The sequence below is a fragment of the Pseudogracilibacillus auburnensis genome, from assembly GCF_003201975.1.
In the GTDB taxonomy this organism is placed as follows: domain Bacteria; phylum Bacillota; class Bacilli; order Bacillales; family Amphibacillaceae; genus Pseudogracilibacillus; species Pseudogracilibacillus auburnensis.
In genome coordinates, this window is record NZ_QJJQ01000008.1 from 1 (window position 1) to 57671 (window position 57671).

Annotated in this window: 58 protein-coding genes and 2 other annotated features (1 of these 60 running past the window's edge); of the genes, 13 read left to right on the forward strand and 45 right to left on the reverse strand. The window is 35.3% G+C overall.

Annotation, left to right across the window (positions count from 1 at the left end):
- Together DFR56_RS11610 and DFR56_RS11615 are read right to left on the reverse strand one after the other, a co-directional pair.
- Positions 1-488 (reverse strand): RNA-guided endonuclease TnpB family protein (locus tag DFR56_RS11610; RefSeq protein WP_146214282.1); only part of this gene is annotated, 488 nt, incomplete at its 3' end.
- A gap of 241 nt (positions 489-729) precedes the next feature.
- Positions 730-1071: a DoxX family protein gene (locus tag DFR56_RS11615; protein WP_110395616.1), complete on the reverse strand. Its 342-nt coding sequence runs from the start codon at positions 1069-1071 to the stop codon at positions 730-732.
- Between the two features lie 138 nt (positions 1072-1209).
- Between DFR56_RS11615 and DFR56_RS11620 the strand changes: the two genes are divergently transcribed.
- Positions 1210-1554 (forward strand): winged helix-turn-helix transcriptional regulator, encoded by a 345-nt coding sequence (locus DFR56_RS11620; protein WP_110395617.1) that lies wholly within the window; start codon positions 1210-1212, stop codon positions 1552-1554.
- A gap of 948 nt (positions 1555-2502) precedes the next feature.
- Here DFR56_RS11620 and DFR56_RS11625 read toward each other — a convergent pair.
- From DFR56_RS11625 to DFR56_RS11690, 14 genes are all read right to left on the reverse strand, one after another.
- The gene (locus DFR56_RS11625) at positions 2503-2808 is read right to left on the reverse strand and encodes a hypothetical protein (protein ID WP_110395618.1); all 306 of its coding nucleotides are present in this window, start codon (positions 2806-2808) and stop codon (positions 2503-2505) included.
- Positions 2809-3228: a YwqH-like family protein gene (locus DFR56_RS11630; RefSeq protein WP_110395619.1), complete on the reverse strand. Its 420-nt coding sequence runs from the start codon at positions 3226-3228 to the stop codon at positions 2809-2811.
- Positions 3229-3275: 47 nt separating this feature from the next.
- Positions 3276-3785, reverse strand: a complete 510-nt coding sequence (locus DFR56_RS11635; RefSeq protein ID WP_110395620.1) for a DUF5085 family protein — start codon at positions 3783-3785, stop codon at positions 3276-3278.
- The gene (locus DFR56_RS11640) at positions 3776-4237 is read right to left on the reverse strand and encodes a DUF5085 family protein (RefSeq protein WP_110395621.1); all 462 of its coding nucleotides are present in this window, start codon (positions 4235-4237) and stop codon (positions 3776-3778) included. Before DFR56_RS11640 ends, DFR56_RS11635 begins: the two co-directional genes overlap by 10 nt.
- Positions 4238-4256: 19 nt before the next feature.
- Positions 4257-5003: a hypothetical protein gene (locus DFR56_RS11645; protein ID WP_110395622.1), complete on the reverse strand. Its 747-nt coding sequence runs from the start codon at positions 5001-5003 to the stop codon at positions 4257-4259.
- A 21-nt stretch (positions 5004-5024) separates the two neighbouring features.
- Positions 5025-6584 (reverse strand): T7SS effector LXG polymorphic toxin, encoded by a 1560-nt coding sequence (locus tag DFR56_RS11650; protein WP_158525613.1) that lies wholly within the window; start codon positions 6582-6584, stop codon positions 5025-5027.
- Positions 6585-6620: 36 nt separating this feature from the next.
- Entirely contained in the window at positions 6621-6893 is a 273-nt protein-coding gene (locus DFR56_RS11655) for a TIGR04197 family type VII secretion effector (protein WP_158525614.1), read from the reverse strand.
- Between the two features lie 6 nt (positions 6894-6899).
- Positions 6900-7310 carry a YwqH-like family protein gene (locus tag DFR56_RS11660; RefSeq protein ID WP_110395625.1) on the reverse strand — a complete coding sequence of 137 codons (411 nt, stop codon included), beginning with the start codon at positions 7308-7310 and terminating at the stop codon, positions 6900-6902.
- A 24-nt stretch (positions 7311-7334) separates the two neighbouring features.
- Positions 7335-11786 carry a type VII secretion protein EssC gene (gene essC, locus DFR56_RS11665; protein WP_110395626.1) on the reverse strand — a complete coding sequence of 1484 codons (4452 nt, stop codon included), beginning with the start codon at positions 11784-11786 and terminating at the stop codon, positions 7335-7337.
- 41 nt (positions 11787-11827) lie between these two features.
- A complete protein-coding gene (gene essB / locus DFR56_RS11670) occupies positions 11828-13135 on the reverse strand; it encodes a type VII secretion protein EssB (RefSeq protein WP_110395627.1) in 1308 nt (435 codons plus the stop codon).
- Between the two features lie 39 nt (positions 13136-13174).
- On the reverse strand, positions 13175-13426 hold the full coding sequence (locus tag DFR56_RS11675; RefSeq protein ID WP_110395628.1) for an EsaB/YukD family protein: 252 nt from the start codon (positions 13424-13426) through the stop codon (positions 13175-13177).
- A gap of 24 nt (positions 13427-13450) precedes the next feature.
- Positions 13451-13951, reverse strand: a complete 501-nt coding sequence (gene essA / locus DFR56_RS11680) for a type VII secretion protein EssA (RefSeq protein WP_158525615.1) — start codon at positions 13949-13951, stop codon at positions 13451-13453.
- The gene (gene esaA / locus DFR56_RS11685) at positions 13926-17363 is read right to left on the reverse strand and encodes a type VII secretion protein EsaA (RefSeq protein WP_110395630.1); all 3438 of its coding nucleotides are present in this window, start codon (positions 17361-17363) and stop codon (positions 13926-13928) included. Before esaA ends, essA begins: the two co-directional genes overlap by 26 nt.
- A gap of 144 nt (positions 17364-17507) precedes the next feature.
- Positions 17508-17804 carry a WXG100 family type VII secretion target gene (locus tag DFR56_RS11690; protein ID WP_110395631.1) on the reverse strand — a complete coding sequence of 99 codons (297 nt, stop codon included), beginning with the start codon at positions 17802-17804 and terminating at the stop codon, positions 17508-17510.
- Positions 17805-18197: 393 nt separating this feature from the next.
- On the opposite strand from DFR56_RS11690, the gene DFR56_RS11695 reads away from it, so the two are divergent.
- Both DFR56_RS11695 and DFR56_RS11700 read left to right on the forward strand, forming a co-directional pair.
- Entirely contained in the window at positions 18198-18392 is a 195-nt protein-coding gene (locus tag DFR56_RS11695; protein ID WP_110395632.1) for a hypothetical protein, read from the forward strand.
- 30 nt (positions 18393-18422) lie between these two features.
- Positions 18423-18707, forward strand: a complete 285-nt coding sequence (locus tag DFR56_RS11700) for a YciI family protein (RefSeq protein ID WP_110395633.1) — start codon at positions 18423-18425, stop codon at positions 18705-18707.
- A gap of 1003 nt (positions 18708-19710) precedes the next feature.
- On the opposite strand, the gene typA is transcribed toward DFR56_RS11700, so the two are convergent.
- From typA to DFR56_RS11715, 3 genes are all read right to left on the reverse strand, one after another.
- The gene (gene typA, locus DFR56_RS11705; RefSeq protein ID WP_110395634.1) at positions 19711-21537 is read right to left on the reverse strand and encodes a translational GTPase TypA; all 1827 of its coding nucleotides are present in this window, start codon (positions 21535-21537) and stop codon (positions 19711-19713) included.
- A gap of 76 nt (positions 21538-21613) precedes the next feature.
- Positions 21614-22942, reverse strand: a complete 1329-nt coding sequence (locus tag DFR56_RS11710; protein ID WP_110395635.1) for a sensor histidine kinase — start codon at positions 22940-22942, stop codon at positions 21614-21616.
- Positions 22939-23625, reverse strand: a complete 687-nt coding sequence (locus DFR56_RS11715; protein ID WP_110395636.1) for a response regulator transcription factor — start codon at positions 23623-23625, stop codon at positions 22939-22941. Before DFR56_RS11715 ends, DFR56_RS11710 begins: the two co-directional genes overlap by 4 nt.
- Positions 23626-23787: 162 nt before the next feature.
- On the opposite strand from DFR56_RS11715, the gene DFR56_RS11720 reads away from it, so the two are divergent.
- Complete coding sequence (locus DFR56_RS11720; RefSeq protein WP_242694582.1) at positions 23788-25044, forward strand: S1C family serine protease; 1257 nt, start codon at positions 23788-23790, stop codon at positions 25042-25044.
- A gap of 283 nt (positions 25045-25327) precedes the next feature.
- On the opposite strand, the gene DFR56_RS11725 is transcribed toward DFR56_RS11720, so the two are convergent.
- The gene (locus DFR56_RS11725; RefSeq protein WP_110395790.1) at positions 25328-25978 is read right to left on the reverse strand and encodes a TraR/DksA C4-type zinc finger protein; all 651 of its coding nucleotides are present in this window, start codon (positions 25976-25978) and stop codon (positions 25328-25330) included.
- A 181-nt stretch (positions 25979-26159) separates the two neighbouring features.
- Here DFR56_RS11725 and DFR56_RS11730 point away from each other — a divergent pair, with 181 nt between their 5' ends.
- Complete coding sequence (locus tag DFR56_RS11730; RefSeq protein ID WP_110395637.1) at positions 26160-27035, forward strand: NAD(P)-dependent oxidoreductase; 876 nt, start codon at positions 26160-26162, stop codon at positions 27033-27035.
- Positions 27036-27105: 70 nt separating this feature from the next.
- Here the strand turns inward: DFR56_RS11730 and DFR56_RS11735 are convergent, their stop codons facing one another.
- Both DFR56_RS11735 and DFR56_RS11740 read right to left on the reverse strand, forming a co-directional pair.
- On the reverse strand, positions 27106-27408 hold the full coding sequence (locus tag DFR56_RS11735; protein ID WP_110395638.1) for a hypothetical protein: 303 nt from the start codon (positions 27406-27408) through the stop codon (positions 27106-27108).
- A 509-nt stretch (positions 27409-27917) separates the two neighbouring features.
- Positions 27918-28601 (reverse strand): class I SAM-dependent methyltransferase, encoded by a 684-nt coding sequence (locus DFR56_RS11740; protein ID WP_244916497.1) that lies wholly within the window; start codon positions 28599-28601, stop codon positions 27918-27920.
- Positions 28602-28783: 182 nt separating this feature from the next.
- Here DFR56_RS11740 and DFR56_RS11745 point away from each other — a divergent pair, with 182 nt between their 5' ends.
- Complete coding sequence (locus tag DFR56_RS11745) at positions 28784-29683, forward strand: DUF6612 family protein (RefSeq protein WP_110395640.1); 900 nt, start codon at positions 28784-28786, stop codon at positions 29681-29683.
- A gap of 156 nt (positions 29684-29839) precedes the next feature.
- On the opposite strand, the gene DFR56_RS11750 is transcribed toward DFR56_RS11745, so the two are convergent.
- Positions 29840-30040 (reverse strand): cold shock domain-containing protein, encoded by a 201-nt coding sequence (locus DFR56_RS11750; RefSeq protein WP_207519268.1) that lies wholly within the window; start codon positions 30038-30040, stop codon positions 29840-29842.
- Between the two features lie 273 nt (positions 30041-30313).
- Here DFR56_RS11750 and DFR56_RS11755 point away from each other — a divergent pair, with 273 nt between their 5' ends.
- Positions 30314-31030, forward strand: a complete 717-nt coding sequence (locus tag DFR56_RS11755; protein ID WP_110395641.1) for a DUF421 domain-containing protein — start codon at positions 30314-30316, stop codon at positions 31028-31030.
- A gap of 8 nt (positions 31031-31038) precedes the next feature.
- Complete coding sequence (locus DFR56_RS11760; RefSeq protein ID WP_110395642.1) at positions 31039-31404, forward strand: DUF4363 family protein; 366 nt, start codon at positions 31039-31041, stop codon at positions 31402-31404.
- A 489-nt stretch (positions 31405-31893) separates the two neighbouring features.
- On the opposite strand, the gene kynB is transcribed toward DFR56_RS11760, so the two are convergent.
- Genes kynB through kynU form a run of 4 tightly spaced genes read right to left on the reverse strand, consistent with a single transcriptional unit; the run spans position 31894 to position 36050 of the window.
- Complete coding sequence (gene kynB / locus DFR56_RS11765) at positions 31894-32520, reverse strand: arylformamidase (RefSeq protein WP_110395643.1); 627 nt, start codon at positions 32518-32520, stop codon at positions 31894-31896.
- Between the two features lie 4 nt (positions 32521-32524).
- Positions 32525-33871 carry a sodium-dependent transporter gene (locus tag DFR56_RS11770; RefSeq protein ID WP_110395644.1) on the reverse strand — a complete coding sequence of 449 codons (1347 nt, stop codon included), beginning with the start codon at positions 33869-33871 and terminating at the stop codon, positions 32525-32527.
- Positions 33872-33894: 23 nt separating this feature from the next.
- Positions 33895-34749 (reverse strand): tryptophan 2,3-dioxygenase, encoded by an 855-nt coding sequence (gene kynA / locus DFR56_RS11775; protein WP_110395645.1) that lies wholly within the window; start codon positions 34747-34749, stop codon positions 33895-33897.
- A gap of 23 nt (positions 34750-34772) precedes the next feature.
- Positions 34773-36050: a kynureninase gene (kynU, locus tag DFR56_RS11780; protein WP_110395646.1), complete on the reverse strand. Its 1278-nt coding sequence runs from the start codon at positions 36048-36050 to the stop codon at positions 34773-34775.
- A gap of 153 nt (positions 36051-36203) precedes the next feature.
- Here kynU and DFR56_RS23475 point away from each other — a divergent pair, with 153 nt between their 5' ends.
- The 3 genes from DFR56_RS23475 to DFR56_RS11795 all read left to right on the forward strand — a co-directional run bounded on the left by DFR56_RS23475 (position 36204) and on the right by DFR56_RS11795 (position 38519).
- On the forward strand, positions 36204-36725 hold the full coding sequence (locus DFR56_RS23475; protein ID WP_242694580.1) for a coiled-coil domain-containing protein: 522 nt from the start codon (positions 36204-36206) through the stop codon (positions 36723-36725).
- A gap of 301 nt (positions 36726-37026) precedes the next feature.
- Positions 37027-37989: an oxygen-dependent tRNA uridine(34) hydroxylase TrhO gene (gene trhO / locus DFR56_RS11790; protein ID WP_110395647.1), complete on the forward strand. Its 963-nt coding sequence runs from the start codon at positions 37027-37029 to the stop codon at positions 37987-37989.
- Positions 37990-38126: 137 nt separating this feature from the next.
- Positions 38127-38519: a thiol-disulfide oxidoreductase DCC family protein gene (locus tag DFR56_RS11795; RefSeq protein ID WP_110395648.1), complete on the forward strand. Its 393-nt coding sequence runs from the start codon at positions 38127-38129 to the stop codon at positions 38517-38519.
- Positions 38520-38536: 17 nt separating this feature from the next.
- Here DFR56_RS11795 and udk read toward each other — a convergent pair whose 3' ends face one another.
- The 9 genes from udk to thiD form a co-directional block, all read right to left on the reverse strand.
- Positions 38537-39163 (reverse strand): uridine kinase, encoded by a 627-nt coding sequence (udk, locus tag DFR56_RS11800; RefSeq protein WP_110395649.1) that lies wholly within the window; start codon positions 39161-39163, stop codon positions 38537-38539.
- 652 nt (positions 39164-39815) lie between these two features.
- On the reverse strand, positions 39816-40565 hold the full coding sequence (locus DFR56_RS11805; protein WP_110395650.1) for a helix-turn-helix transcriptional regulator: 750 nt from the start codon (positions 40563-40565) through the stop codon (positions 39816-39818).
- A gap of 169 nt (positions 40566-40734) precedes the next feature.
- Positions 40735-41334, reverse strand: a complete 600-nt coding sequence (locus DFR56_RS11810) for a response regulator transcription factor (RefSeq protein ID WP_110395651.1) — start codon at positions 41332-41334, stop codon at positions 40735-40737.
- Complete coding sequence (locus DFR56_RS11815; protein ID WP_110395652.1) at positions 41335-43074, reverse strand: sensor histidine kinase; 1740 nt, start codon at positions 43072-43074, stop codon at positions 41335-41337. It abuts the gene before it with no gap.
- A gap of 278 nt (positions 43075-43352) precedes the next feature.
- On the reverse strand, positions 43353-43499 hold the full coding sequence (locus DFR56_RS22965) for a hypothetical protein (protein WP_158525616.1): 147 nt from the start codon (positions 43497-43499) through the stop codon (positions 43353-43355).
- A gap of 295 nt (positions 43500-43794) precedes the next feature.
- Positions 43795-45234: a proline--tRNA ligase gene (gene proS / locus DFR56_RS11820; RefSeq protein WP_110395793.1), complete on the reverse strand. Its 1440-nt coding sequence runs from the start codon at positions 45232-45234 to the stop codon at positions 43795-43797.
- Positions 45235-45316: 82 nt separating this feature from the next.
- Positions 45317-45551, reverse strand: a binding site (T-box leader).
- Between the two features lie 152 nt (positions 45552-45703).
- Positions 45704-47290 (reverse strand): phosphoglycerate dehydrogenase, encoded by a 1587-nt coding sequence (gene serA / locus DFR56_RS11825; RefSeq protein ID WP_110395653.1) that lies wholly within the window; start codon positions 47288-47290, stop codon positions 45704-45706.
- A 148-nt stretch (positions 47291-47438) separates the two neighbouring features.
- Positions 47439-47664, reverse strand: a binding site (T-box leader).
- 86 nt (positions 47665-47750) lie between these two features.
- Entirely contained in the window at positions 47751-48299 is a 549-nt protein-coding gene (locus DFR56_RS11830) for a cysteine hydrolase family protein (protein WP_110395654.1), read from the reverse strand.
- Positions 48300-48329: 30 nt separating this feature from the next.
- Entirely contained in the window at positions 48330-49166 is an 837-nt protein-coding gene (gene thiD / locus DFR56_RS11835; protein WP_110395794.1) for a bifunctional hydroxymethylpyrimidine kinase/phosphomethylpyrimidine kinase, read from the reverse strand.
- Positions 49167-49337: 171 nt separating this feature from the next.
- Here thiD and DFR56_RS11840 point away from each other — a divergent pair, with 171 nt between their 5' ends.
- Entirely contained in the window at positions 49338-49793 is a 456-nt protein-coding gene (locus DFR56_RS11840; protein WP_110395655.1) for a hypothetical protein, read from the forward strand.
- 60 nt (positions 49794-49853) lie between these two features.
- On the opposite strand, the gene DFR56_RS11845 is transcribed toward DFR56_RS11840, so the two are convergent.
- Complete coding sequence (locus DFR56_RS11845; protein WP_110395656.1) at positions 49854-50063, reverse strand: hypothetical protein; 210 nt, start codon at positions 50061-50063, stop codon at positions 49854-49856.
- A gap of 116 nt (positions 50064-50179) precedes the next feature.
- On the opposite strand from DFR56_RS11845, the gene DFR56_RS11850 reads away from it, so the two are divergent.
- The gene (locus DFR56_RS11850; RefSeq protein ID WP_110395657.1) at positions 50180-50569 is read left to right on the forward strand and encodes a TBC domain-containing protein; all 390 of its coding nucleotides are present in this window, start codon (positions 50180-50182) and stop codon (positions 50567-50569) included.
- 55 nt (positions 50570-50624) lie between these two features.
- Here DFR56_RS11850 and DFR56_RS11855 read toward each other — a convergent pair whose 3' ends face one another.
- The 8 genes from DFR56_RS11855 to DFR56_RS11890 form a co-directional block, all read right to left on the reverse strand.
- Positions 50625-51260, reverse strand: coding sequence for a nucleotidyltransferase family protein (locus DFR56_RS11855; RefSeq protein WP_110395658.1), 636 nt, complete (start codon positions 51258-51260; stop codon positions 50625-50627).
- Positions 51211-52251, reverse strand: coding sequence for an XdhC family protein (locus tag DFR56_RS11860; RefSeq protein ID WP_110395659.1), 1041 nt, complete (start codon positions 52249-52251; stop codon positions 51211-51213). Before DFR56_RS11860 ends, DFR56_RS11855 begins: the two co-directional genes overlap by 50 nt.
- Positions 52244-52711, reverse strand: coding sequence for a (2Fe-2S)-binding protein (locus tag DFR56_RS11865; RefSeq protein ID WP_170124502.1), 468 nt, complete (start codon positions 52709-52711; stop codon positions 52244-52246). Before DFR56_RS11865 ends, DFR56_RS11860 begins: the two co-directional genes overlap by 8 nt.
- On the reverse strand, positions 52708-53550 hold the full coding sequence (locus DFR56_RS11870) for an FAD binding domain-containing protein (protein ID WP_110395660.1): 843 nt from the start codon (positions 53548-53550) through the stop codon (positions 52708-52710). The genes DFR56_RS11865 and DFR56_RS11870 overlap by 4 nt, the downstream gene beginning before the upstream one ends.
- Positions 53547-55889, reverse strand: coding sequence for a xanthine dehydrogenase family protein molybdopterin-binding subunit (locus tag DFR56_RS11875; protein WP_211320626.1), 2343 nt, complete (start codon positions 55887-55889; stop codon positions 53547-53549). The genes DFR56_RS11870 and DFR56_RS11875 overlap by 4 nt, the downstream gene beginning before the upstream one ends.
- 109 nt (positions 55890-55998) lie before the next feature.
- Positions 55999-56481, reverse strand: a complete 483-nt coding sequence (locus DFR56_RS11880) for a DUF456 domain-containing protein (protein WP_110395662.1) — start codon at positions 56479-56481, stop codon at positions 55999-56001.
- A gap of 23 nt (positions 56482-56504) precedes the next feature.
- Positions 56505-57128, reverse strand: a complete 624-nt coding sequence (locus tag DFR56_RS11885) for a glycerol-3-phosphate acyltransferase (RefSeq protein ID WP_110395663.1) — start codon at positions 57126-57128, stop codon at positions 56505-56507.
- A gap of 243 nt (positions 57129-57371) precedes the next feature.
- Positions 57372-57671: the 3' end of an ABC transporter ATP-binding protein gene (locus DFR56_RS11890; protein WP_110395664.1), read on the reverse strand. It continues 711 nt past the right edge of the window; 300 of the gene's 1011 nt are visible here — the last part of the coding sequence; its start codon lies off the right edge, out of view; it ends in the stop codon at positions 57372-57374.

A 57671-nucleotide genomic window follows, 5' to 3' on the forward strand; every position in this document is an offset into this window, starting at 1 on the left:
AAGTATTTTCCACTTGGGTTTTTGCGAATGGTCGCACGAAGTATACGCCCACGTAGTTTCCGGCTTTTAGCGAATGGTACATGCCCAATTTTAGGAAGTTTCAGGAGGTTACCATCAATAGAGATATTTTGATTGACGTGTTTTGTAGTGTAGGACTGAACAGAGTGCATCTTACTTTTGAATCGGGGTCTTTCGTTTTGTTTGTTAAAGAAGTGCGAAAAAGAATCAGCGAGGTTTTTCAACGAGGACTGAAGGGCAATGCTATCAACCTCTTTTAACCACTCCGTTTCTTCTGCCCTTTTCATTTTAGGAAGCATGGCAGAACATTGATTATACGATAATCCCTTTCCAGTCTCAGCGTATGTCGTATTCCATCGATGAAGGAAATGATTGTACACAAATCTTGCACAGCCAATTGTTTTAGCAATTAGTTTTTCTTGATTTTTAGTGGGATATATCCGAAATTTATAGGCTTTATGTTTCAACATATGATCCACCTCGTTTTTATACTTTCATTATACTTTGTGGAACGTGTGTTTGCAAATGAATTTAGGATTAGATATACATCCACTAGGCGTCCATTCATCCCACGATTGAAATCGCGGGTGTTCTGGACATTTTTATAAAAAAAGTCATTGCTGCTTGGAAACTGTATAGTTTATAAATCTATCTATTATTTCATAAACAAAAACAGTATTCCAATAATTGGGATACTGTCTCCTCTGGATCTTACATATTAATTAAGGCAATAAATGCTGATAAAGTAAGCAATAGAGCAGGCATCATATTTTGTAAAAGAGAATCTTTTGCACGAATATGAGTTATGATAGCAAAGAACATAATAATCGCTAACCAAACCCCTGAAATGAAGGCAATCTGTTGAAACCAAATCCCAGCAATCATTCCAAGTGCACCAATCCATTCAAAAACTCCTGTTACAATCCGAAACCATTGTGGCAATCCGAAATGGTTAAACCCTTCCACCATTTGCTTAGATGTAAATTTCATAAGTCCGAACATAAAAAATCCCAAGCCAAGAATGACTTGTAAAATAATAGCTACTATTGACATATAATGATTCCCTCCGTAATTTTCTTGCTGTATCTATGAGTATACTTCTTAAAGTATCATTTTTGAAGTAGGCACTTATTTGTGCTATAGTATCCTAAAAGATACTATTGGACAATACCAAATTAACGGAGGAAAATAATGGACAGTCATGCATGTTGTACTGGTGTAGAAGTTGCTATCGAAGCAATAGTAGGGAAATGGAAACCAATCATATTACATCATTTAATAATAGAAGAAACGATGCGTTTTAGCGAATTGAAAAGAGCAATTCCTAAGATTACACAAAAAATGTTAACCTCCCAATTAAGAGAGCTTGAACAACATCATATCGTGCACAGAGAAGTATACGCTCAGGTTCCACCCAAAGTGGAATATTCTTTAACAACATATGGAAAAAGTATGATTCCAGTATTAAAGGAGATGCAGAAATGGGGGGACTCGCATCAGAAATTTTTATCTGAAAAGGGGTATGTCAATTTTTGATGATATCCTCTATTTTCCCTATTCTCTAGGGAACTCGCTTGTTAAATAACACACTTAGTCCCTTCCTCAAGCAACGTTAAGCTAATTTTTGATCCTTTACCTTATCTCCACTTCCAAAAGAGTGTAAGTTTCCATCTTCATCAAAATTAAAACTATCAAAACGTTTTTGCAGTAATACTGTATTAATGCGTGTCTAAAAGAATATAAACCTACATATGGTAAAAGAAACATAACTGTCATCATTATCGTATTTTCTACACCTACTGTGAGGTTTGTAAACAAATAAAATTAATCCAATCTAGCCAACAATTGATTCAGGTAGGATACAATTTTTCTATCCCTTTTCAATGCTTTTTCATACCTATGGGTTGCAGAATCCTCTTTAAATGTACCTTTCAACAAACTACGATAGAGACGGATTAAAACTGTTATAAAAAACTAGCAATGTAGCCCTTTTCGTACATTCTTGGGTGTTTGACTACCAGAATCAAATGGTGCCCGAAAGTAGGCGAAGTCATTTTATTCCAATATATCTAACTTTTTTCAAATTACTACACTCTTTTCATATCCTATTCATTTTTGAAACTCTAAATTAATATATTGTCTAATTGTTTCTAAATATTCGGTTCGAATAACTGTGAAAGTACTCGAATCTACCTTCGATTGAAAGGTGTTTATATGGTCTTCTAGCTATTTACTTATCTCATTAAAAACGACATCAAATGAACCAAAAACAGTAACGTGAAAATGATTTAAGTAGCTTTTGAACTTTGAGCCCCATGACCAGTAAACATCATCCATCTGATCAATTTTATGAATGCTGCGAATTATTGATTCAACATCAGTTAAAATCGTATCAGAAGCTGATTTAACTTTATCTGATAAAGCAATAACTTCTGCTAAGTCAACTAACTTAATATCCCATTATTCCTTTTCCCTACTTCAAACTTAAATAGGCTGATATCCATCTCTTAAATCATCCTTTTGAACTTTTGATAGTCGCTCATCTTGCTCCCTTATTTTCTCTGCAATATCATTCACTACTACTAAATCTTCTTGAAATAACAGCTTGTACTCATCTAAAAATTCAAGTGCTGTTATCATGTTCTCTAAATCATTTAAAAACAGAGGTATATTGGTTTTTTCCAACGTTTCTGCTTTATCCATGTAATTACCCAAATGGTTGACCGCATTTCTCAATTCATTCATATTATCTTGAAACATATCTATATTTAAACTTATTTTTTCGCCCATTTAGTTATTTCTCCTCCTTTCAATTTCTGTATTGACATCCGATAAAATCCCCTTATAATGGCTAATTCTCGACTCAACATCCACTAGATTTGTTTCACATCTATTTTTCTCTTCTTCTATACGATCACGGGCGTCTACCGTTTTAGTTAAAAAAACATTGATATGGTCTTGAAATGAACTTTTCTGCTGCTCAAATTTATTTTTCTCTGTCCCTTTCCACATACTTTCATCAACATGTAAATTGGTAATAGTGTTATATGACTCTTCTATTCCCCCTATATTGCTCATTAAGTTCCGGGAGGCTGCCTCCAACTTGGCAATTTTACTTTCTAAGTCGATTTTCATTCCAGTTTGTTCCTGAATCACATTTGACAAATTTGTCCTTTGACTATACAAATTGTCCAGCGTAGATCTACTCATTTTTCCACACCTTTCATTAATAAACTTCTGCTTTTATAAATGAGATGTTATTCAATTAATTTGGACATATAGCGATTCAATTGCTGGAATTCTTTTTCCGTTAATTCACCATCATCTTCTGAAAATACTTTTATTTTTAAATCGACCCATTGTACCTCATCGTCCCCATTAAGTATATGGTACATCGGGGAAGATATTTGTAAATTATTTTCTAATGCATACGTAAATAATTTTTCGTAAGAAAGTTCCGTACTTACTTCAAAATTACCTTTTACTCTAGTCATAAGCATTTGATCAATGTAAAAGTAAGTTTGAAAGAAAAGGTTTGTTTCACGAGATACATACGATTGTTCTACTGGAATATAAATAGTAATATCGACCATTTCATCCAATGGAACATTGTGTAAAGAGTAGAATAATGGGCCATTAATAGATAGATTTGCTGCAACTAACTTTTCATTAAAATCAGCCAAGGCTTTGTCAAAATCTTGATAATGAAGCTCATACGAATGCCAAACTACATTACGATACATCATCGTCTCTTCTTCTATGACCATGATTCAATGTCAGCCCCTTTCACAATTGCATAAACATCCATAATAACATCATCAAATAAATCGAATGATACATGGTAATAGGCTGGCTCAAGTTCCCATCCTCGCTCATTTGCATATTCTTCCAATAGCTCATAAGCGTCATCTAGTTCATCAATTTCAGCACACCTGACCCAGATTGCTGGACCAATTTCCAAAAAGTCTAATTGCTTAAAATCTGCATCATCCTCAACTTCTACCATTGAATTAAGACCAACATAATACGTATATTTTCCGAATGATGGTTCATTTTCCATTTCTTCAATTTTAAAAATAACCGGACTCGTATAATAAATATCTTCATTTACTAAGTTTCTCCGTAAGCCTAATATTGGTTTAAACCATTCTTCATGCGGAATAAGTTCCTCTACACAAATCACATTTTGTACGATCAATGATTCCTCTCTAACTTTCATGTTTTGTCTCCTCAATCTTTTATTTTTTTCTGTTTCGTTTTATCCGTTTCCTTTTTTTCGTTTGCCTACTTGACTCAGGTGGATGAACCCGAAAAGACGGAAAGCGGATAAGACAATAAGCTCCTAATACATAGTCGACCGCACCAATTAATACTACGAAGTAAAGGGCGGTAAAAATGAAGAACATAAACAATGCCTCAAAGCTGCCTAATAAATTATTTTTAATTACATATCCTGTTATCGATACGATAAAAAATAAACATCCAATAAAGTAATAGGAAAGATGGTTACGTTTCTTCCCTTTTCTATGCTTTTTTTGGGCTTTTACATGATGGAACTCCTTTAATACTAGATAGATATGCGTTACTGCTCCCAATATCAAACTTATAAAAGTAATTGGAGCGAATAATCCATATACACCATACCCCTTAAAATAAAGAAATAAAAATATAAATGGATCTAATATCATTTTATAGATAAAAAAGATTGTACTAAAGCTCAAAATCATTTGAATCATATTGCTTTTTGTAAAACACAATAGGATAATGAGCAAATGTAAGAGAAAAAAAATACCTTCAATAATAAATAAATGGATCAATCGCTCCCAATAAGGAGATTGTGTCGCCCAAAAGAAGGCTATCCCTACTATAATGAATGAAAATACAAATGTACTTGCTAAAAATGTTCGCATATTCACTAAAGAGAAACGACCATCTTGCAATTCTTCTTTTATATAAGAAAAGTCTTTTTCAGATAGTTGTGTCAAGATAATTTTCACTCACAATCTTTATTTAAACCATTTTGATATTTTTTTCCCAATGCTTTTTGCAGCTTTTTTAGCCGAATTCACCCCTTTATTTACCAACTCCTTCGAGTGATCGGATAGACTTTTCGGTGGGTTACCCCAAGGTATTTTTGCATGAAAAGCTGAACTTAAACCAGCTCCGACTACCCCTCCAACAACTGTCCCAATTGGGGGTAAAAATGCTGATCCAACAACAGCTCCAACAGCTGTAGCTACACTACCTCCAGCAATATCGACAGCTGAACCAACAATTACTTTTTGTGTGTTCCCCTTATTATCTTTCCAATTTTCTCTAATATGAAGGGCAGCACTTAGTGGACCTAATCCCCTTCCAATAGCCTTTGTTGTTTTCCCTAGTACATTGGCATCTTTCGTACTGACCTTAAATTCATCAGCATAGCTCTTTAAAAATGTTTGTGGCTTTTTCCAACTACTATTTTTAAGAATTGTATTTGTAGTCTTTATTTTCTTACCTATCAATTCGTCGATAAACGTTTTGCCCATACTTAGTGTTTTAGCACCAGTTGTTTTCAAGCCTTTAAACTTTTGATATTTCTCTAAACCATATAAGCGGTCAAACTCCTTTATCATTGCAAGCTTTCCACGTTCTTTTCCGAATGGAATAATCAACTTTTTATACTGTTCTAGCTTCGAAAGCTTCTTTCCACTATTTTTCAAAAATGAATACTCTTTTGAAGACATTTTAAACGGAGTGAAGCGCATTAAATTGTTAAACTTTCGATAAGAAGCTAAGTTTAGCGAATGTCTTCCTGTTTTAATAAAATGCATTCTTTGTTTTTTATCCATCATAAGGAGAACTGCAGATTGATAGATGGTAGTTAGTCTTTTATCTGTCGTATTTAATCCTGCTAGTATATGCCTGAATGAACTGATGCCACCATTTACATGATCTGTGATCGATTTCTCATCTTCTGTACGCACTGATAGATTAGTTGGAGCCCCTATGAATGTAGCATGATGATTCACTTTTCTTAACGCTACTTTCCCTGATAAACTACTAATCTTCTCCTTGCTGCTTTTCACTAATTTCAATGCTTGCTGATCATACAGATGCAAATCTTCCATCACTTTTTGAATAAGTTTTTTAGCATCTTGGATGGATGAAGAAAATTGGTCAATTTGATAGTTATTTAATGCAACGATATCACTAATTTTTTGATTTACCGTATTTTCTCCATGATATACTTCCTGTACGTCTTGATCAGTGTGAGAAACATGATCAAGGACTTCGTTTAAATAATTTTCTTTTATAATAGCATGATTAGATTGATCAACAATTTGATTAAATTCAGACGTTATTTTGATCATATTCTTATCTAAATGATTCATCGCTTCTTCTAATTCAGTAATCAGTTCACCATGAACCGTTGCAAAGTAATTTTTTGCAGAATCGGCTGTTTTTCCTGTAAAGGAAGACAGTTGATTAATTGAATGTAATTTAGTTTTTAATGTTTGAAGTTTTGCTGATACTTCACTAGCATACTTGGAAAAATCCTCTTTTAAAGTGGTAATCTCACTCATATGAGCTTCCATCAGAATCTACAATCCTTTCCATTTTTATTTCAATAAAGCAGCGGCTAATTTAGCATCATAGCCAACGAGTTGGTCACCTGTTTGTGATAACTTTTGTAAGTCATGTTCGAGTAAATGATGATATTCTGTAAGTAAGCTGTCTAACTCTTTTAAGGCTTGTAATTGTTGTTTGATGCTATTTAAATTTGTTTTATTTATCGTTGAATGAAATTTACTTACTTGTAAGCTGCTATTCGCTTCAAGCGCTTGTGCAACTACAGAGTCAAAAACAGGTTTATTTAATGTTATTTTTGACATCATCCATCACTCCTTATAATTTCTAATTTCATAGTTGATAAGAGAAATCGTAGAATTATATGAAGAGATTTGACTCGTATACGTTTCGATTTGATTGATCAATCTACTAATCTCTTCATCAATTCGACTACTATTATCCTCTAAATGATTTACATAGTTTGTTACCGCAGTTTCTACCTTAGCCTTAGGCCCGGATTGATAGTCACTTTCTGTTGTACCTTTCCATTCTGATGTAGGTATTTCAAATGTCTTTACCTTTTGGTTTATCTGATTCATTTCCGCCTTTAGCTCTCCAATTTCAGCTTTCGCTTGCTGAAGTCTATTTAATTTATTCTCTGCTTCCAACTTTGCGGCTCTTGCTTGTGATAATTTTCTTTCTGTTTGAGCCCTTCTTTGAAGAAGACTTTGTATCGACATATTCTCATCCTTTCTGCATAAGAATTACTGCGGGATTTTAATTTTCACATGGTCATGATCCATGGCAAAATAACATTCAAATGCTTCTGGTGACTTTTCATTTGAGATAAAACGTTGTTTAAACATATCTTGATCTGAAAGCCGCATCCCAATTAGTCCTGCTACTGCTTGATTTCGTACAAACTTCGGTATTTGCTCATAGCTTTGACCAAGATAACTATATTCACTACATAAGATGAAATGAATGCCTAATTTTGATGCATTAATTAATTTAGTTATTTCCTCGTCTTTCATCAGTGTATGCATGCAAAAATCTTTAAAGTTCGCAATAAAAATAAGCCATTTCGGTTCCTTTGTCTTATGTTCTATACGGTAATCAATTTCATTTAATAAATCATTTTTCATTCCAATAAATTGTTCAGGATTTGCTATATACGCATTCGTTTTCTCTCCAATTTGAGCAAGCTTTTGGTCTGCGGTATCAAAAATCATCGTTTGGAACGAATGAGAAAGAAGGGTCATATTTTTTGCTAATGCATTTTGTATTCTTTCTACTCGATCAAGCCGATCGCCCATCGCAAGTAAATGGCCATATTTTTCAAAATCAAATGGTAATGGTGTAACATCCTCAAACTCTAGTCCCAATGGCAACACGTTTTGTTCGATAAGCTTTTTAGTTGCTTTCGCTTGTTTAAACTTCTCAAATTCGATCACATCTTCCGGCATCATTGGAATTGCTTCTGGACGCTCTCCTTTCCAATATGCATCCATTTCTTTTGCTTCCGCTTGAATCGCTTCAATAATTTGTAATGTGTCTTTTCCTTCAACAGGAAGAGCAGTTTGGAAGATTGTTGGCTCCTCCAATTTGATCAGTCCCCGACCAGCAATTTCTTCGACTTCTAATTTTGTACGCCCAACGATAGTCCGGGCTTCTAATTCATCGATTAAATAAAGCGCAATCTGCGTTTTTATATTCGATAATAGCGGCATACGTAACACATTTTGCCTGCTTGCACTAATCATTAAATGGATACCGATACTTGCACCTTCACGAGCTATTTGTGTAATTGTCTTTTCAAATGGCTCGAAAAAGTCTGCTTCCCGCACTGCATCATAGTTATCAATAATGGTCATCATGTGAGGAACTGTTTTTCCACTCGCCTTTTCATACATATCCATCGTAGCAACCCCATATTCACTTAAAAGCTGCTTTCTTTCTTTCATTTCACTTTCAAGACGTCTGACCAATTTACCAATTTTCTCCGTTTCATCTATCAACATTGTGTCTGCAACATGTGGTAACCCTTTAAGCGGAAGTAATCCATTCGTACCAAAATCTAATAAATAGACATGAAGTGTTTCCGGATTGTGTTCTCTAGCTACATCCATCACCGCTGTTTGGATAAAAGTTGATTTTCCATATCCCGGACTTGAAAAGATTGCTAAGTGACCTTCTTTCGTCAAATTGATCTCTAATTCACGTTGATCTTGCTCTTCTGGAAAGTCTGCAAGTCCTATCACTGGTGTTAATGACTGTTTGTCTTCTTCCCATGCCACTTTATACGCTCGTTTGCTTAAGCTTGTTACAAAAATTTGCTTTTCTAATGGTGGTAGCCATGGGCTTGGAAGTTGTTTTATTTCATGTTTTTGTGTAAATGCATGAATATAATTAATGATTGCTTCCAATTCGGTTGTCGTTCTTTCCACTTCTCCCTTTTGATCCAACCCACTTAAATCTTTCGTTAAAATATCGTATTGACCTAATTCATTAATTGCATAAACAGTCGTATCGACTACTTGTAGATCATCTTGATCCTCACTATAATCTGCCCCACTCCATGCACTTTGGAATAATTCATAAATTTCATTATTTCCTACTTGTAAATATGCTCGACCAGGTAGTGTGATTTCCGCTGCATCAGGTGTTTTTAAAATTTCGTTTGAATCTCCCTCGTCTTGTACCTTCAAGGCAAGCTTAAATTTCGAGTTCGACCAAATTTGATCATCGACAACTCCACTTGGCTTTTGTGTCGCTAAAATTAAATGGATTCCAAGTGAACGTCCAATTCGTGCAGTTGAAACGAGTTCTTTCATAAAGTCAGGTTGCTCTGCTTTTAATTCTGCAAACTCATCTGAAATTAAAAATAAATGTGGCATCGCCTCCGTTGCTTTTCCTTCTTTGAAAAGTTTCTGGTACTGATTAATATGGTTCACATCATGTTCTCCGAATAAGCGTTGGCGCTTTTTAAGTTCTGCCTTGATCGAAGCTAATGCACGCATCGATTGAGCACCATCTAAGTTTGTAATTGCTCCGAGTGCATGCGGTAAATCCTTAAATAAATTTGCCATCCCTCCACCTTTATAATCAATAAGTAAGAAGGCAACTTCGTACGGGTGAAAATTGACGGCAAGCGATAAAATATAGGATTGAATAATTTCGGATTTACCTGAACCTGTTGTACCTGCAACCAATCCATGTGGTCCATGTGCTTTTTCATGAAGGTTTAAATACACGATATCATCTTTAGCCCGTAACCCTAGTGGGACAGCTAACGTTTTATATGTCTCATTTCGTGCCCAATTTTGGCTCAAATTGAATTCTTCAACTGTTTCAAAGCCATACATTTCTAAAAAGGTAACTGCTTCTGGAATAGAACTTTTTAAACTTTGTAAATGATTTAAAGGGGCTAAGGAACGAGATACATCTTCTTTTTGAAAATTTTGCGGAAAATGATCTGGTACAAATGCTTGATTCAAAAGCTCGCCCTCTTCAAGCAAGACATTTCCACTTTTTGTATCGCGAATATCGATTACTGTTTCAACATGTTCTGGAAGTGAGTGGAGTACATCTTGAACAAATACGAGCGATACCCCTAATTCGCTAATATCTTCGTTAAAAAACTCCATAATCGTATGATCAAGCACGATTTTTTCATCTGTAATTAAGACAACATAATGAGGGGTGAAATACACTTTTTCACGTTGATCACTTTTTTCAGTTACATGTAATTTCCGATCTTTTAAAATTTGGTACAACGAAGTAAGTACTTGGTCACGAGAACGTTCATGGTACACAAATCCTCTTACATTTAAGTCTTTTAAGCTTGCGTGTGGTAGCCAGCGCATCCATTCCCATTCTGACCTTTCTTCTTCAGGAAAAATAACAATAAATTGTAATTCATGATAGCTATGAAATAAAGCTGTTTGCATCACTAATAATTGCAATTGTTCAAGCACTAAGTATCGCTGTCCAATATAGCCTACAGGTCCATTCATTAAGGAGGTAGTAACTGGAACTGATTGTAAACCTTTATACTGCGAATGGAGCTTGCGCGCGTCCTGCATAAGGTCATCTTGTTCTTGAGTAAATTCCTCTTCATTAAACTCAATATCAAAACTCGTATCGACATTTCCTAAGCCAACTCGATAGGTTAAAAAGTCATGATGATACATCGTTTTTTCATAAATACGTGCATTTACTTCTAATGCCATTTCACGAATTTTTTCCACATTCGGATAATGATATTGAAGTGCGTGCCTTTGTTCTTCTGTTGCTAAAAAAAGTTCTTTCGTTTTATTTTGCAAATACGATGTATAGGTTTTAATCCTTTCTTTTGTATCGATTCGATATTGTTTTAAACTTTTTACATAAGATGTAACAGATAAAATGACTGTTGTAACAGTCATAGATAACATGACGATAATATATATCCCTCTTGGTTGGAAGATGGATACAAGTGCAAGTGCTGCGATCATCACAATTGGCGGTATAATTGTCCGCATAAGTTGTTCACTTGGCTTAGATGGCTTGGAAGATGGTTTAGCAATTATTCGCTTTTCCTCTGGCTCACGATAAATAATCCGTGGAGATCGGTGATAGTCTGGATAGTCGTTTCCATATTGATTATTCTCATGATGGAGTTGAACTAGCTTCGTTGCCAAACGATCAGGTGAACAAATAACTTGAATATCACCATCACCTACAATTATTGTAATACCATCAAAGAAAAGTTGATCTCCGTGTTCAAGAAGGGTCTTCTTTTTAGCAAGAGAATAGTTATGATAGATTTCTCCCTCATTTACATATAATGAAAATAAGCTGTTTGGTTCCTTTCGAGTTAAGACAAAATCAACTGTCGTATCTTTTATTTGCACATCATCAAAAACAGTAGTTCCTACGGTAATACTTAATGCTGCTGTCGAATCGTACGATTGAGCATCTGCTTGGGAAAGAATGTAAAAAGACATAGGTGTACCTTCCACATCTGTTACAAATTTATTATTCACACCTATTTCATTTCCCTCTACATGACATCTTTCTCCATCCCAATTTATGACAAAAGAATGACGTAAAGACAGAAAAGTAACCGTGTTAGAAAGACTATTTCCGACCGTAATTTCCTTCTTCGTCTTTTCCGATAAGGAACATTTATGTAATTGTTCACCATAGCCTATCATTAATAATAGTTGTGTCATCTGTCTCATTTCCTCCAAATTTCGAATCATTTTCATAAATTCTATTTGTCTTTTTTCTTTTCTTTGTTCTTGTTTTTGTTTTCGTCTTTTATTTTTGTCTCTTTTTCGTCATCCGCTTCTGCGTTTTCTTCTTCCTCTATCGTTTCTACTTCATTTGCATCTATTTCTTGTTCTTCATTTTCATCTTCTTCAAGTAAATCGAACTCATCTGTATATCCATCCAGCTGATCTCTTAGCTTACTTACTTCTTCATCTCTTTCTGATCCTGTTAAATCCGGATCATTTTTTACTTGTTCCATTTTTTTAATTAAGCCATACATAATTAATTGGGGATCATCCATATATTTTGCCACATCGATTGATTGTTCAAAATCCCCAAGACCGTTATAAATCCAGTAAAGCAAATAGTATTTATCACTTTTTAAACTAATATTTTTCATGATCGTTTCTTTTTCACGATCAGATAATTGTTCTACGTTGATATACGAATAAGCTAAAATATATTTTGATTGATAAGGTAGTTTTTCGACATTTTCATTTTTTAACGTTTGGATTACCTCACTATAATCTGATGCTAAAAAATTGTTATGTGCTACCAATAACTTATCCTGATACGGTAATTTGACAAAGGTCATATAAAACAACAACGATATAACAAGTACAGAAAGCACCGACATCCAAATGGACATATGTTTAAATAGTGTAAAACGTTTTTTTGGAACGAGTTGCATTTTCTTTTCTGTTAATTGCTGTTCTTCACGATAACTATTTTTTAAAAATTGAATGAGTTCTTGATTCGTTTCCTTACTATTAATTTCTCGTTCAAACTTGGTTGCTTTCGCATTTTGAAGAGAACCGTTATACAATTCATCAAAATGATAATCTTTAGAAAACAGAGCAATCGAATAGCATTTAAATTGTTTTAAAAGGTCTTCCTCTGTCATTTCAAATGGTTCCACTAATCCGCGAATTCCCCGATAAATAATTAATGGCATTAAATTATCATTAAAACCAATATTATTTGGATGTAGCATAAATGTAACTCTTGTAGACATAAGTTGATACAATTTTTCCAAGTTACAAAGCGCCCGTAGCTTTTCATTTTTATTTGCCTTTTTCATCTGAGCCCATTTTTTTAAAGTACGTTCAACCGTAAATGAAAATAAATAAGCGTCATCCTCTTCATTCACAGAAAATGGTACAAAAAGATCCGTTTCTTTCGTAATCAATGCTAATTGCTCGGTATATTGCACTTGTGTTTTCGATTTTGGAACACGAATTTTCCAACTATTTTGTTGAACGGAAAATGACAATGATAATGGATCAATTTTAACTTCTGTTTCTTTCATTTGCTGCAACTCCTTAAAGGCAACTGAATTTTCCTTTTCTTATAAAACAACAATAATATCCCCATCTGTTACGGGATAATCGATTAGACTATCATCATCTGCAAGTAATAATTGCTTCGTTTCTATTTTCGTCGCAAAAAGAGAGCTTTCTGGCATCGTAATCTCTAATGTTTCTTGTAAATTTAATAAAAGTTGCTTTACGGTAAGCTGGATTGGAATTCGTAAATCGTACATACCATCATTCCAATTGGTAAAATCAACCGTTACATTAATGTGTACATTCTTAGCCAACATTTCACATCCTCTGCATGTTTTTTACATTCCCCATTTGCGAAGAAGCATATATACGCCGCCAAATATTACTCCTACAACCATCGTGATACTTCCATAAAAAACGATAGAAGAGACTGTACTATTTGATGCTTCATCCATTTCCTCTAACGTATATGCTTTTGAAGGTTCATAACTGTCTTGAAAAACATTCGCTTTTAATTCTTCTAATGTAACACTTGCTTGTAATGGTTCCTCAAAAATAATCTCCCTTACATTGTTTGTTGTACTTTCCATGTCCAACTGATGTGTCTCAATTTTTTCTTTCGTTTCATCCTTAAAAAGCCCTGGAAAAACTTTATCTAACTCTGTTTCAACCGTTTCATTTTCATCTTTATTTTGAAGAATGCGGTCTGTTTTAATTTGCATTTTCCCTTTTCCCGTTACCTGTTCATTATCCTTTGCTAACACTTGAACTGGTAGAAAAATGAGCATAAAGAGGGAAAAGAGAAGCAAATAGTTAATTTGCTTCTGCTGCATTCTCATCATCTAACCCCTTTTCTGTTCTGCTACGCCATACAACAAGATTTAATAAAAATCCGATGATCGACACGAACAACAAAATGACGATGATTAACAAGATCCCACTACTATTCCCTTCTATTAGATTCGCTACTAAATTTTCAACATATTGTAGTGGTGAAATTTTTCGTAAAACATCTACAAATCTACCATTCTCAAAATGAAACCCAAGTGACTTTGTCAGCAATAAATATAAACTTAATATTGTTAGCAAAATGAACATTCCGACCATATTCAACTGCCTTAATAAATAAGTAGATATGAGTAACATAAATATCGTTAGTAAAGTAATTAAACCGAGCCACATATAAATTTCACTTTGGCTAAAGTTTAATAAATAAAACGATATTAAACCGATAACTAATCCTTCAATTAATCCAACTCCAGCTGTAATAATCGAAATTGGCAGGTTCATCTTCCATACCGATTGTTCACCATCAAACGTACTTTCTATTCTCTTTCTTAAAGTCATATTAGATATAACATAGGAAGTAAAAAGGGTAACGACTGTAAATATAATGACTAAGAAATATCCTGTAAATGATTCACCTTTTGTAATGATCCCATCATTTTTCGTTTGTACAGGATTTGCTAAAAAACGATATAAATTTTCATTTTGTCGATCACCGACACGGCTATTTGCTAATACATCTTTAAAATTATCTGCAAAGTTTGTATCTTCTATCGACTTTTCCGTTAATTTTTCTGCTAAATCATTTGCTTGGACGACTAGATTCACACCACTTTCTTGAATCTTTCCAGCCTGTTCATCTATCGCATCAAATGTTTGGTATACATGGTCAGCACTATCGAAGTTTGCTCTCGCTTGTTCTTTAAGTGATTCACTTGCCATTAATAACGGTTGATAACTAGTATCTAAATTCATTATTGCCATCTGTACATCCTGATCACTATCAAGTACCACGTTTTTTTCATTTACCAATTCGGTGCTTGTATCACGCCAACTCGCTAATTCTACTAATAATTCTGTTACCTCATCATTTAAATTATTTGCATTGTTTGCCGTTTCAGCTATTTTCTTTCCTAATGAATCAGAATCATCATTTACCGTATTTACTAATTCAATATATTTTCCAATCTGTTGTTCAATGGACACCATCGATTGTTGCACATCAGATGTAATTGCTTTTGTAACATTTTTTGCAATATGATCTTTTAAAATATCTTTGATTTCTTTTTTATGAATAAAATGATAAAGCGAATCCTCTGTTGCAATTTCCCTGAGTGATGTTTTCGAAAAGTCTATCTCTTGGAAGTTCTCATCGGCAAATTCAAATCCAAAATAAAGTTCGTAAAGAGAGTACAATTTATAATAGTCTTTTACCATTAGTGCTGTAGCTTCCACTAATTCAGTCGTTGCCGTTGCTGGTTCTGTTAACAATGAAGAATGTACCTTTTGATGTAAATAATTATTCGTTTTAATGATTGTTTTACTTATAACAAGAGGAGGATCATTACTATTATTATCCTCTCCATTGTTATTGCCATTGCCATTATCATCAATTGAATCACTATCTTCATCACTAGGCGTTTCATCATTCGTTTCATCTACTACTTCATCGGCATTTTCTGTTTCCTCGTTTTGAATTTCATCGTTGTCATTCACTTCATTGCTGTTATTTTCATCATTTCCGTTAGCAGGATTTTCTTCTTTGCTCTCTTCTTGCTCTTCTGTTCCTTCTACTTCTTCAGGGTCTTCTGGCTCAATAGGATTTTCGGGCTCTGGTTCAACATCCGGCTCATCCTCTATTTCTTCTTCCTCCATCCCTTTTTGAAACACTTTCCAATCCCAAACAATTGGGGCAAAAACATCAATATCTGCATTCCGGTCTTTTAATCTTAGATCTGCTGATACTGAAAATTTTCCAGCTGGAGGATTTTCAAGCTTTATCCCATCTTCTTGATAACGGATTTCTTCTCCATTAATGGATAAGTTAATTAGTCTAAAATCTTTAGGGATATCAAGATAAAAATATTGGTCTGCTTCTTCACCATACTCAGGTAAATAATCGATCTCATCTGAGATGGTAACACCCGTAGTTGCCAACTCCCGTTTAATTTCTTTTATTTTTTCTGAGATAAGATTGCTTTTATCAGGATAGTGTGTGTTTTTAAATTCTTTATTAAACTGATTTGTTATATGAATGACATTGACAATATCATTCATAGTATCTTCCGCTAAGCCCGATTCAACAATCTCTTTTTTGCTCAAAGATGGTAATTCTTTAATTTGATTTTTCATTTCTTCTAATACATTCTCATCTAGAACCATAAATAAATCATTAATAGCAGGAACATAAGCTTCATCAAAATCGATTTCTAAACGGTCTTTAATAACCGACTCTAAATCTGTTCCTAGTTTTGTTTGTAAATTATCTTCAAATTGGTTTATTTCCTCAACCATATGATTAAAACGCTTTTGTATTAAAGTAGCGTTTGATACAATTGTTCTGCTTTGATCTTCTTCATTTTGTAGAAACTGTCGATGTACATGGTCATTTTCTCGTTCCAGTTGTGCTAAATGTTGCAGCACATCTCCATGACTCATTTTTTGGAAAAATTGATCAAAAAATTCTCCAAATGTGTTTGTAATTTGGCTACTATCTTCTTTTGATCGAACAACCGAATCAATTTCAGATAAAAAGGCCTCATTATTCGCTGCATCTTCATGCAAACTAGTCTCAAATGTTTTTAAAACTTCTTCTAAGCCTTTATAGCTTTCTTTTGATAATCCGGTATAGTCTTGGACTGATTTGAACTGGTCTGTATAATTGGTTAACGGCGAATTAATTTGGTCATTATATACGGTTGTATACTCTTTTTCTTTATCGATAATTTCACCAATATGATCTTGTGCATCTTGTAAATTCCCAATAATACTTGCGAAATACACGTCGATTAACTTCGTATTAATGTCGTTCAAAATTTTCCCGGCTGTTTTTTCCGCTTCAGCACGAACATTTTCATGTCCAGTTGCATTAATCTTATAGTGTAAAGAAACCGATTCAGGTCTATCAAGGTGAATGGAAAGAGACTTCTCGGAAAAATCATTCGGAATCACAATCATCATGTCATAAGCATTTCGGTTAAATCCACTTTCCGCAACACCGCGACTTACGACATACCAATCATGCTTACTATCTTTATTAATACTATTTGCGAATTCATCACCAAAAACTATTTGATCATCGTTGAATTCTGCTCCTTTATCTTCATTAACAAGTGCTATAGACATTTTTTGTTCTTTTTCTACATGTTCTGTTGAGTTCTCATTAAAAGCAAGGTAGGATAAACCTATTGAAAGAATAAAAATCAATAGAAAAAAAGCGATCCCTTGCCATCTAATAGTTTTCATAGGTCGACAACTCCATTACCTTCATTATCTTTTTACAAAAAGGACATATTAACCATTAACGAACACACCATACATAAAAATGAGCCACACAACAGAACGTCATGTGACTCTAAGTTTTGTATAGTACGATGTCGTCTCTCTTGTTTATCTAAAGCCAAAGTTTTGTGAAAGTGCTTGGTCTTGTTCCGCCATCGCGTCTGCAGTCTTGTTAAGTTGCTCATTAATTTCCTGCATTAACACGGCAAAGTTTTCAACTTTAGGCTTTAATTCTCTAAATTGATTATCAAAGCTCTCGAAAGCTTTACCTTCCCACTGAGCACGTAAATCTTCTTGTAAATGTTCTAATTTAGCTAAAACTTCCTTAATTATGTCATGGCTTTCACCGTACCCTCTTGCTTTATGTGTTAACTCAGCTGGACTCATTTTAATTTGACCTGACATAAGCGTTCATCTCCCTTTTACTATATAATTAGGCAATTAGACACACGCAGAGAAGTTAGTATCTTGCTTACCTTGGCAGTATCATAAAAGAGCTTCATTTAATTGTCAATACATTTTTGGAAAAAAAATGAAAATGAGGAAAAAGTCGCGATAACATTTTCCTCATTTTCACCTATCTGTTGTTACTAAATGAGTTGTTTTACGTAATTTTGCGCAGGTAAAAATAACGATTCCGACCAGGTAATATAGCCTAGTCCATTACACCATTCTTGAGTAGTTTCATAAACTATCTATACAAGTTTTTTCTTTTCAGATTAATTAGTATAGTAGTAGCCTTTGATATGGTAAAATCAAGTCATACATTATTTTTATGCAACTTGGAGGGAAATTCCGATGAAACGTTATTTAACCACTCTTTTTGTCGGTCTTAGTATCATCTCCGTATTCGTTGGGTTCCAATTTGATGTAAGATGGAATGGCATTGTATCATGGGGATTAGCATGTATCTTCTTGGTTTTTGCTGCTTATTTTACTAAATACATTTCCAACGATTCTAAAGAGCGAGATGATCCTCAAAATATAATATAGTAAACATTTTAGCAAAGGAGCGCTTTTTAGATGAAATATTTTGCTACATTTTTATCGATGAAAGATCCAGAAAAAAGTCAAACACACCGACAAGAACATTTAGATTTTTTAGAAGAAATGCGTAAGGAAAAAAGAGTATTATTATATGGAAGGCTTGTTGATGGTGCAGGTGGGCTCATTATATATCAAGGTAGTACGCTTGAAGAAGTAGAACAATGGGTAAAACAAGATCCATATGTAAAGCTTGGAGCAAGAGGGTATGCAGTGCATGAATGGGATATGCAAACGGATTATGCCATTGCAGAGAAAGAGTAAATGCTTAGAGGCTAGCTAACTGTAATAATCAACCGATTCTATCCATGGTGAAAGATGCTGGGACAAAAGCGTTTTAGTCCTAGAGAAATCCGAACGATGAATTTTTTCAATAAAATGTTCATTCGTTCGGATTTTTCATTTGGCTATTTTTATCACTTGTTACCAATTATCCATAAACTGTGCAGTAATTTCAATTAGCGAGATTTCCCGTCGCTACGGAAATACACTCCGCTTTCACCACAGGGCATAAGAGCGACATCTATTCAATCTGCGCTATCGCTTGCTTTCACAGTGTCTCCTTTACCGTGGGCGGCTGATGAGCCTCCTCTACTCGTAATTAAAGGAAGGCCAACTAAAACCGGTCTTTGCGGCCAACGTCGGCATACCCCTTGCCGGGGCAGGGTCTCATCTAGGCCTGTCCTCCCACAGGAGTCTCCGTGCATTTCCTTCGCTAAGGTGAGGTTGAATCATTAGGTAATTTATGTTTGAAATAAATATCGTTTACATTCACCTAACGTATAGTTGATTGGAGCGTAGGACAGTCGACTCCTGGGACTGCACTTCCGTTCGTCCCACCATAAAGATTTGCAGGAAAAGCAAATGTTCTTCGATGGGACGAGCATTTAGCGCAAAAGCTTTTCGATGGGGCGAGTAAGCGCAGTCCCACGTGTCTGAAGACCCCGCAGGAAGTGGTTTTCTTCCGAGGCGGGTTAAGTACGCGACGTCCATGTCGCAACACCCGCACTAGCACGTCCTGCGACTGCGATTACTCGTCGCAATAAACATTGTGCGTCGGAGGCTGAAGCCGTGCCCGCGGAAAGCGACTGTCCGTAGCGGAAATCAACGTTGCTGTGACTAGGTTTATAGACAAAATATCAAACTAAGCTACTGCACAGTATTGTTCAACTGTATATAATCTAATGCTTTAAAAAGTTATACGCTAAATTTTTTCACCTGTAATCGTTCGCCTTTGAAGTGGAACGTTTGGTGATGCCCCACCTTCTTACTTTTTCGAACGTTTTGACATTTTTTCACGTTCATTTTTGTTTAAGATTTTTTTCCGTAACCGAATAGATTCAGGTGTCACTTCACAATACTCATCATCGTTTAAATATTGAATAGCTTCTTCCAATGACATATCACGCGTTTTTCGAATAATGGATGTTTGATCTTTATTGGCGGAACGAATATTTGTTAAATGTTTTTCTCGTGTTATATTCACAGTTAAATCATTTTCACGATTATGCTCTCCAACAATCATTCCTGCATAAACATCTGTGCCTGGTCCGACAAAAATAATTCCCCGATCTTCCAAATGTAAAATACCGTATGTTGAAGCTTTTCCATTTTCTAATGCAACAAGAACTCCTTGTCGTCGACCACCAACATACCCTTTAACAATAGGTTCATAACCGCTAAATGTATGATTTAGGATGCCATATCCTCTTGTTTGTGACATAAACTCAGTTGCGTAACCAAGTAAGCCACGTGATGGCACTCTGAAAATAAGCCTTACTTGACCATTTCCATGGTTAATCATATCAAGCATTTCACCTTTACGTTCACCAATCGATTCCATTACAGCGCCAGTATATTCTTCTGGTACGTCAATTTGTACCCTTTCAACAGGCTCACATGTTTTACCATCGATTTCTTTTAAAATAACTTGTGGCTTTGAAATTTGTAGTTCAAATCCTTCACGACGCATATTTTCTATTAAAACAGATAAATGAAGTTCTCCACGCCCTGAAACGGTCCAAACATCAGGTGAATCAGTTGGATCTACACGCAAACTTACATCTGTCTCCAACTGCGTTTTCAATCGTTCTTCAATTTTAGCTGATGTAATATATTTTCCTTCTTTCCCTGCGAAAGGACTATTATTAACGAGAAACGTCATTTGTAATGTCGGCTCATCAATATGAAGAGGTGGCAAAGCTTCTGGATGATCTGCTGGACAAATTGTTTCTCCAATATTTATTTTTTCCATTCCAGAAACAGCTACAATATCCCCTGCTTTTGCTTCTTTAATTTCAATTCTTTTTAACCCAATAAAACCAAATAGCTTTGTCACCCGAAATCCTTTTTCAGATCCATCTTGTTTTAACACCACGACACGATCCCCAACTCGAATCGTCCCACGTGCAACTCGGCCAATCCCAATCCTACCGACATAATCATTATAATCAAGTAATGTTACTTGTAATTGTAATGGGTCATTCGCGGTGTCTACTGGAGCAGGGATATATGTTAAAATGGTTTCAAAAATTGGATCCATCGTTTTTTCCTGATTATTTGCTTCAAGGCTAGACGTTCCATTTAAAGCTGATGCATAAAGAACTGGAAATTCCAATTGGTCATCGTCTGCACCAAGGTCAATAAACAAATCGAGCACTTCATCGACAACTTCTGTCGGTCTGGCGTTCGGCCGATCGATCTTATTTAACACGACGATTGGCTTTAGTTTTTGTTCCAGTGCTTTTTTTAGGACGAAACGAGTTTGTGGCATTGTCCCTTCATAGGCATCGACTACTAGGATGACACCATCCACCATTTTCATAATCCGCTCCACTTCACCACCAAAATCAGCATGTCCCGGAGTATCTAATATATTAATCGTCGTATTTTTATATTGGATAGCTGTATTTTTAGCTAATATGGTTATACCACGTTCACGTTCAATATCACCTGAGTCCATTGCCCGGGATTCTATTTGTTCATGTTCCTTAAATGTTCCCGAATATGTTAATAATTGATCAACTAACGTCGTCTTCCCATGATCAACGTGCGCAATAATGGCGATATTTCGGATGTTTTCTCTTAATTTCATGCATGTACGCTCCTTAATAATACGAATCAAATCAATTTATTATAACATATCGAATTCACAAAAAAGAAACAGAAAATCATTCCAAGAAGGTTAATACAAATTTAGCTCCCCCCAAAGTTGATTTTGTTGCCGTTATTTTTCCTTTCGATTGTTCAATGATAGCACGAGCTATTGCTAGTCCTAACCCAGTTTCACCATTTTTTCCTTTTACAAATCGGTGGAATAAATATGGAAGTAACTCTTTTGGTATACCTTCCCCATCATCCTCAATCACTATTATTATCGTGTCCCTTCTTTCCACCGTCATTCTTACTTCAGATTTTGCATAACGAATCCCATTTATAATAATATTCAGTAATGCCCGCAGCATCTTTTCTTCATCTACATAAATCGTTATATTTGGCTCTATATTGGTTGTAAATGTAATTCCTTTTTCATTCACTAAAGGGCGAACACGTTCCTTTATATGATTGATTAATTGGGTAGTATCAACATGCTTTCGTTCATACGCTGTTTGCTCACTATCTAATTTTGCTAACAAAATCATTTCATTCATAATTTTCTTGAGGCGTGTCACTTCCGTAATCATGACTTCTAATCCTTTTTCCTTCTCTTGTTCATTAAAAACATCATCTTTAATTCCCTCTGCGTAACCTTGAATTGTCATTAATGGTGTTTTTAATTCATGGCTTGCATTTTGAAAAAAAGTTTGTTGCGAATTCATATAGTGCCGTAGTTCACTCGCCATTTCGTATACACTTTGCTCTACTTCTTTAATTTCACCTGTTGCGTGAATCCGCTCCACCTCGTCAAACTGCCTGTTTTCAATTTTCTTTAACTGTTGTTGTAGTCTTGATAATGGAGTAACTAACTTATTCGTCAAAAAGTAACTTAACAATACTGCTACGATTCCTCCGACGATAAAAACGATCAATAAACGGACAAAAAAGTTTTGCTGGACGGCTTGTAAGTCATTCATCGGGGTTAACAAGTAAAGTTCAAGCTGCATGCTTTCTGGGTAAAATAATATTTTTGACGTGACAAATTTATTATTTTTATATTCCCAGAGCCCCTCTTGATCTTTGGTAAAATTATCATTTTCAATAAACCCTTCTATTACTTTTACAGGCATAGTTGAATAACTAATTTGATCAAGTCCGCGATCATATAAAATTAATTGCAACTCTTGTTCTTCTAAAAAGTTACTAAATTCCCAGATATTTTGGGCTGATCCATATTCCTCTGTTAAAAAACGTGCGAGCAACTCCCCTTTTTGCTCCAATTGCCTTTCTTCATCTTGAATTAATAAATTCAAAATTAATGAATAAATAACAAATCCTGTTACAGCCATGATAACGAAAAGCAACAAGGTGAATGCGGCATTTAATTGATACTGTAGTTTCATTTTCCCTCATCTCTCAGTCGATAGCCGAAACCCCATACTGTCTCCAAAGGTATGTCGACTAATTTTTTTCGTATTCGTTTAATTAAGTCATCGACTGCCCGGTCACTTCCATAATAATCATGTCCCCACACTTTTAATAGAAGCTCTTCTCTTGAAAAAGCGCGGTTAGGATGTTCAGCAAATATTAATAACAATTCATATTCCTTCGTTGTTACTTCTTGTTCTTTTCCTAACCAGAAAACACGGCGATCATTTTTATAAACAATTAATTGTTGAGCGGCAATTTTTTGAGATTTATTTTCATCTTCATCCAATATTGGTTGGATTCTTTTGAATAATCGTTTGACACGTGCTAGTAATTCCCTCGGACTAAACGGCTTCGTTAAATAATCATCACTTCCTAGCTCAAGACCAAGTATCTTATCTATTTCTTCATCTTTTGCTGATATGATAATAATCGGAACTTCACTTTCTCTGCGTATTTTTTTACAAAACTCAAATCCATCCATCCCTGGTAACATAATATCTAAAATCCACATATCAGGAGGACTTGTTTCCCAGAGTTGTAAAGCCTTTTCAGCCGAATCAAACATCGATACAGTATACCCGTCTTTTTTTAAGTAGGCAGTAACAATGTTTTGAATGTTTGGATCATCTTCTACGACAGCAACATGATAATTCAAAAAAACCCCTCCTCCGTTGTATGGCTGTTCATTCTATTTTTACATAAGTGGCCAAAAGTAGACACTATTTAGATTTTTTTACATACTTTTTCCACACTTTTTCCAATTACTTCCCAAAACCGTTGGATACAATAGTTATAGCATGATGAAAGGGTGATTTTCTTGGAACATGACAAAAATGAAACAATTGAAAATAATGCAGCGCAAAAAGACGATGCAGTAGAACAATTTGATGCAAGCGATCTTATGAAGAAACGATCAACTGGGAAGAAAAGACAGTTCCTATCATTGTTGATGAGCGGTCTTCTTGGTGGAATTATTTCCGCAACGATCATCATAGTATTACTTATAAACAACTTAATTCCTATTCAGTCGAATAAACAGGGGAATGAAAATATTACGGCTTCCACTACAATATCAAATGATTTATTGAATGATCCCGATCTTTCTGACACGAAGATTGAGGACACTTCCAAAGCAATCGTAGGGATTATTAATCTCCAACAGCAAGACATTTGGTCAGAGAGCCAAGAAGTAGGTGCTGGATCAGGAATAATTTACAAGAAAGAAAACGGAAAGGCTTATATTGTGACGAATAACCATGTGGTAGAAAATGCAAAGCAAGTAAAAGTCGACATTGGAAACGATGAGCAAGTAATGGCAAATGTCATTGGTTCGGATAAATTAACCGATTTAGCCGTTTTAGAAATGGATGCAAAAAATGTGGATACGATCGCTACGCTTGGCTCTTCAAAAGATTTAGAAATTGGCGAAACAGTCGTTGCAATTGGAAATCCTTTAGGGATGGATTTTGCTGGTTCTGTCACAAAAGGGATAATAAGTGGATTAAATCGCTCCATTAAAGTAGATACAAATGGGGATAATCAACCAGACTGGGTTACAGAGGTTATACAAACGGATGCAGCAATTAATCCCGGAAATAGTGGCGGCGCGTTAGTAAACAAGGATGGAGAAATCATCGGAATTAATTCCATGAAAATTGCCCGTCAAGAAGTCGAAGGAATCGGATTTGCTATCCCTATCGATACAGCATTACCAATAATGGAGCAACTTGAAAAAGAAGGAGAAATTACGCGCCCACAGATCGGGATTAGTACCGTAGAAATGAATCAAGTGCCATTGGAGTATCAGCATAAAATTATTCTTCCAGAAGATAAAGATGCTGGGATGGTTATTGCTCAAGTTCAGCCTGGTTCTCCAGCTGAAAAAGCAGGCTTACAACAATTTGATGTCATTACAAAAATTAATAATCAAGAAATCAAATCCATCTTAGATTTAAGAGTATATATGTATAATGAGACTACAGTTGGTGATCAGTTAAAAATGGAGTTTTATCGAGACGGGAAACCAAAAACGATTGAATTAACATTAGTATCGGAGGAAAAAATACAAAGTTAAAAAGAAAAAACAAGAGACTGGGACAAAAGTATTTTCACCAAAGAAAAACCCGAACAATGGTAGCTGCATATAACCCGCTCTGGAAATATACTTCGCTTTCCGCGGGCGGCTGGTGAGCTTCCTCGTGCTAGCGCACTGTGGGGTCTCACCGATGCCTTTCTTCCCGCAGGAGTCTACGTATAATTTCCACCGTTAAAGTAATGCATTGTTCGTCTTTAGATTGGGTCGTTTTAGTTATGTTCCGGCCTCTTGTTTCATAATAAACTTATTATTCCGCACCCCTTTACTTTTTCTGTGGGAGGACACCATCATAATTCCCTTCCAAATCAGCAGTAATATATCCCTCTATTTCCTCTACCGAACCTACTAGTTCGTTACTATTCGGATACATTTCATTATAATTATCCCGGTCTCCATACAAATCGGAAGGGGTTTCCGATGTACCATATTGACTTACTTCTTGCCAAGCATCCTCGGCATCGTAACCGACCTGTGTTTCATCTGTAACCTCATCTGGATTAATATTTGGACTATACACTTCTTCTTCAACGGGACGATTTCGTTTAAAAGTATCGTTATCGTCTTCCGAGTGCCTTACACATGTATCAGCAGTAGGAACTGCTAATAATCGCTCATATGGAATATCCATACTGCAAACACGACAAATTCCATATGTTCCTTCATCAATGGCATGTAATGCTTCATTAATGGCTTCTAACTCTCTTTCAGCATGTTCGTTGAGTGCAATGTCTTTTCCTCTTTCATAAATTTCCGTCCCCATATCGCCTGGATGATTATCATAGCTTGATAACTCCCCGACAGCATCTTTTTGTGAAGAAATTAACCCGAAACGATCTTGCACTTGGCTAATAATTTGGCCTTGCCTCGCTAATAATAAACTTTTAAATTCATTTATTCGCTTAGTTGTTAGCATTTGAATCATCAACCTCCAATAATCTTTTTCCTTTCCCAGGTTTTTATCGAACATAAATTTTATTCATTACTCCTTTATACTATGTGTGATATAGAAAAAATGATTCTTTATTTTGTCGTTGAAAGTATGTTAATATGTGGGTTAGATGGTATTTTCGAAACTTGATAAAAGAGGAGCAATGATGATGGTACATAAACAAACGATCGGATTTATTGGAACTGGAGTAATGGGCAAAAGTATGGCACTCCATTTGTTAAAAAGTGGATACCCTCTACATATTTTTACCCGGACAAAGGAAAAAGCGAATGAATTAATTGAAGCTGGAGCAAAATGGGAAGAATCAGTCACAACGTTGGCTAAGAAGGCAGATGTTATCATTACTATGATTGGAACCCCTGTTGATGTAGAACAAGTTTATTTCGCTAAAAATGGTATTTTGGAACATGCTAAAGCCGGAACATATATAGTTGATATGACAACTTCAAAGCCTTCACTCGCAACAGAAATTTACAAACGAGCAAAAGAAAAGGGATTACATGCACTTGATGCACCGGTCTCAGGGGGGGATATTGGTGCACGAAATGCCAAATTAGCCATTATGGTCGGTGGAAACCAAGCAGACTTCGACCATGTTTATCCTATTTTTCAAGTTATGGGGGAAAATATTAAATTACAAGGAGATGCAGGTGCTGGTCAACATACAAAAGTTGTTAACCAAGTAGCGATTGCTCCAGCTATGATTGGACTTTGCGAAGCATTAATATACGCAAAAAAAGCTGGACTTAACCCTGAAAAAGTGCTCGCTTCCATTTCAACTGGTGCTGCTGGAAGCTGGTCTCTGTCGAACTATGCTCCAAGGATGATTCAAGGTGATTTTGCACCTGGGTTTGCTATTAAACACTATATAAAAGATATGAAAATTGCTATTGAATCGGCTCAAGAAATGAATCTTCCAACTCCGGGATTATCACTCGCACTAAAGATGTATGAAGAATTAGTAGATGCAGGTGAATCCGAAAGTGGGATTCATGCTTTATTAAAATATTACGAGCAGTAGTCCATCAAAAATTGTCCAATAAGTAAGGTAGAAAAGATAGCAAAAAGTTTCCTGTAGGATGTAAGTTTTTTCATTTCTTCTTCAACTGGTCTATTTTTTGTTGCACAACAAATGCTAAATCATCATTCCCAAAAAGCTGTAAAACTTGTTGGACAAGTTGATGTGAAATTTCTTCAGATTCGTTCTTTTCTACCGTTTTTTGTATTGCTTCCAGTAAAGCGGGATTTTTTTGTTGATTTGGATAAGCTAATTGATATAACTCTTCTGGATCAAAATCGTTATTGATACACCATTGTGTATATATTAATATCATCATTTCTTCATCGTTTTTATATTGTTCTATAATGTATTCATCTTTTTCATTCATCTTCATTATTACACATCCTTTATTAAACAGGTTCTGCTGAACAACTAAAATGCATTCCAGCCTACCGTTCGCGAAATGTGGCAAGCTTTTGCGGACACGGCTTCAGCTTCCGACTTACAATGTTTATTGGCGACGAATAATCGTAGGCGCATAGCTTTTCGATGGGACGAGCATTTAGCGCAGTCCCAAAGCTTTTCGATGGGACGAGCATTTAGCGCAGTCCCAAAGCTTTTCGATGGGACGAGCAGAAGCGCAATCCAAGGACGTGCTAGTGTGTATGTTGCGACAAATGGTTCTCAAGCGTGGCGCATTCCAGTACTTAACCCGCCTCGGAAGAAAACCACTACACGCGAGGCTTCAGACTTGTAGGACCACACTATCGTTCGTCTTATGGAAAAACCATTTGCTATTTCCGCTGGAGTTAGTCACTTTTGCCAGACAACTTGACTACTATAGGTTTCGAATTTCAACTTATCTTTGTTTGCGATCTTTCAGCCCCTACATAATCATGTACATTAAGATTTCCTTAGCATAAATACCCACATAAAAGATAACGCTTGTTTCAAATTTAAGGATAAATGGTTAACAACCGTTTCATTTACTTCTTTTTTATACACTCCGAAATGATCAACCAACGAAAAGCCACTTTCTTCAGCTAATTGGTTAAATTCCCATGGCATCATTCTGTTAATAATAACATTCTCCCCGTACACATGACGAAATCCATGTGCTCTAGGTCCTGCTGTAGGTCCTAAAATCCCAACACAAAGCAATCCGTTCTTTTCCAAAATCTCCCCCAATTCGTTTAATGCTTGGGAAGGAGTGTTCGTCCACTCTAACACATTGATTGCCAAAACCGCTCCATATTTTTTATCTAATAGCGATATATCGTTCACATCATATTGGAAAAACGTAATTTTTCTATCGTGCAAACGTCGGTTGGCAAGCGAAATCATTTTGCTGGAAATATCTACCCCATCAATTTTATACCCTGCATCATATAATGTAATTGTCCCATATCCACTTCCACAGCCTACATCCAATATTCTACTCCTTTTATTTACATGCTTTTTGAAAAAAGGAATAATATCTTTTCTACTGCCATTTTCCCACATATTCATTGCACGTTTATCCCAAACTTCGGCTTGATCATCCCATTCAACTTCTACTGCTTTTTTCCATAAAGATGATTGATTCACATTTGTCACCTCTAGTCGCCATTCATTACATATCATTATACTCTTTTAAAAATCGTTGGCAATGAACGCCATTTCAGTCCTTAGATATATTGTTCTGAGCCATAGTGCTCATTTATATATTTATCCCCCATGTTATAATGTCTATCGTGATTAAAATTCATTTAGGGAGCTGAACTTATTTTATGAAGAAGTTAATGACGTTCATTCTCGTAGGCTTGCTCATTGCTGTCATGGCAGCTTGTAATAAAACGAGCGACCCTGCCGACTCAAAAGCGAATGAAAATGAACAAGAGGAAGTAACTGATGAAGAAGCGGACAGTGAGGCAGACAGTGAAGAAGAGACTGACGAAAGTAATTCATCATCAACCAAAGAAATCTTTGATAAAACAACTGAAGCTAATAATGGTTTAGAAAGTTTCTCTTTAGAACTTGACTTGCAACAAGCAATGGAGATTGATGGAGAAAAAATGGATATTAATTCTGTCATGCTCATGGATATTTTTACAAACCCATTTACATTAAAACAAGAATTAACGATGGACATGGGTGAGTTAGGAAAGCAAGAAATGGAAATTTTTCTCGTTGACTCAGGTGCATATATCTTTGATTCTACAGAAGGTGAATGGTTAAAGCTACCAAGTGAATTTGCTGAAGAGTTCATTGATTTCTCTGATGAGGATGCAGATCTTGGTAGTGAACTACAACAGTTTGAAGAGTTTATGGAAGACTTTACTTTAGAAGAAGATGACAATCATTACATCCTTAAATTACAAGCTGATGATGAGAAATTTAACAAGTTGATCGACGAAACTCTCCAAGATGCAATGCCAGAAGATCTTGGGTTTGAAGATGATCTGTATGATTCAATAAGTTTCGAGAATGTTACATATGAGATTATTATTGATAAAGAAACATATTATTATAAAGAACTTAATGTAACTTTAGATTTAGAAATGGAAATTGACGGAGAAAAAATGACTTCACAACAAGTGATTCAGTCTACTTATAGTAATCATAATGAAGTCGAGGAAATAAAAGTTCCTCAAGAAGCGATCGATAACGCTGTCGAGGTCGAGTTATAAATATAACGTGAATGACCCATGCGCTATTGATAAGTATCTTCTTCCGCTATGCATAAGTACTTTTCTGCATTTCGGGTTAAACCAGCTTTTTATAAGCTGGTTTTTTCAATTTAAAAGGGCCTTCCTCATGGAGGAAAGCCCCTTATCGTCTATGAATTATAGCGCAGAAACGTTTGCTGCTTGTGGTCCACGGTTTCCTTCGACGATTTCGAATTCCACATCTTGACCTTCTTCAAGTGTTTTAAAACCTTCAGATTGGATTGCTGAGAAATGTACGAATACGTCGTCTCCGTCTTCACGCTCGATAAATCCAAAACCTTTTTCTGCGTTAAACCATTTAACTTTACCAGTCATCATGAATAATGACCTCCTTATACAAATATCGTGCAAAGTAATTGAATCAATACTTTTACACCACTTGTTAAAGAGATCGTAAAGTATTATTAAACCTTCAATTGCCTTTTGCTACTTCTAACTTTACCCTTTATCAAAATAAAATGCAAGCGAATTGGTAAATTTTTTTAAAAAAAGTTCCCTACCTGTTACATTTTGACACGCTTCGACATAATTAGTGTCATTCTGCATAAAATAGCGGTACAGACTGATTTTTATTATAACGGAGTGAATGGAATGATTGAATCATTTGTAGTAGTAGTTCGTGCAATAATTGCTTTTTTCACCTTACTAATTTTCACAAGAATTCTAGGAAAGCAACAAATTAGCCAATTGTCTTTTTTCGATTACATAACCGGGATTACAATTGGTTCGATTGCTGCTACTTTAACGACCGACCTCACTAGTAGAGCTTGGCCCCATTGGGTTGGTCTTTTCTTATGGACCCTTTTAGTATTCATTTTTCAGTGGATTACATTAAAAGGGAGAAATATTGCCAAATACATCGATGGAGAACCAGCCATTGTCATCTTAAAAGGAAAAATTATGGAAGATACATTAAAAAAAACAAGATACCGTGCTGCTGATTTATTAAAATTACTTCGTTCCAAAGACGTTTTTGAAATTAGCGAAGTGGAATATGCTGTGCTAGAAACGAGCGGAGAGCTATCGATCTTAAAGAAAGCAGAATCACTGCCTTTAACACCAAAAGATATCGGATTATTAACCTCTTATAAGGGGATTAGCCGGGAATTAATCTATGATGGCAAAGTGATGGAACAAAATCTAAATTATATTGGTAAGGACGAAAAATGGCTATTAAATCAAATCCGGTCAAATGGATTTGGTTCTTTTGATGAAGTATTTTTGGTCTTAATTGATGAGTCTAATAAGTTATTCATTGATGGCTATCGAGATTCGCGCAATGAAAAAGAACCAAAAACTTTAGAGTAGGTGAGCAGATGAAAAAAAGTATCCGCATATTAATCCCGGTCATTCTTCTTGCATTCTTTATTGCAGTTATGACAACGGGAGCAATTTTAAAAAAGCCAATGGGAGAAAAAGATGATCTTATTCATTATATTGAATTGATGGAAGAAGAAATTTTAAATCAAAACTGGAAAGAAGCATCTGATCATTTGTCAGATGCGAAAAAGGCTTGGAAAAAAGTTGTCAGGCGGATTCAATTTAGTGCCGAACGGGATGAAATAAATGAACTACATAAAACGTTGGATCGTACAAGCGGTTTTATTAAAGCAAAGGATAAAGGGGGAGCGATGGCAGAATTAGCGGAAGCACAAAATATTTGGACCGAGCTTGGAAAATAAGGGACAAAAGTGTTTTAGTCAATATCCGAACTATCATTCAATTTCTTCAATAAAAATTTGTACTAGTTTGGATTTTTTATTGGCTTTTTTTCAAAAAACATATTGCCAAAAACTGCGCAGTAAATTCGAAATAATGAATGTCTCATCGCTGCCTTCCCCGAGGGCAATGAAATGTTGGCGTAAGTGTGTTCCATCCGAATCCACTACGCACAATGTTTCCGATGGGACGAGATTTATCGCAGTCCTGGGACTGCGATTACTTGTCACAATTAACATTGCGCATCGGAGGCTAAAGACGTGCCAGCGAAAAGCAATGGTCTGAAGCACAGTCCAACGTTTCTGTAACTATGTTTGTAGAGAAAACATCAAAAATAAATTACATCGTAGTTTATCTCAGCTATGTGAATATTTATAGCCTTGTAAAAGACTTTCTATCCTTTAAGCGTTTTTGGAGTGGAACGTTTTGTTATGTTTCCACTTTCGGTTGCTTTATTCCATTGGTCGAATGACTGCACGAACAGGACTTCCATCTGCTCCAACTAATTTCAATGGCAATGCTATTAATTCATACAACCCAGCTTCAACATCATTTAACAAAAGATTTTCTAATATGTAAATACCGTTGTTTGATAAAGCATGATGAGCGTGAAGCGATTTACTATCAACGGGATCAACTGATGGTGCATCTATTCCGATTAACATAATTCCTTTCTTTTTTAAATACGGTCCAACATCCGGGTGTAAAACCGTATAATCCTTTGGAAATACAGCAGAATTACGTTGCGGATCCGTTTTTAATAGAACACGTTTAACTTCCTGTAAATCATATTTTTCCAAGACTTCAATATCAATGAGATCATATTTACTTACATCAATTAATATCGCCTTACCAATATACGTATTCACATCCAAATCATGTGTTTTTTCACCTTCATCATCAAAATGATACGGTGCATCAACATGTGTACCAGTATGAACACCCATCGTAACTTGACCAATATTTACCGAGCCAGTCTGCGCTTTCGTTGCACTTAAATTAAATTGATAAGGTATGTCCCCTGGCCAGGTTGCAATCTCCTTTGACAATGGCTGGGTAATATCAATCCATTTTTTCATAAAATCACCTCACAACTCCAAGTGTGTTTAAAAATACAATAATAATAGTAGCTGGCACAATCCAAGTCATTAATAGTCGCCAAACCGGATACATACTTCCTATTTCTTTACCGCCTAAGTGAAATTCTTCTTTCACAAGCGCTTTGTCCGCACGATGAATGATAAAAATAGCAATCAGTAAGCTTCCAAGCGGTAACATTATATTACTCACTAAAAAATCGGTGGCATCAAAAATACTTTTTCCAAAAATCTCTATCCCTGACATCGAGCTTGATGATAGAGCAGAAGGTATAGCAACAACCATTAGGACTGCACCTAATATCCAAGTGACAGCTTTACGTGATAATTTTCCGTTTGCTGTAAGTGCTGCCACAATAATCTCGTATAAACTAAAAGATGAAGTTAATGTCGCAAATAAGAACAATAGTAAAAATAAACTTAAAAACAGTGCACCAAATGGAAGTTGTGCAAATGCAGCTGGTAGCACTATAAACAATAATCCTGGGCCTTCGGCAGGCTCAAATCCTAGCGCAAATACAACTGGAAAAATGGCTAAACCAGCTAGCAATGATACAAAAATATTCATCCCAACGACAGTTCCAGCTGATGAGGTTAAGTTCACATCACGTTTCAAATAGGAACTGTATGTCACCATACAAGAAAACCCAACAGCTAGGGAGAAAAAGGATTGCCCTAAAGCATATAATAAGGATTCTCGCGTAATATTAGAGAAATCTGGCGATAGAAAAAATGTAACTCCTTCCATTGCCCCTTCTAGCGTCAAGGAACGAATCACTAAAATAATGAAGAACACAAATAGTAATGGCATCATATATTTATTCGCTTTTTCAATTCCATTTTTTATCCCCATAGAAATAACGAGTACATTAATAATCGTAAATAACAGTAATCCTAACATCGTAGTACCGGGGCTACCAACTACCGAGCCAAATAAAGCTTCGTAATTGGCACTGTCCGCAATTATTTTTCCCGGAATACTCATTGCACTATAAACAAGCACCCAGCCGCCAACAACACTATAAAAAGTAAGTAATAAAAAACAACCAAGGACACCAAGTCGGCCGATCCATACCCATAGGCTCTCAGGTGCTAACTTTTTATATGCACTGACCGCCTCTTTTGCTGTCCCTCGACCGATAATAAATTCTGAAATAAGCATTGGAAGACCAATCAATAATGTAAAAATAACAAATATGAGGAAAAATGCTCCTCCACCACTCATTCCGGTAACATAAGGAAACTTCCAAATAGCTCCAAGCCCAATCGCGGCTCCGGCTGAAGCTAAAATAAAGCCAATTTTGGAAGTCCACTGATCTCTTTTTTCTTCCATCCTATTCCCTCCTAGTACATTTGCTATAATGTTGTACGTAAATCCCATAACTCTGGAAAAAAGCGGTGTTCTAAAACTTGTTTTAAATAGCTTACACCTGAAGAACCACCCGTTCCAATTTTAAAACCAATAATTCGTTCAACCGTCTTCATATGTCTAAAACGCCATTGTTGTAACCAATCCTCTATATCGACTAGCTTTTCAGCTAACTCATATAAATCCCAGTATTTATCCACGTCTTTATATACTTTTTCCCAAGCCGCTTGAACAGTCGAATCTCCGTTATAAACAATGGAATAGTCACGATCAAGGAGATCAGAATTAATTGGAAACCCAGCTTTAGCTAACGCTCCAATTGAAACATCGTATATACTTGGGGCTTGATATGCTTTGATTAGTGCATCATGTACTGCCTGATCATTTTCATAAATTTTTAAAATATGTTTTGATTTATAGCCTAGAGCAAATTCAATTAAACGATATTGATACGACTGAAAACCAGATGCTTTTCCTAATTTATCACGGAATTCCAAATACTCGGCCGGAGTAAGGGTTGATAATACATCCCACGCTTGAATAATTTGTGTTTGTACTTTTGAAACGCGCGCAAGCATTTTAAAAGCTGCGGATAAATTCCCAGCCTCGATAGACTGAATAGCTGACGTTAATTCATGTAAAATTAATTTCATCCACAATTCACTTACTTGGTGAATAATGATAAACAACATTTCGTCATGATGACCTGACAGTCGATGTTGACTCGTTAAAATGGTATCTAAATGTAAATAATCGCTGTATGTCATTTCTTCTTTAAAATTCGTATGGATTCCTTTTTCCTTCTTTAAATGGTCGTATAAATCAGAAATGGATTTAGACATGTCATATTCCTCCTCATTCTAATCTATGCAATGACATCACGCTTATTTTCAAAATGATTATATTGTTTCTCTTCCATAATTTGTTTTAAAATTTGAACTGTTTCCCACACTTCTGTAAATGTATTATAAAGAGCAACAGGAGCCAATCTGATGCCATTAGGTGCTCTAAAATCTGGAATAACATTGTTTTGCTTTAGTGCCTTACAAATTCGTGCCGCTTCTTCATGTTCTAAGAAAACATGCCCGCCACGTGTTTTTTCCTGTCGTGGATTACGTACGATAAAATGATATGATCCAAGTTCTTGGTCAATTAATTCGATCATGAATTGGGTTAGCCGAAGTGACTTTTCCCTAATCCTTTCCATCCCTACTTCCTTAAATATAGACAGTGAACCAATTAACGGCGCAGCACTTAAAAGGTGCGGTGTGCCTGTTTGAAAAGCGCCCGAATTGTTAGCGATCGTCATATCATGCTCTAAATCAAATTGTTTATCTTTATCAGAGCCGAACCATCCAGCAAGTCCAGGTTTTTCCCCAAAGTGGCGTCTATTTATATACATGCCACCAACAGATCCTGGACCACCATTTAAATGTTTATACGTACACCAGAAAGCAAAGTCAACATTCCACTTACTTAGAGAATGTTCGATAGATCCAATAGAATGACACAGATCAAAGGCGACAAGTATGCCACGCTTATGTGCTTCTTTCGTTATATATTCCATATCCAGAACCTGTCCACTTCTATACAAAACACTTGCCAATACAATGACGGCAACTTCATCTGTCATCACACGAACAATATCATCTTCATTTAATAAATGTCCATCTTTACTTTTTACTTTGATAAGATGTTGCTCAGGGTCTAATCGATGACTTTGCAATTGGGATGTTACCGCATAAATATCAGTTGGAAAATTTAGTTCATCGACGATAATTTTATTTCTTTTGGATGAAGGATGAAAAAATGTGGCTAAGATTTGGTGTAAATTTATTGTTGTAGAACCAGTTACTATCACTTCATCTGGATCTGCCCCAATTAATGGTGCAGTCATGCTTCCTAATCGTTCAGATAAGAAAAACCACGGTTCTTCCGCATCTACCCATCCGTCAATACCTAGATTTTTCCATGAATCAATCATTTCTACAACTGATTTCTCGGCTCGTTTTGATAACAATCCTAAAGAGTTACCATCTAAATAAATACGATTTTTCGGAATATAAAACTCATGACGATAATCTTGTAATTCGTCTTGTCTATCTAAATATTTTGCCTGATCAATCGTTACCAATTTTACCACCTCATTTGGGAAGTATTAACATATATGATAGCGAATACTTCTAGTATAGTAAATAGAAAGTCAGGATAATCGTGTGGGAAAAGGTACTTTTATGGTATAATAATTTTGGACTAGTGAACTATAGTTGCTAATAGAAAGGGGGAAATACAATTGATGGAGGAAAAACTAGATCTAATTCTGAATGCAATAGCCTCTTTAAAAACAGACGTGGATTCAATGAAGACCGAAATGAGATCCATGAGAAATGAAATGGATTCAATGAAGACCGAAATGAGATCCATGAGAAATGAAATGGATTCGATGAAGACCGAAATGGGATCCATGAGAAATGAAATGGATTCGATGAAGATCGAAATGGGATCCATGAGAAATGAAATGGATTCAATGAAAACAGAAATGGGATCCATGGAAGATGAGATAGGTTCTGTGAAGACAGAAATGGACTCAATGCAAGCTGAAATAAAGACGATAAAGGCACAACTGGAAGAAAACACGCAATTAACAAAAGCGATTTACCATCGTCAAGATGAAGCAGATGCAAAATTGGAGTCGTTAAAGCATGATATTCGATCATTAAAAAAGGCTCTAGCAAAGCAAGATAAAATACTTGAAACACTTTCTATTCGTTCCATTGAACAAGAAACAGAAATAAGAGAAATGAGACATGCTGAATAGTTTTACCATTCACGCCTCCTATCATTTGTCATGTTTTAGTATTCATGTAATATTCAACATATAATCCTCTAATTACACCTAGTTCATTCAAACTATTGACTCATTCTTCCTATTTTAAAACAACAATAATAAGTAACTTCACCATTTTGAAGAGATTTACCACCACATTCTTTCCAGTTAATTAATTCTAGTTTATAAAGTAGCCAAACAGTGATATAATAACATATTGCAAGGTAATAATAAGTAGTATAAACTGCCAAACATTTATATCTTGTAAATATAAAAACAGGTGGTAAAAGTAATGGAAAAGTATCAAGTATTATTGTATTATCATTTTGTCCCAATTGACGATCATGAATTATTTGCTGAAGAGCATCTACAATTCTGTAATGATCTTGGGTTAAAGGGACGTATTTTAGTGTCTCACAATGGTATTAATGGAACAGTATCAGGAACAGTCGAGCAAACAAATGCCTATATGGAAATGATGCATAACGATTCACGTTTTCATGACATGGTATTTAAAATCGATGAACATGATGGTCATACATTCAAAAAAATGCATGTTCGCCCAAGAGAAGAACTCGTGACATTACGTTTAGAAAATCCAGTTGATCCAAACAAACTTACTGGTGAGTATTTAAAACCGAACGAATTTTACGAAGCAATGCAAGATGAAAATACGGTCATTTTAGATACGAGAAATGACTATGAATATGATGTAGGACATTTTCGTGGTGCGATTCGTCCTGATATCCATAGTTTTCGGGAATTGCCACAATGGGTACAAGAAAACCGTGAAAAGCTTGATGGTAAACGTATTTTAACTTACTGCACTGGTGGAATTCGTTGTGAAAAATTTACTGGTTTTCTCATCAATGAAGGTTTTGATGATGTGGCACAACTTGAAGGTGGAATTGTCACATATGGAAAAGATCCAGAGGTACAAGGTAAACTTTGGGACGGGTTATGTTACGTTTTTGATAATCGGCTCACTGTACCAATTAACAATACAGAACATGTTATTGTTGGAAAAGACCATTTTGATGGAACCCCGTGTGAAAGATATGTAAACTGCGCAGATCCAGTATGCAATAAGCAAATTTTATGTTCGGAAGAAAATGAACATAAATACATGCGTGGTTGTACAGATGCGTGCCGACGTAGTCCGAATAATTTGTATCTCAAAGAACATGAATTAACTGAAGAAGAAGTTGCGGAGCGTTTAGAGGCAATTGAAAAAACAAACAAACAAAATGTATAAAGGAGACGATTCGTTACGGATCGTCTTTTTCCTTTCCTTAGTAGTAAGAAAGTATAAAATCTTCTTACCGTATAAGTGATCTAAAGCTATCATGTACAAGCTTTAAAGCCTTAATTGTAAACAGGTAGGTGATGACAATGAAGCGCATCATTTTATTTGATGGCGAATGCAATTTCTGCAATTGGAATGTTCAATTTATTATAAAACGAGATCCAAAGGCTATCTTTAAATTTGCCTCACTTCAAAGTGAGGTTGGGCTACAATTAATAGAACAATATCATATACCTAATCATAGAGATAGTTTAATTTTAATCGAAAAGGATCAATATTATGTGAAGTCAACCGCTGCTTTAAGGATTTGTAAAAAATTACATCTTTTTTGGAGGTTTCTATCCATTTTTATGATCATACCTAAGAAAGTAAGAGATTTTGGTTATGATATTATTGCTAAAAATCGTTATAAGTTGTTCGGGAAAAGTGATAGATGTATGATCCCTTCCCCCGAAATGAGAAAAAGATTTTTGTCTTAAAATAAAATAGAGTTCATTTACTTTGATAAAATTTGTGCGATCTTTGTTGCCATTAAATCAATTGCAACATGATTTTCCCCGCCTTCAGGAATAATAATATCAGCATAGCGCTTTGTCGATTCAACAAATTGCAAATGCATCGGTCGCACCGAATGAATATACTGATTAATAACGGAATCAAGTGACCTGCCACGATCTTTGATGTCCCTCGTTAGTCTACGAATAATTCGTAAATCAGCATCTGTATCAACAAATACTTTAATATCCATTAATTCAACTAATTTTGGATCTTCTAATATTAAGATACCTTCCACGATAATTACTTGTTTCGGTTCTACGTTAATTACTTTTTCGGATCTCGTATGTAGCTTGTAATTATATACTGGTTTTTTAATCGGCTTCAGAGCGATTAAATCTTTTAAATGTCTCACTAATAAGTCGTTGTCGAATGCCAGTGGATGATCATAATTTGTCTGTAACCTCTGATCGAAAGTTAAATGACTTTGATCTTTATAGTAATAATCTTGTTCAATCACAAGAATCGTTTTATCAGAAAAGCGTCGGCATATCGATCGTGTCACAGATGTTTTCCCGCTTCCACTTCCACCTGCTACTCCGATAACTACTGGTTTATTTGTTGGCATAGGTAATCCCCCCAAAAATGTTCCTGTACATTACACAATACGTATTAAAGCATACATGATGGGGAAATATTTTGCCATTTTTAACTCATTTAAACCGGTTGGTATTTAATATAGATGTACAAGCTTCAACTAAACATGGAATAAATACTAAGAAAAGAAGCTGGGACAAAGGTGTTTTCACCAAAGAAAAACCCGAACAATGGTAGCTGCATATCACCCGCTCTGGAAATATACTTCGCTTTCACCACAGGGCATAAGAGTGACATCTGTTCAACCTGCGCTATCGCTTGTTTTCACAGTGTCTCCTTTACCGCGGGCGGCTGGTGAGCCTCCTCTATCGAAATTAAAGGAAGGCCAACGTCGGCATACCCCTTGCCGGGGCAGGGTCTCGCCGATGCCTTTCCTTCCGCGACGCACAATGTTTTCGATGGGACGAACGAAGTGCAGTCCCAGGACGTGACCGCTTTTAACCGACCAGGATTCTACGTATATTTCCTCCGCTAAGGTAATGCTTCGTCTTTAGAATTGGTCGTTTCGTTATGTCCCAGCCTCATGTTCTTAAAATTAAAAATATTTCTATCGACATCGGTTGACATTTTTTGAAATATTCCGACTAATTAGCTTAAATTGTTGCATTTTTTTTAATATCTACTTATTTATGTAATTCTTGTTTAAATTTTAGTGGTGTTACTCCCTTATATCTTTTAAAATGTTGGATAAAATGACTATGGTTTATAAACCCATATTTTTCCCTAATTTCTTTTAATGATTTATTTGTATATGTTAATTCATAAATAATTTCATCCATCTTGCGTTTCGTAATAAAGCTCGATACAGTTTCCCCTATTTGTAGTTTAAATAAGTTTGATAAATGTGTCGTAGAGATTTGTAATTGTTTAGCTAACCACTTTACGGTTAAAATGTCATTATCTAAATGATAGTTGATTAGTTCTAATGCTTTTTCGATATGGACACAACCATCAAATAATATAAAGTCTGCAATAATTCTTTCCTTCAACTGTTCAATAAACCAGCTGATCGATAAAAGGTATTCAGATAAATTACTCCATTTTTCTATTCTTGCAATGACATCGTAAGCATGAGAGAGTGCTCTAGGATGGAGTATTTTCTTTCTATTTTGGACTCTAATAATGTCTGTAATAATACTAGTAAAAAATATTCTCGCAATAAACACTTGTTCCTCCTCTGACATATCTAAAATTTCAAAGCAAAAGTCAGATAAGTAATTTTCACATTTTGAATACTCTTTCTTCTGTAAACTACTAAAAAACTTGTTATCGTACTCTGCAATAACTTCCTCTAAATTAAATATCAGAATACTTTCAACAGTGAAATGCTTCTCTTCTTCCCCTTTATTCCTTATCTCTATTTTTCTCCTCACCTTTCATTATCATTTTTATGAGGGTATCGTAATAGACTAATTTACTTGTAAAATAAACTTCTAGTTCATAAAGACTAAAACAATTTCATGTTACGTTCATTTTACCTGTTCCTTTTTCGGATTTCTATTAACTAAAGTTAAGTTAAAAGTTAAAAGTAGTTATTTATCATTAGATTAATTGAATTTCTTTGGCACGGACTATTGCTTGAGTACGATTTCTCACTTGTAATTTCTGATAAATTGTATGGTTATACACTTTTACAGTTCCTTCTGTTAGTGATAACTTTAAGGCAATTTCCTTATTGGTAAACCCCCTTTCCATTAGTTCCACTATTTGAGTTTCTTGAAAAGTTAAATCTTCATAATATATATCTGTTTTTTCTCCCCGGTTATTTTTTGTTCTCCGTAAAATGGCATTGATTCTAGCGACTAGTTCATTAGGGTCAAAAGGCTTTGTCATGTAATCATCTCCGCCTATTTCTAGTCCTGAAATTATGGACTGTTTTTCATTTAGACTACTTAGGTAAATGACTGGTACATCTTTATATTTATAGTTTTTTCGTAATTCTTTACAGACATCTAATCCACTCAATTCTGGCATTAAAATATCTAATACAATTAAATCTACCGTATTTTCTTTCATTCTCTCAAGTGCCACGCGCCCATTTTTTGCTGTAATAACTGTATATTCATTTTGTTCTAAATATAATCGTAGTAAAGAGCGAATTTTCTTCTCATCCTCAGCAATCAAAATTTTACCCTTCATCATCTAATCCCTCCTAATTGGTAATGTAAAGTAAAATTTGCTCCCTTTATTTTTTTGACTCGTTACACCTATCATGCCCCCATGAATTTCAACAATTTCTTTTGAAATGACTAAACCAAGCCCCGACCCTTTTTCTAAACAATATTGTTGCTCATTTAGCTTAAAAAAACGTTCAAAAAGATATGGAATATTTTTTTCATCTATGCCAATTCCCGTGTCCATTATCGTAAGCTTTACTTCTTTTTTTTCATTCTCGTTTTGTCGTATAACTGTTTCCATATAAATGCTTCCACCTTTTGGGGTAAACTTTTGTGCATTTACAATTAAATTAGTAAGAACTTGTTTAATTCGAATCGGATCTATAGAACAAAAAATATTCGTTTCTTTACCAATGCTTTCTTTAAATATAAAATGTAAATCCTTGCCATTGAATAACGGTTGTAACTCTTCATACATTTGAACGATGAATGTTTTCATATCAACTTCTTTAAAGTGAAATGAATATTGACCAGATTCTAATATGGAAAGTTCTTGAAGGTCCGCGATCATACGTGTCATCATTTTCGTGTCGTTATAAACGGCTCGTAAGTAGGTAGTGTCATCTTTAGGCACTATCCCATCTAACATTGCTTTAACATGTCCATGGATGAAAGTTAATGGAGTATTTAATTCATGTGACACACTTGCAAGTAAACGACGACGAGATTCTTCTACTTTTTGTAACGATTCATTCGCTACTTGTAATTCTTCTGTACGTTGTTTCACCTTTAGCTCCAATATCAGATTCAATTTACCAAGCTCTTCTGATAATCTTTCCACCCGTTCAAATGAATAGGATGATTTTCGCGATAAATGAATAGTCATAAAGAATAAATAAAATAAGATACTAACGGAAATAAATTCGTTTGTTGATATATGTTCGCTATAATGAAAAAAATCATTCCAAACGAGCACAAATAAAATAAGCAGTCCAATTAAATTTAAATATGCTCCAGGCATTCTTTTTATTCCTGCAATGATGGAAAAACAGACTATATAAATGAGGATAAATAATGCCAAAAGTTGATATATATAATTGGTTTGAAGAATAATCTCCAACGGAAACACCAACATACAAATGATATAAATAATAACGCAACTAACAAAAAAATTAGTCATAAAACGATAGCGATTACGAATGAATTCACGATTTATATATAATAAATAAAATAAAATACTAACAAGCCCTGTTATTAAATCAACGATGAGTAAGCTTTCAGGTTTAAAATCAAAAAACAGATTAATAAATAAAGTTTCTTTTATAAAAAATGTTCTTGTAACAACACCAAAACAGGCTAATGCAATAAATAATGCTGATAATTCTTTTTTTCGATGAAAATAAACAACTAAATGGTTGATCCCAATGATAAAAATACTTCCTAAGACAAACGCTTGAAATAATAATCTTATCTTTTCATTTACTACATTTTGCTGTTCTTCCTCTTGTTCTAATACATGCAATGTCTGTAAATCTTTCTTTTTAACGGATGATATCTTTTCTAAATAGTCAATGAATTGGTCCCATTTACTTTGTGTGTAAAATGGATGATGCATTTCATAAATGGAAGAGGAAGCTAATAATGGTGGTTCATCATAGTTATAAGCTAGAGATGGTTTTAAATAAAAAAATACTCCGAACAAACAAATCATCAATAATATAATGAAAATAAAGTAGATACCATATTTTTTTTTATCATATCTCATATGAACCCCCTACCAAGTTAAAAAATAAAAGTGAAAAAGAAGGTGCTCCCTTTCCCTATTTGACCATTATCAACTGTAAGAAGTAATACGAACACCCATTAAATAACTATATGCCGATTCATATGTTTGCTTCACCCCATAAATTGAATTTAGGACTAAACTTACCATAATGAGTATGGTTATAATTTAATAAAACAGATAGGGCTTCGTAAAAATATATGGTGGAGTGATAAATATAAAGAAAATATATATGGATCGTACAATCAGATACACTTTGCTTAATTCAGTAAATGTTCATGTTGAATGGTATGTTTTCCCGCCGATACTTTTACCATTTCTTTATCCACTTTAAAAGATGAAACGTAAATGATAGACCCAAGAACTATGATAGTTAAACAAAAGTGAAAGTTCTCTTCCGTAACCATCCATTCTATTCTCCTACTAAATTACGACAATTTTCTAATTTTTAACATCTTTAAATGTATTAAATCACATTTTTTCTAGAAAAACTATACTATTTTTTCATTTCATCAGTTAATCATTCCGAAAATAAACATTTCTTCTTACGTATATGAATTTTACGATATCAACGTTAAACTTATGTAAAGAAAAATAATTCGAAAGACCTATTTTATGAGGTTTTTTAAAAAAAAGAAAAGCAGTACCCAAAATTGGATCTGCTTTTTTATATTGAACAGAGGAAATGATAGTTCTTTCGTATTAATAAGCTCTTGCCCAGTAAACCATTTCTTTTGCCTTCTTACCACAACAAAAACATGTATCTGCAAGCTTTTCTTGTTCAAATGGAATACATCTTGATGTAACTTGTGTTTCTTCTTTTATCTTCTCTTCACATGCTTCATCCCCACACCACATTGCTTTCAAAAAGCCTGGATTTTCTTTAAGAGCCTTTTCTAATTCATCCATACTTTTTACAACGGTTGTTTTTTCATTTCGGTGTGCTAATGCTTTATCAAATAAATTTTGTTGGATTTCTTCTAACAATGCTGGTAAACGTACTTCCAATTCATCTATGGAAACAAACTCTTTTTCATTCGTATCACGACGAACGAGAACAACTTGATTTTTTTCAATATCTTTTGGTCCAATTTCAATTCGGACTGGGTAACCTTTCATTTCGCATTCATTGAACTTCCATCCTGGCATTTTATCACTTGCATCGATGTCGATCCGAACAATATCAGCTAATTTGTCGCGTAAATCATACGCTTTATCGAGAACCCCTTCTTTGTGCTGCGCAATTGGAATAATCATTGCTTGGGTTGGAGCAATCCGTGGTGGTACTACTAACCCTCGATTATCTCCATGCACCATAATAAGTGCACCCATAATCCGTGTAGATAGCCCCCATGATGTTTGATGAACGAATTGACTTTTCCCGTCTTTATCCAGGTACGTAATGTCGAAAGCTTCCGCAAAACCTGATCCAAAATGATGGGATGTTCCTGCCTGTAATGCTTTTCCATCATGCATCATACATTCTATCGTAATCGTATACTTAGCTCCTGCAAATTTCTCCATTTCCGTTTTCCGACCTTTAATAACAGGAATCGCTAAATAATTTTCTGCAAGATCTGCATAAACATTGAGCATCTGATCTGTTTCTTTTGCCGCTTCTTCATCTGTTGCATGAGCAGTATGGCCTTCTTGCCAATGGAATTCAGAAGACCTAAGGAATGGTCTTGTCGTTTTTTCCCAACGGACAACATTTGCCCACTGATTGTATAATTTAGGTAGATCCCGGTAAGAGTGAATATTCTTAGAATAATAATCACAGAAAAGCACCTCAGACGTTGGACGAATGGCAAGTCTTTCTGCAAGTTCTTCATCTCCACCATGCGTTACCCAAGCTACCTCAGGAGCAAATCCTTCCACATGATCTTTCTCTTTCTCTAAAAGGCTTTCAGGTATAAATAATGGAAAGGCGACATTGGAGTGACCCGTCTCTTTAATTTTTCGGTCTAATGCATCACGAACATTTTCCCAGATCGCAAAGCCATATGGCTTCATAATCATCGTCCCACGAACTAGCCCATAGTCAACTAATTCCGCTTGCTTCACTACATCTGTATACCACTGTGCAAAATCATCTTCCATCGCCGTTATTTTTTCTACAAATTGTTTGTTTTTACTCATTATATCGACCTCACTATCTGTATTCTTCATTTATAAGCTAGACTGGGTATGGACTGAAATGACATAAAAATATCCCCGAAATCCAATAAGGGACCGAGGTTATGGTGGTACCACCCTTGTTTACTTTTTTGTGCATCGCATGTCAAAAGTACACTTTTTCATGGTAACGGTTTTGAACCGCGCAATTCTTTATTAGCAAAGACTAATGTGAATCACGAACTCGGCAGGTAGGTTCTAACGATGGTCTTTGGAAATTTGCATCACCATTTCCTTTCTGCTAAAGACACAAAAGTTATACTAATCCTCTTCATCGTTGCTTCAATTATTATAATGTTAATATATATGGAGAGTTACGTAAAGTCAAGCAAGCAACAATATTTCTGTTTGCTTGCAAGATAAAGGAAGTATGTCGTTTTCATTGAAGGATAAAAAAACCGCCTAAAGCAATTTGCTTCAGACAGTTTTTCTATCATTACAGATCTACTGCTGTTACTCGGTCAAAGCCTTCCATCGCTCTAATTTGTTCTAATTCCTCTTTCGTTAATGGACGATCGATCGTTAACATCATAATTGCATTTCCGCCAATATGGAGACGACCAACTTGCATGGTAGCAATATTGACATCATTTTCTGCAAGTAAATTACCAACACGTCCGATTGCACCAGGTTGATCCTTATGATGGACAAGTAATAAATGTCCTTCAGGGATGACATCCATGCTATAGTCATCTACTTTTACAATTCTAGCACCTAGTCCATTAAGTAATGTTCCAGATACACGGCGTTTTGTCGATTTTGTAATTATTTCTACTGTAATTAAATTCGTAAAACCTCGTGCAGCCGATGTTTTCTTTTCATGAATCGTAATTCCTTTTCGTTCTGCTAAGTATGCAGCATTTACATTATTTACATTCGAACCTAAATAACGACTTAATAATCCCTTTAACGTATTTTGAGTAAGTGGCGCAATTTCAAGGGCTGTTAAATCACCTGCATAATTAATATTGATCTCGCTAATCACTTCTTCTTCTAAATGTGCTAGGAATAAACCGAGTTTTTCCGATAAATAAAAATATGGTTCTATTTTTCGCATTACTTCACGAGGAACAGACGGGATATTAACTGGGTTTCTTGCAAGTCCTCCTGATAAAATTCGGACGACATCATGACTCACATCAATCGCCACATTTTCTTGCGCCTCAATTGTACTTGCACCTAAGTGTGGTGTAGCAATCACTTCTTTTAAGTTTAATACTTTATGGTCAACTGCTGGTTCTTCTTCAAACACATCAAGCGCTGCCCCAGCAACTTTTCCTTCAACAATTGCATCATATAAATCATCTTCATTAATAATCCCACCACGGGCGCAGTTAATGACACGTACACCATCTTTCATTTTTGCAAAAGCTTCTTTATTAATAATATGACGAGTTTCTTTTAATAATGGTGTGTGAACAGTGATAAAATCCCCTACTGCAAGCACTTCATCTAATGTTCCATGCTCAATCCCAAGAGCTTCTGCTTTTTCTTTTGTAAAAAATGGATCATATGCAATGACATTCATCCGCTGACCTTTTGCACGTCTTGCTACTTCTGCCCCAATTCGTCCAAGTCCAACAATTCCTAACGTTTTATCCCGTAACTCGACACCGACATATGATTTGCGATCCCATTTTTTATCTTTAATCGATAAATAAGCTTGAGGAATATTTCTGGCAAGAGACATGAGCATCGCCATTGTATGTTCAGCAGCAGAGTTCGTATTTCCATCAGGAGCGTTGACAACGATCATTCCGTTTTCAGTTGCTGCATCTAAATCAATATTGTCAACTCCAACGCCTGCTCGTCCAATTACTTTTAAGTTATGTCCTGTTTCAATCACTTCGCGGGTAACTTGTGTCTGACTTCTCACTAATAAACCGTCGAAATCGCCTATTTTATTTAATAGTTCTTCTTTTGATAAACCAGTATCGATCACTACTTCAATATTGTCTGCTTCTCGTAAAGGAAAAATTCCGTCTTCACTTAATGGATCACTAATTAATATTTTAAATACCATTTTGGAGCCTCCTCATTCTAGTTTGTTGAATTTTACATGTAGTCAAGCATCTGAAACTCATTTTTAACAATCGCTATACTCCATTCCTCCTCAAAAAATCACCGAAAGACATTTATTGGAAAAACAAAAAACTTTCCACCCCTTCATCATAAGGGGCGAAAAGTTAAATTTACGCGGTACCACCCTTTTTCATTGCAATATTTCTCCTTGCAATCTTCGTTGGTTATGTGTTTAACGCACACATACGAACGAACCTACTTCTTTCAGTCCGTCTACTCAAAAGGGCTATTTATTATGAGTAACACTAGTTTCCACCTACCACTAGCTCTCTATCGTTACACTGATAATAAATGTATCTTCATCATCATAATTACCTATTAATTTTACTACTTTATCATAGCAAAATAACTTGATTTGTCAATATATTTGAACAACAATATTTGACATTTTATTGACTTCATTAGACAACTTCTGCACCTAATGTGTTTTTAAAATGCTCTAATGCCCATTCATGGCCAATTTGATTAAAACTTGCCACTCCATCCTTATGTACAACAATATGAAAGCCTTTATTATACGCATCTACAGCTGTATGCAAGATGCAAATATCCGTGCACACTCCAACGAGATGAACTTCTTTTATATTTCTTTCTCTTAGTTTAAGCTCAAGATTCGTCCCAGCAAAAGCGCTATAACGAGTTTTTTCAAAATAAAATACATTTTCATCATCTTTATGTTTCTCATAAAGCTCATTTAATGTACCGTATAACTCCATTCCCCTCGTTCCAACGATATTATGCGCTGGAAAAAGAGCAGATTCTGGATGAAGCTTATCCCCTTCTTCATGGGCATCAATCCCAAAAGTAACAAAATCACCAGCTTCAATAAATTCTTTTGTCAGCGAAACAATTTTCCCTTCGATCGCTTGTCCGGGTACACCACATGTTAGCTTCCCATCTTCCGCAACAAAATCATACGTGTAATCAACATTAATTAATGCTCTTCTCATTTTTACCCTCCATTAGATAATGCGCAAAAATTATATTTCTTCACTATTCACAATGATCTGATGAGCTTCCCCATATTTTCTTTTTGCAGCATGATATGTTGGCCCAACTAGCTCGGTATAAGAAAAGCTATGTTCAATGGCAGTCGTTATAAAGCTTTTCGCAAATACAACTGCGTCATGAATACTTTTACCTTTTGCCAGATAAGCGGTAATTGCTGCCGAATACGTACATCCAGCACCACTCGTATTAACTGTATTAATTCTAGGTGCTTCAAGCGTAGTTAATGTTGTTCCCTCATATAAAACATCGATAGCTGGACCTGTGAGGCGACCACCTTTTACTAAAACAAAGTCTGGCCCTAGATCATGCAAATCAATTGCTGCCTGTTTTAAATCCTCTACTGTGTTTAAAGGTCTATCGTTTAGTAAAATAGATGCTTCAGTCATATTTGGCGTAATAACAGTAGATAATGGGATTAATTTTTCCTTCAGTGCCTCGATTGCATCATCTTTTAATAGCTTTGAATCCAGTTTCCCAACCATAACGGGGTCGACAACAATATCTTTAATGTCTGAATGGGCAATCAGTTCAGCAGTTTTTTCAATGACTTCTTTTGAAAATAACATCCCTGTTTTTAATGCATCGAAACCGACTTGCATTTTCGCAGTTGCAAACTGTGCTTCAATCGCCTCAACCGTCTGTGGATGTACATTTTTATTCGTTTCTGGATGGCGTCCGACAATAGCGGTTATCACACTCATGCCGTATACATCTAATTCTTGAAATGTTTTTAAATCAGCTTGGATGCCAGCACTTCCCCCAGCTGCCGAGCCTGCTATTGTAAGAACTCGTGATGGCTTATTCATAAGAAAATCCTTTCTACTGTTCATTTTTACGATCATGACTACTTTTCTTCTAGTTTGAATGATAAGATATACTATATTGATTGAAAAAAACAAATATTAAAGCAACTTTCAAAGAATAATTATAACATATGTATAAACGTTTAAAAAAAAGTTTGTTTGGAGGGAGAAAAAATGAAGTATTGTTTTCATTTTCTATTGATATTTTTTATATTCCTTACCGCTTGTTCAACGAACGTCCAGAACGAGGAAGTTGATCTAAAAATTAGTGATGTAAAGCTAACTCAGTTGGAACAAGGAATGATGAATTTAGTAGGTGATAATTCCATTATTTTTGAGATGCAAGTCAAAAATGATGCGGCAAATGAAATTGAGCTAACTGTCGATCATTATGAAAATGGTGAACTTCAAGGTACAGAGATGTATTTTACTGCAAGTTTGCATGATATGGATGACAGTAATCCAATTCATATTATTATTGCTAATCGAGGCATTAATGACCAACATCAATGGATTGGCTCTGTTATAGCAGAAGATAGTTCAGCAAGTTTCCAAACAGATTTAACAGCGATTCCAGTTCATTCAGCCAGTACATTTGTACCAATAGATACCCCTTTTCCGTTCAATTAAATGAAAAGAAGCTCATCAGTACTCTAATCCTTTCAAAAGACGGTCCCATTCATGCGAATATTAAATCAGAACAGGATCTTGAAGAAGTTCATCAACATGACCATGTCTATGTTTTTTATGCACTTGTAAAGTAACAAAGACGCAAGAGGGTGGATCAAAAGGAAATCCGAGCAATAATGACTGTGTATACTCCGCTTCGGAAGTATAGTTCGCCCATCCTAAAGCGGCAAGTGAGCCTTCAACACAGCTAATTTCAGAAATTATTTTCATCCATAAATATAATTAAATAGTCTGCTTGTTAGTAGCTTTATCCTCTCCTTAAGATATGGTGTATACTGTATTGGCCTTTTGGGAAAAGTAAAAAAAACGTTAAAAAGGTGATTTTTGTGAAATATCAAACGGTAGAACAGCGTTATGAAGAACAAAAGAAAATGCAAGGACAATTAAAGCCAAAACAGCAAGTAAATATCGATATGGCAACCCCACAAAAACAACATGTCGAAAATATATTCAATGCAACAAAACAAGCATTACAAAAAGCGCATCAATCTGTTCGGCAAGCACAATCAGAAAACCCGATAGCAGCATCCCTATTAATGGCAGATCAAAGTTTAACGAATGCTACTCAATTACTACAACAATTACAAACAGCTGCACCTGAATTTGCACAAAGTCTTCCAAAAGGTGCCCAACAGCAATTAAAACAATTAGATCATCAGATCGAAACTGCAACCAGGACACTGCAGATGCTTCAGCAAGCAATAAGTTCAAAATAGGGACGATTTTCTATATTTGTGTCGACAAGGAGACAATTTTCCGTCAATATTTCTGTTATTTCCCGGGAAATGGTGCTAATTTTTGCAGTAAGTTGACATAATCATCTACTGTATCGACATCAGTATGTAAAATGGGATCTGTTATTTCAAATAAATATCCCAAATGTACGTTACGTTGAATGAGTTGGCGTGCTCCTGTATCTCCTTTTAATTCATACAGTCGTGGAAAAAAACGTGCATCGAATAAGATTGGCGGACTGATCGTACCACGATAGGTTGCTCCAATAAAAGCGAGCAACCTATGTGCATGATAATACTCAATCAATTGATTGATTAAATGGACTGAAATACATGGTTGGTCAGCCAATATAACAACAATTGCTATCGCTCCTCCTTTTTTCGCTTTATCTAATCCATATTTTAATGAAAAGGATTGCCCTTTATTCGACTGTGTACATGATAGTATTTTAACTTTCTTCCTATATTTCGCCCTTAATGCTTCTGGAAACCATTTCAGTAAATCGCCTTTTTTAGTTACGACAAATACTTCATCCAAATTTGATTGCAGAGCTGTTTCTAGTGCCATACTTCCGAGTGGTACTTTTCCTAATGAGGCAAGTAATTTGTTTTGTCCAAATCGGCTACTTTGACCTGCTGCTAAATAAATCCCGATGATCTTTTGCTGGTTCATGCGATAAAGCACCTCGCTTCACTCGAATTAGATCGGCGACGATACTAATCGCAATTTCTTCCGCTCCCTCTGCACCAATTGCTAATCCAACTGGAGATTGAATAAATGCTGGAATTTCTTTCCCATCTAATAATCTAGTTGTTCGCTTTCTAGGCCCTAAAATGCCAAAATATCGATATCGTTTTTTTGATAACAGTTTCTGGACTAATTGTTTATCCTTTTGAAAATCATGTGTCATAATAACGATCGAATCTGTGTAAGTAAATATAATATCTTCTAGTGAATCGTCATGGATAAAAATCGCTTTTGGAAATGTTTTTTCACACAATAATGTTGCCCGCCAATCCCAAATATGAACATTGAATCCAGTTTGCTCGGCAATAGTTGCAAGTGGACGAACGTCTGCCCCTGCTCCAAATATAAATAATCTTGAGTTTGGCTTGAAATGTTGGAAATATGTATGGCCAATTAATTTATTCGACCTTTTTTCTTGAAAAGAATCTTCATCAAATGAAGATTCAGAACCAAACATTTCATTTTTATTTTGAATATAATAATTCGTTGGAATGATAGAAGGAACTGTATGTAACGATTTAACCGCTATTACATCCATTCCCTCTTTTAACGTTTCATATACTTTTATTAAATGCTTGTGTTGATCGGATTCAAATTGTATTTTTTCTAATAGTATATGGACTTTTCCGTTACAACCGACTCCACGTCCCCAACCAAGATCATCTTCCGCACTCATATCATAAACGACTCGTTCGGAAAAGTATTGATCCTGTTGTAAAAGATGATTTGCCCTAATCTGTAAATCTTCTTCTAAACAGCCAACACTTATCATTCCAACTGTCTGCTCTTTTTTACTAAACAACATCATTGCCCCTTCTTTTCGGTAAGCAGATCCTTCGACATCGATAATGGTTGCAAGTACAACCGTTTCATCTGTTGAAGCAATTTCTCTTAAGATTTCATTACAATCATCCATAAGCTCTCCTCGCTCGTAATAATTCTTTGACAGACTCCTTTATTTCCTGATATCCAGTACAACGACAAATATTTGAATCAAGCCACTCATCCACTTCAACATCGTTTGCATTTGGTTCATTTTCAATTAGTGCATAACAATTTAGAACAAACCCCGGCGTACAGTATCCACATTGTAGTGCCCATTTTTGAATAAATTTGTCTTGAATCGTCGTATCCGTTAGCCCTTCAATCGTAGTAATGTGCTTATTACTAGCTTCTACCGCCAGCATATGACAAGCATTCAGCGGTTTTCCATCCATTAATATAGTACATGACCCACAATCACCATTGTTACAACCCGGTTTTGCTCCCGTCAATCCCAATTGTGCCCGTAATATATGTAAAAGGGTATCCGCATTTCGGACAAACACTTCTTTTTCCATTCCATTCACAGTCATTGATATTTCCTGTTTTGTCATGATGACACGGCCTCCATATTTTCTAGCATTTTCACTAGAGATGATTTAAGAACAAATTGACGATATTTACTAGATGCATGCATGTCATCTATTATTGATGCTGGTAGTAACTTAATCACTTTTTCTACCCTTTTATCAAATGATGTTTTATGATCGTTTACTTGTTTATCAATTTCCTTCGAGTGAAAAGGAAATTCATATAAACCACTAAATGCTACTTTTATATTCTCCTCCATTTGTAACGCAGCCAATGTTAAAATTGGATAGTTTACCTTTGATTGCTTCGTTTTCTTTTCATTAAAAAAGGCTTGATTTACTACCTTTTTATCTGTTAGTATTTGAACGATAAATTCTTCCTCTTTTAACCTTATTTTATCCTCCTCAAAAACAGTTGTGATTTTTTCCTTTTTTATGCCTTTTTTTGTTGCAATAGCTAGTTTACTATCTGCTAGTAAGAAGGGAAGAATTCCTTCCTTATAGGGCAAGTTACTCATTAAATTTCCACCTATCGTAATCTTATTCCGTTCTGTACGTGTAGCGATTAGCCGAATCACGCTTGAGAGTAGAGGAAAAAAGTTCGTTTCCACTAAATCAGTTAACGTCTTTGTAGCACCTATTACTAATTCTTCCGTATTTTCTTCCAATACATTACATGCCGGAATTGCTTTTAAGTCGATCACTACATCGGTCATTATTTCATTCATGCGTGCACGACTAATAAATTCAGTTCCACCACCATAGTACATGACCTTTTTTCCATTCGCTGTAAATTGCTCGAATAATTGAAGCGCCTCTTCAGCTGAGGATGGCTTCACATATTCAAAATCAAAATGAATCATTTTCCCCCTCCATTCACTGTTTGCCAAATGTACTCTGGTGTTAGTGGTAATTCATGCAGGCTTACTTGACTAGCTATCGATAAACTATTCGATAATGCGCCAGCCATTCCAATTACTCCATATTCACCAATACCACGTGCACCATATGGCCCATCAACTAGTGGAGTTTCAACAAAATCCACTAAATAGTCAGGTGCTTCACTAGCCCTTATCGTATCGTATGATCTAAGTTGTGGATTTAATACTACTCCATCTTGGTCAAACATAAATTGCTCTCTACTAGCCCAACTTAACCCTAAGTACATTCCGCTTCTCATCTGGCCTATTGCAGCTTTCGGATTTATTACTTGCCCAGCATCTAATACGGTTGCAGCTTTCAGTAGTTTATACGTATAATCTTTTGGGTCATATTCTATTTCTACAGCTTGTGCACCGACTGTCCATTGTGGACCTGGTTTTCCAAATCCAGTTTCAGGGTCAAGTGGTGTTAAATGACGGACAACATGTGAACCAGCACCAAGGATAAGTCCACCAACTGAATTTCCATTCGGATACTTATATGCTGTAGCTAAGTCTTTTATTTTCACATAAAACTCTGGACTATCTTTCATGTACACAAGTCCATTTCCAACTTCTAAATCTGCCGGCAGACATTTTAAAGCAACTGCTCCAACCTGTTTTAATTGAAAAATTGCATCCTCGGCCGCTGCCATCACTGCCCTCCCAGCTAAATAGGTTGTACTACTTGCGACTGTTTTCCATTGATGTGGATCATATTGGGTATTCACTTCCACAGTTATATGTATTTTTTTCATATCTAGCTGTAACTTTTCAGCCAGTATCTGCGTCAACACTGTCTTTGTTCCTTGCCCAATTTCGACTGCAGCACAATTTAAATTGACACTTCCATCTGTATTAAAAGTTAGTATCGTGCCTGCAGTTGCATTTGGTGGTGTACTCGATGTTTTCCAAAAGCTACTTATCCCTTTTGTCTTAATTTTGCCATCTCTCGTTATCGTTCTTTCTTCCCCAGTCCAATTAATTAACTGCTTTAATTTCCTTAAACATGCAGAAACATCTCCCAAATTACTTGCATTTAAATGCACTTGAGTTGGTGTCGTATCTCCTGGCTTTATTGCATTCATTAAACGTAGTTCAAGTGGATCAATCTTTAATTTTTTCGCTAATTGATCCATCGCCCTTTCCATGACAAAAGTTAATTCTGGATGTCCAAAACCACGGAAAGAAGTCGCATATGGTTGATTTGTATAAACACAATGCGAATCAGTATGCACATTTTCAATCTTAAAGGGACCTGTACAATCAACTGCACCAGCTTTACTCATCCCAGCTCCCATATCCGAATATGCACCGGTATTAAAATAATATTCATATTGAGCTGCTGTTAATTTACCAGCTCTCGTTGCCCCTAATTTCACCGTAGCTTCTAGTCCAAGATGAACAGGTGAGGTAACGAGATCCTCTTCTCTCGTATTTACAAGTCGCACCATCCTTCCCCCAACTGCACGGGATGCAAGAAAAGCGGTAAATTCAAGTTGTACACAACCTTTTCCACCAAAAGCACCCCCAACTAACGGTGTTTGTACGGAAATCTTTCCGGCATCTATGTTGAAAAATTCGCTAAGCATTTTTTGCACATAAAATGGTCCTTGTGTCGATGAGTAAATCATGACACGACCATCATGTAAAATTTCTGCACGGACAACTCTTGTTTCTAATGCAACATGGTCAGCGGGACCAAAAGAAAAATTTGCTTCTATTGTAATATCACTTTCTTCCCATCCTTTTTCCATATTGCCTTTTCGAATTTTTGTTAAGTTAGCAATATTTGTTTTAGGGATAGCATGAACACCTTCAACCATCGTTGTATATTTTCCCAAATGTTCGTGGATTAAAGAGGCATCCTTTTTGGCTGCTTCCCGAGGAGACTGTAAAATTGGTAGAGGCTCATATTGTACTTCAATTAAGCTAGCAGCATATTTCGCTAGATGCTCCTTATCGGCTACTACAACAGCAATTGGCTCACCAAAATATCTTACCTTTTCATAAGCAATTGGTGGACGATCCGCAAGCATTGGTCCAACCGGATAAGGAAAATCCTCACCAGTAATAATGGCGTGGACTCCGCTGACCTGTGCTGCCTTTTCAAGATTGATGTTTTTAATTTTTGCATGAGCATGGGTACTCGTATGTAATGCTGCTATTAATACACCTGGTTCCATGACATCATCTGTATATTTAACCCTTCCATACGCTTTATCTTCTATATCAACCCTTTGAATATCTTTTCCAACATAAGTAAAGTTCTTTTGGTTCATTTCATACATCCTTATTTTGGTATTTGCTACTATTAATTTCCCCCTATAAAAGGATATATATTCAATGGAACAAAAAAAACTTGCAAGCATATTTACAGCTTACAAGTTTTTATATAAAGATTGTTAAAACAAACCAAATGATCATAATAAATTGAAGGATGATTTTTGCGACGACGCCACTTAAAAAACCAGCTAAAGCACCAACTGCAGCGAGCATCGCTTCTTTTACAGGTCGTTTTTCTATTATTTCAAGACAAAAAACGATAAGAAGTGGCAAAAATATCATTCCAAAAGGTGGGTAGATGAAAGTTCCAATAATTACACCAATTATTGCTCCCCACTCACTTTTTTTCGTCCCACCAAACTTATATACGAAATAACGATTCGTTAATAAATCTGCTCCGACTAAAATGATAGTAAAAATGACCATTACTACCCAAAAAAGTACAGAGAGCTGCTCACTACTAATGAAAAAATGATACAAGAAAAAACCAATCCAAATAGCTACTACAGCCGGTACGATCGGAATAAATACTCCGACAAAACTAATTATAAATAAACAGATAATGATCGTCCAAATAATAATATTCAAATTTGTTTAAGCTCCTATATTTATTAACTCGCTTCTTTACGAAATAGTGTAGACAATTTTACTTCTTCTTTATTCACAATTCTTTTAAAATTTTCAGCATGTTTTATAAAGAACAGTACAGTAAAAAGACAAGCGACAAATGTAGGTGCCCTGCCAAAAGTATAAAGTGTATACGCAATAAAAGATAAGTACAACATCAAAGTTCCCGTAACAAAGTAGTTCGTTACAAAAGCAAATAATAATAATATAATAAGTCCCATTACTGCAAATTTCCAGTCAATATACAATAAAACACCGAATAAAGAGGCCGTCCCTTTTCCACCATTAAAACTCATTTGTAAAGGAAAGTTATGTCCAATTACAACAAATAATGCATTAACATATAAAAGTAAAATTTGCATTTCGAATAATACATTAAATTTATTTAATAAAGCTGCTACAATTAATAAGGATACAATCGCTTTAAAAACATCAATAAAAGCAACGATAAAACCATATTTCCACCCTAATAATAAAGTTGCATTGGAAGCTCCTGCATTCTTCATTCCATTTTTCTTTATATTAATCTTTTTATATTTACCGACTATTTGTGAACCATGAATACATCCGAACAAATAACCGATAATAACTATCATTAGAAGGTACATCTTTTTCCTCCTTTCTTCTCCTATTCTACTACACTCATGCCAATAAATGATAATTTTTTATTATTTCTTTACAAATAATGATCATAATAATGTATAAAAATAGCATTTATTTCAATAAAATTCAAGTAGCTAAATCAATAAATATCAGATGAATGATAAAAACCATAACGAAAAGTCTACCTTCAATGAATCCAACGTTAGCATGTTGGACTTATTAAAGATAGACTGTTCGTATAACGCTATTCATTCATATAAATGACAAGCGACTTGATGATCTTTTGACCGTGCTTCCATTACAGGCACTTTTTGTTTACAAACATCCATCGCAAATGGACATCTCGTATGGAACACACAACCAGATGGTGGATGTAATGGCGAAGGAAGTTCTCCTTTTAAAACAACTCTTTCTTTCTTCATCTTAGGATTTGGCAATGGTACCGCGGATAATAATGCTTGAGTATAAGGATGAAGGGCTGACTCAACTAATTCGTCTGTCCGTGCCTCCTCTACTAAATTGCCTAAATACATCACACCAATCCGATC

Coding starts and splice junctions, on each gene's coding strand:
- DFR56_RS11615 (WP_110395616.1), bottom strand. CDS start 1,071: ATGTCAATAGTAGCTATTATTTTACAAGTCATTCTTGGCTTGGGATTT.
- DFR56_RS11620 (WP_110395617.1), top strand. CDS start 1,210: ATGGACAGTCATGCATGTTGTACTGGTGTAGAAGTTGCTATCGAAGCA.
- DFR56_RS11625 (WP_110395618.1), bottom strand. CDS start 2,808: ATGGGCGAAAAAATAAGTTTAAATATAGATATGTTTCAAGATAATATG.
- DFR56_RS11630 (WP_110395619.1), bottom strand. CDS start 3,228: ATGAGTAGATCTACGCTGGACAATTTGTATAGTCAAAGGACAAATTTG.
- DFR56_RS11635 (WP_110395620.1), bottom strand. CDS start 3,785: ATGGTCATAGAAGAAGAGACGATGATGTATCGTAATGTAGTTTGGCAT.
- DFR56_RS11640 (WP_110395621.1), bottom strand. CDS start 4,237: ATGAAAGTTAGAGAGGAATCATTGATCGTACAAAATGTGATTTGTGTA.
- DFR56_RS11650 (WP_158525613.1), bottom strand. CDS start 6,584: ATGAGTGAGATTACCACTTTAAAAGAGGATTTTTCCAAGTATGCTAGT.
- DFR56_RS11655 (WP_158525614.1), bottom strand. CDS start 6,893: ATGTCAAAAATAACATTAAATAAACCTGTTTTTGACTCTGTAGTTGCA.
- DFR56_RS11660 (WP_110395625.1), bottom strand. CDS start 7,310: ATGTCGATACAAAGTCTTCTTCAAAGAAGGGCTCAAACAGAAAGAAAA.
- essC (WP_110395626.1), bottom strand. CDS start 11,786: ATGACACAACTATTATTAATGATAGGCTATGGTGAACAATTACATAAA.
- essB (WP_110395627.1), bottom strand. CDS start 13,135: ATGAAAGAAACAGAAGTTAAAATTGATCCATTATCATTGTCATTTTCC.
- essA (WP_158525615.1), bottom strand. CDS start 13,951: ATGAGAATGCAGCAGAAGCAAATTAACTATTTGCTTCTCTTTTCCCTC.
- esaA (WP_110395630.1), bottom strand. CDS start 17,363: ATGAAAACTATTAGATGGCAAGGGATCGCTTTTTTTCTATTGATTTTT.
- DFR56_RS11690 (WP_110395631.1), bottom strand. CDS start 17,804: ATGTCAGGTCAAATTAAAATGAGTCCAGCTGAGTTAACACATAAAGCA.
- DFR56_RS11695 (WP_110395632.1), top strand. CDS start 18,198: ATGAAACGTTATTTAACCACTCTTTTTGTCGGTCTTAGTATCATCTCC.
- DFR56_RS11700 (WP_110395633.1), top strand. CDS start 18,423: ATGAAATATTTTGCTACATTTTTATCGATGAAAGATCCAGAAAAAAGT.
- typA (WP_110395634.1), bottom strand. CDS start 21,537: ATGAAATTAAGAGAAAACATCCGAAATATCGCCATTATTGCGCACGTT.
- DFR56_RS11710 (WP_110395635.1), bottom strand. CDS start 22,942: ATGAAACTACAGTATCAATTAAATGCCGCATTCACCTTGTTGCTTTTC.
- DFR56_RS11725 (WP_110395790.1), bottom strand. CDS start 25,978: ATGCTAACAACTAAGCGAATAAATGAATTTAAAAGTTTATTATTAGCG.
- DFR56_RS11730 (WP_110395637.1), top strand. CDS start 26,160: ATGATGGTACATAAACAAACGATCGGATTTATTGGAACTGGAGTAATG.
- DFR56_RS11735 (WP_110395638.1), bottom strand. CDS start 27,408: ATGAAGATGAATGAAAAAGATGAATACATTATAGAACAATATAAAAAC.
- DFR56_RS11745 (WP_110395640.1), top strand. CDS start 28,784: ATGAAGAAGTTAATGACGTTCATTCTCGTAGGCTTGCTCATTGCTGTC.
- DFR56_RS11750 (WP_207519268.1), bottom strand. CDS start 30,040: ATGATGACTGGTAAAGTTAAATGGTTTAACGCAGAAAAAGGTTTTGGA.
- DFR56_RS11755 (WP_110395641.1), top strand. CDS start 30,314: ATGATTGAATCATTTGTAGTAGTAGTTCGTGCAATAATTGCTTTTTTC.
- DFR56_RS11760 (WP_110395642.1), top strand. CDS start 31,039: ATGAAAAAAAGTATCCGCATATTAATCCCGGTCATTCTTCTTGCATTC.
- kynB (WP_110395643.1), bottom strand. CDS start 32,520: ATGAAAAAATGGATTGATATTACCCAGCCATTGTCAAAGGAGATTGCA.
- DFR56_RS11770 (WP_110395644.1), bottom strand. CDS start 33,871: ATGGAAGAAAAAAGAGATCAGTGGACTTCCAAAATTGGCTTTATTTTA.
- kynA (WP_110395645.1), bottom strand. CDS start 34,749: ATGTCTAAATCCATTTCTGATTTATACGACCATTTAAAGAAGGAAAAA.
- DFR56_RS23475 (WP_242694580.1), top strand. CDS start 36,204: ATGGAGGAAAAACTAGATCTAATTCTGAATGCAATAGCCTCTTTAAAA.
- trhO (WP_110395647.1), top strand. CDS start 37,027: ATGGAAAAGTATCAAGTATTATTGTATTATCATTTTGTCCCAATTGAC.
- DFR56_RS11795 (WP_110395648.1), top strand. CDS start 38,127: ATGAAGCGCATCATTTTATTTGATGGCGAATGCAATTTCTGCAATTGG.
- udk (WP_110395649.1), bottom strand. CDS start 39,163: ATGCCAACAAATAAACCAGTAGTTATCGGAGTAGCAGGTGGAAGTGGA.
- DFR56_RS11810 (WP_110395651.1), bottom strand. CDS start 41,334: ATGATGAAGGGTAAAATTTTGATTGCTGAGGATGAGAAGAAAATTCGC.
- DFR56_RS11815 (WP_110395652.1), bottom strand. CDS start 43,074: ATGAGATATGATAAAAAAAAATATGGTATCTACTTTATTTTCATTATA.
- DFR56_RS22965 (WP_158525616.1), bottom strand. CDS start 43,499: ATGGTTACGGAAGAGAACTTTCACTTTTGTTTAACTATCATAGTTCTT.
- serA (WP_110395653.1), bottom strand. CDS start 47,290: ATGGTATTTAAAATATTAATTAGTGATCCATTAAGTGAAGACGGAATT.
- DFR56_RS11830 (WP_110395654.1), bottom strand. CDS start 48,299: ATGAGAAGAGCATTAATTAATGTTGATTACACGTATGATTTTGTTGCG.
- thiD (WP_110395794.1), bottom strand. CDS start 49,166: ATGAATAAGCCATCACGAGTTCTTACAATAGCAGGCTCGGCAGCTGGG.
- DFR56_RS11840 (WP_110395655.1), top strand. CDS start 49,338: ATGAAGTATTGTTTTCATTTTCTATTGATATTTTTTATATTCCTTACC.
- DFR56_RS11845 (WP_110395656.1), bottom strand. CDS start 50,063: ATGAAAATAATTTCTGAAATTAGCTGTGTTGAAGGCTCACTTGCCGCT.
- DFR56_RS11855 (WP_110395658.1), bottom strand. CDS start 51,260: ATGAACCAGCAAAAGATCATCGGGATTTATTTAGCAGCAGGTCAAAGT.
- DFR56_RS11860 (WP_110395659.1), bottom strand. CDS start 52,251: ATGGATGATTGTAATGAAATCTTAAGAGAAATTGCTTCAACAGATGAA.
- DFR56_RS11865 (WP_170124502.1), bottom strand. CDS start 52,711: ATGACAAAACAGGAAATATCAATGACTGTGAATGGAATGGAAAAAGAA.
- DFR56_RS11870 (WP_110395660.1), bottom strand. CDS start 53,550: ATGATTCATTTTGATTTTGAATATGTGAAGCCATCCTCAGCTGAAGAG.
- DFR56_RS11875 (WP_211320626.1), bottom strand. CDS start 55,889: ATGAACCAAAAGAACTTTACTTATGTTGGAAAAGATATTCAAAGGGTT.
- DFR56_RS11885 (WP_110395663.1), bottom strand. CDS start 57,128: ATGTACCTTCTAATGATAGTTATTATCGGTTATTTGTTCGGATGTATT.